Here is a 55,825-nt window from a genome sequence, read left to right as displayed (position 1 = left end):
CTTGTGCTGGCTCCGGTCGCGCAGGCGCAGACCTCGCAATTGCGCACGCTCGACACGGACTACTCCGCCGCCAGCTGGAAGGCTGTCGGGCGCATCGAATTCGGCGGTGGGCGCGGTTTTTGCTCCGGCACGCTGATTGCTCGCGACCTGGTGCTGACGGCGGCGCATTGTCTTTACCAACCCGGCACCGACCAGCTTTGGCCGACTGACACGATCCGCTTCCGCGCCGGTTTTCGAAACGGCGACGCCGCGGCCACCCGCCGCGCGACCGACGCCTCTGCGCATGACCGTTTTGATGCGGTTGGCCCGCTGACGGCAGAGAATGCAAGCTACGACGTGGCCCTGATCCGGCTGGCGGACCCCGTCTCGACCTTTGATGTGCCGCCTTTCTATATTCACGAGGGCGCGGTGCCGCGCGGCCCCGTCAGTGTTGTCAGCTATGGCCGCGGCCGCGAAAACGCGCAGTCCCGGCAAAAGGAATGCCAATTGCTGGACCGGGCCCGCGACGCGATGCTCTTTGATTGCGACGTCACCTTCGGCTCCTCCGGCGCGCCGGTCTTCACCCACAAGAACGGGCGCGGGCAGATCATCTCGGTCATTTCCGGCATGGTCGAGATTAAGGGCCAGAAACGCGCGCTGGGCATGGTCCTGCCCCAGCGCGTTACAGAAGTGAAACGGCAGCTGCGGATGCAGGTGGCACCCCCGGTGGCCAAGCTGCGCCGCATCACAGTCGGCGGCGGCAATCGCGGCAGCACGGGCGCGAAATTCGTCAAACCCTAAGGGTCTTGAACGGCCACAAATCCTCACCACATTGATGTCATCGGATGCCCGAACGGGGTCCGACCATAGCAACCGTGCGGGTCTGTCCAAGACGGAAGGCCCGCCGTTAATCGCTCAAAGAATGAGGATGACATGCGTACATATGATTTTGCACCGCTTTACCGCGCAACCGTTGGTTTCGACCAGATCGCCGACCTGATGGACCGGGTCCTTGCGACGGACAACAACGCGGGCACATATCCCCCTTACAACATCGAAAAGACGGACGATGATGCCTACCGCATCTCTATTGCGGTCGCGGGCTTTTCCGACGCCGATCTGGGTGTCGAGGTCAAGGAAAAGTCGCTGATCGTTTCTGCCAGGAAGGCGGACGAACAGGACAAGACCTACCTGCATCGCGGCATCGCCACCCGCGCATTTAAACGCAAGTTCCACCTGGCCGACCACGTGGTCGTGACCGGCGCCTCCCACGTGGACGGCATGCTGCATATCGACCTGGTCAAAGAGGTGCCCGAGGCCCTCAAACCCCGCCGGATCGAGATTGCCGGCCAAAAGGCGATCGAGACGGACGTGGTGGACGCCAAGGCCGTGAACTAAGCCGACCCAAGTCCGACCTCCTCCTCCCTGTCGGACGACCCCGGAGTGCTTGCGCGCTCCGGGGTTTTTTGATGTCCAACTGATCTGGCGCAAGGCGCAGGCACAAATGATGCGCATCATCTCCACGCGAAAAGGAGACCGCGCCATGCCCGCCGCGCAAAACAAGACCGATCTGGCCGCCATCACGCACAAGGAATTCGGCACGCTGAATATCCTGCTGGATCAGGTGCCTGCCAGTGTCGCCTTGCAAAAGCTCGACGAGGACACCTCGATCAAGGACGTCATCGGCCACCGCGCCCACTGGATTGATCTGTTCTTTGGCTGGTATGCGGACGGGCAGGCGGGCAAGCCGGTCCACATTCCCGCCGAAGGGTACAAGTGGAATGACCTCAAACGCTACAACGCGGACTTGAGAGCCGCGCAGGCCGATCTGGGCTGGCCGGACGCAGTCGCAATGTTGCGGGACAGGCACGCGCGTTTGCTGGATTTCATAGACACGAGGTCCGACGCAGAGCTGTATGGCGGACCGTTGACGGGCGCCAAGAACACCTGGCGCCTGGGCCGCTGGGTGGAGGCGACAGGCCCCAGCCACTACCGCTCCGCCTCGAAGTTCATGCGCGAGGTGATGCGCGACCGCGCGCTGAGCCGCGCAGATCAGACGTGATCCGAACGCACCGACAGTAATTCGTGGAGCGCCGCGTTGATCGCTTCCGGGGCATCAAGGTTCGCGATGTGCCCCGCACCGGGCAAGACCACATGCCGACAGCCGGGTATCGCGTCTGCCAGAGCAGCGGCACGGGCATGGATACGCACGTTTTTTTCGCCGACCATCACCGCGCATGGCATCGCCAAAGCGCCCAAATGCCGCCGCCCGTCATAGTCGGTGGCAAGGCTCAGCAGGGCGTGGTTTTGCGCAGCGCTCAACCGGGGCAGCGTCTCTTTCAAATACGTCGCCGCCTCGGACGTTTCGGCCCCCAGATGGCGCCCCGGCAGTCGCGCCATCCACCGCGGCGGAACACAGAGCAACGGCAACAGGCACGCCTTGATGCCCCACCGCGCAGCCATGCTGCCGGTCACGGTCGGCACCGTCTCGATCATCGCCAGATGCGACACCTCATCGCCCCAGCGCCCCGCCATCTCCAGCGCGACCATGCCGCCCAGCGACAGACCGACAAGCGCATAGCGGCGCAGCCCCAGTGCGCCCAATCGCCCCCGCACGTCCTTTGCCATCTGCTCGACGCTATCGACCGCAGGCACACCGCCATGGCCGGGCAGGTTCGGGATGATAACGCGATGGGTGCTGCGAAAATGCGCCTGCTGCGGCGCCCACATGGCGTTGTCCACACCCGCCCCATGCAGGAACACAATCGGGTCCCCGTCCCCGTCGTCAATCAGATCCGTCATGTGCAGCGCCATAGCACCGCCGGTACCCAAGGCCCATCACACGCGCACCCGTACGGCCAGCTTCCGCCTATCCCGCGTCGCGCGCGCCCGCAGCCAAGGCCAACCCGTCCGCCACGGCGGTAAACACCTCCGAAAACGAATGCCGCGCGCCCGGAAAACACACCTTCATCGTGTCCGTCACCATCGCCATCAGGCTGGACCCGCCTACGTAAATCACCTGATCAACCCGATCCGCGCCGACCTGCGCCATCTCCAACGTCTCGGCCACGCCCTTGCGCAGCGCAGCGGCATGTGGGTCCAGAATGCCCCGCAGCGCATCGCACGGCAGCGCCGCCTTCAACCCCCGCGCCACCTCGCCCAATGCAATCACCGCATCCGTTCGCCCCGAATTGGCGTCGATCTTTCCCTGCTCCACGGCAAAGGCCACATCATGGCCCAGCTCATTCTCCAACACCGCGCCCAGCCGCGCCATCCTGTCCCGGTCCTCGGCCATCTGCACCATGTCGGCGACCATCCGGCGCGTCTGCGCGGTATAGAGAAACGGGATCTTCTCCCACGTCGCCAGATCGTTGAAGATCGCCTTGGGCGCGGGCAGCGTCCCCGGCCCGATGGCGTTGCGGATCAGCGTCCCGGCCCCCAGCAGCGGCATCACCCGGTCAATGCTGATCGAGCGGTCAAAGTCGGTCCCGCCAATGCGCACCCCGTGGTTCGACAAAATCTCGACCCCACCGTCTCGCGCACGAAAAACGGAAAAGTCCGACGTCCCGCCGCCAATATCCACGATCAATCCAATGGCACCCGGATGATCCAGCGCGCCAGAGGCTATGGCCGCCGCCTCTGGCTCGGGCAGGAACGACACGTCCGCAAACCCCGCCGCCAGATAACAGGCGCGCAAATCTGCCTCTGCCTGCGCTTCGCGTGGATCACCACTGCCGTGAAACACGACCGGACGCCCGGACAGGGCGTGGTCAAACACATGCCCGGCCTCTGCCTCCGCCCGCCGCTTCACCTCTGCCAGGAACCGCGCGATGATATCGACAAAGGTCACGCGCTCGTTCAGCAACTGCCGCTTTTCATGCATGATGGATGTGCCCAAGACACGTTTGAGCGCCCGCATGAACCGCCCCTCGACCCCGTCCAGCAGCGCCGCGTTGGCGGGATGCCCCATCAACATCTTGCGCGCGTCATAATCAAAGAACACGGTGGTCGGCAGCGTCGTCTGTCCCGGTGCCATCATCACCAGATGCGGCGCGCCGTCCCGCACATATCCCGCAGCCGAATTCGATGTTCCGAAATCAATCCCCAACGTGGCCATGACGCGCCGCCCCAATCCTTCATTTCGCCAAGTAAACCTTGCCCCATTGCCCGACAGGCGGCGTTGCCGCCGTAAGGGGAGGGCCGATCAGCCAACAAAAAACGCCGCCCGATGTCTCAGGCGGCGTCCAATTTGTAAACCTTGTTGGGACTTAAATCAGTCTGCCAACTCAAAGGAATAGAACATCGTCTCGCCCGAATGGTCATCGACCCCGTCATTGTCGGTCGAAATCCATGCCGTGCCATCCGTCGTGATCGCCAGCCCCTCGACCTTGTCCAGCACATAGCCGCCGGTGGACGTCAGATCGGGGATCAGGTCGCGCACCTCTTCCTTGGTCACGACGGGCAACTCACCGCCCAGCGGTGCTGCCACCATCTCGGCCAGCGGCACGCGGTACACCTTCTTGGTCACCGCCTCGATCCCATGCTGGTTGTCGCGCTCCACGATATAGACGTGATCGCCATGGGCCACGATTTCCGACAGGCCAACCCAACCCTGGGCCGGTTCCGCCTTGGGATAGTGCACGGCGCCCCATTCCTCGGTCTCAAGGTTGTAGGCCACCAGCTTCACATGGTTCGCCGGATCGTCCTTCCACTCACGCTGCACGGCCATCCACAGGGTGTCGCCCACCTTGGTGATGCCTTCGAACCCGAACCGACGCTCAACCGCCATCAACTCCGGCGGCAAGCCGATCTCCTCGTCGATGCTGCCATCCGCCTCGACCTTGTAGATCGCGTGTGGGATCACACGGTCGGTGCGCCCTTCGCTGGCGATCCAGAACGCATCGCCATCCAGCGCGATGCCTTCCATGTCCAGCTTCTGCGCAGGCCGTCCCGCACGGGTCACGTCGATGGCCTCGATGATGCGGGCCGGGGTCTGGGACGGGTCAATCTTGAAGATACGCGGCTGGTAGCCGTAAAAGCTGTCGGATACGGCATAGATCATACCGTCCTCATCCGCGACCATGCCGGACAGGGCACCCCAACCCGTCAGCTCGTCCATCCCTTCGGATGTCAGATGCGGATAAACCGCGGCGCCTTCGCCATACTCAAACAGCATGACATGCGCGCGCGCCGCACCGTCTTCCAGCCCATCAACCTCGTTGGCGGACACAAGCAGGTTGCGCTCAGGCACGGTCACATATCCCTCCGGCCCGATGCCCGAAGGCAGCATCTGCGTCAGCACCGGCGCTTCGGGGTCGGTCACGTCATAGACGCCCACGATGGACCCGCGCTCGGACCCGACAAACACAAACGGCGTGCCGTCAAAAGTGGCGGCGGTCACGCTTTCGGGCTCCACCCCCTTGGCGTCCGACCGTTTGTCGGGATAGTGCCCGATCTGGATCATCGCGTGCTCAAAGCTGACGCCGCTTTCATAGACAACGCGCCCGTCCTTGCGGAAGATCGTCCAGCCGCGCGATCCGCCCTCATAATCGCCTTCGTTGGCGGTGGCGAAATGTTCGTCATCAATCCAGGTCACAGCGTCGGGTTCGCGTAGGCGGCCCATCTGGCTCTCGGTAAAGATCAGCGCGCCGCGCTCGTCCGTGGCGTCGATCCCTTCCAGATCCACGGCCCCGGCCGAGAAATGGCTCACGATGCTGCCATCACGCGCCACCACGACCATGTGGTTGTTCTCCTGCAAGGTCACGACCGTTTCGCCCAGACCGTTGATCGACACATATTCCGGCTCCGGATCTGTCGGCGCCACATCGGCCAGCCCGGTCAGGTCCGCGGTCGCGATGCTGTCACAGTCCAGCGACCCATCGACGACGTTGATCATTTGCAACGACCCGGCCGGCAGCTGCGGGATCACCCCGTCATTCAGGTCCTCGTCCCGCTCGTTCTCGATGGCGACGGCAACAAAGGACCCGTCGGGCGCCTTGGCCACGCTGTCGGGCTGTCCCACCAGATCGCAAGAGGCGATGACCGACCCGTCACCCACATCGATGGCCAGCATCTTGCCCGACGGGTTGGTAAAGCTTTCGGAGGTGTTGATGCCGACAAAGGCGGTTGATCCGATCACGGCGACGGATGTGGGCTCGCCCTCCAGTGCGATGTTGCCGCCGGGCTGCGGGTTCGCAGGGTCGGTGATGTCCACGAGGCCAAGGGCCTCCAGCGGGCTGTCGGTATAAACCAGCGTCATCCCATCGGCGGTCACGTCGATGATCTCGGGCGAGCTTTCGCGCGTTGTGTCCTCACCCTCGGCCATATTGGTCACGACCGGGAACGACGCGATGCGGTTGAAATTCTTGGCCGCATGGCCATCGGCATAGGCAGCGCCTGCCATCAGGGCCAGGGCCGAGGTCATGCAAAGAAGGGGGTTGGTCATAAGACACTCCATCGGGATCAAATCCCACACGGATTGGCTTGTTTGCTTGACGCAGACGTAACAGCCACATGTCAGTTTTGTAAAATCAGACCTGCGGCGTCGCGCCGTCCAGCACCGTACGGAACCACGCGGTGTCGATGTTGCCGCCGCACAGGATCACGCCCACACGCTTGCCAGCCATCTGCGCGCGCTCTTGCATCAGCCCGGCCAGCGGCGCGGCCCCAGCACCTTCAGCCACATTGTGCGTCGCCGTGAAATACAGCCGGATCGCATCGGCCACCTCATCGTCGCTCACCGCAATGACACGCTCGGCCCCCTTGGAATAGACGTCAAACGCCTCCTGCACGGGCACCCGCACCGCCATCCCATCCGCAAACGTATTGGCGGAGTTGGTTTCCACCAGCCGCCCCGCCTCGACCGACAGCTTGGCCGTCTGCGCGCGGTCCGACACAACGCCGACGATCTTTGTCTTAACCCCCAAAGCATCCCGCGCCATGATCGTCCCGCAAATCCCCGACCCACAGCCGATAGGCACATAGACGGTGTCCAGATCGGGCTGCGCACTGAACAGCTCAAAGGCATAGGTCGCCACACCGCGCACCAGCTCGGGATGATAGGGCGGGACGACAAACAGTCCTTCGTCCTCCGCCACGCGATAGGCCTCTTCGCGCGCGGTGTCGAAATCATCGCCAAACTCGATCAACTCAGCGCCAAAGGCGCGCATGGCCGCGTTCTTTTCCACCGAATTGCCGCGCGGGACGTACACCTTGGCGGTCAACCCCGCCCCCGTCGCGGCCCAGGCCTGCCCCTGACCATGATTGCCGCGCGTCGCGGTGCAGATGCCCGGCACATCCGGGTGTGTCCGGGTCAGCCAATCCATAAAGGTCAGCGCCCCTCGCACCTTAAAGGCACCCGTGGGTGTATGGTTCTCGTGCTTCACCCACACCTCGGCGCCCGTCGCGGCACTCAAGAGCGGCCAATGGTGCTGCGGCGTGGGGGCCATGCGGGCGTGAACAAAATCAGCGGCGGTCTCAAGATCGGTACGTGTCAGCATGCCGCACATCTGACCCGGATCACCCCTCGGGGTCCAGCCCCTGGCCCTCAAACCAATCCATCACGCGGCTGGGCCACCCCTCCGGCGCCCCGTGCCCGCCCTTGTGCAGCATCAACCGCAGATCGCCGTTCTGGCAATCGGTCCAGTGGCGAAACCACAGATCACCGTCAAAGCTGTTGCGTTCTGGCTGGCGGGCATCGCAGCCATTGGTGGCGCGCAGGATCTTCAGCGACGCCCAGACATCCCCCTGCACAACAGCACCGTCGCGGAATGTTCGACCCTCCAGGGGCACGGTCCGGTCATTCCAGCCATGGGTATGAAACAGGCGCACAGGCGCGGCGCACTGGCCTGGCAAGTCGTCCCAGAATGCACCGGCCATAGGGGCATAGGCATCTGCGAAATCGGGCGACGCACAGGCCATGTCCCAGACAAAGGAACCGCCACGAGAAAACCCGGCCAACAGGACCTGGCCCGCGCCCGTGTCCGTGCGCGCGCGGACATCTGCCAGAACCTCGGGCAAGAACTCGAAATCCTGCCGGTCATAGGTCATCCCCTTGCCGCGCACCGACCAGTCCCGATCAAAACGGCGGCTGGGCTGATCGCCATCCGGGGCAACAAAGACATAGCCGCGCGCCAGCGCTTCCTGTGCAAGGTCCGACGTCAGCAAACCCTGACCCCGCCCACCTGCGCCATGCAGATGCATCACAATGCCCTTGGGGCCGTTGGGTGCGGCTGTCTCGGGCACGGCCATATGATAATTGCCGCTGGGCAGGGCACAGGGGTCGTCACGGCCCCCGCAGGCCAACGCGGGCAGGGACAGAAGCGCAAAAAAGAAGATAGCAAGGCAACGGATCATAAGACCACTCCTGATGCGAAATACGGCCACATCAGCCCAATCGTGGCTTGCGCGCAACTCACGTCGGCGTCAGATGCGGCGCGGCGTTGCAGGACTGCACAGTTGCCACGATAACAGAGACGAGCGGTCAAAGCCGCCAACCACTGCCATGGGGGATGGACATGAAACGGACCGGAGTGATGCTTGCAGCGGCACTGACAATGCTGGCAGCCTGCGACGAGACCACGCAACCAGGCGCGGCAGGCGGGCCTTTCATCTCGCCCTTGCCGGACAATATCCTGGCCATAGCCGACCCCAAGCAGGATCTGAACGCGGTCAAGGTCGATCCGGTGGACGGCTGCCTTGTCTACCGGCACGTGGGCCCGGTCGAAACAACCTTCCTGCCGCTGCGCAACAAGGACGGGCGTCCGATCTGCACCCGGACACCGGCGGAAACAACGCCCGCGACCTGATACTTGCAATTCGTCCGTCACCTGCATCTCGGCAAAACGGCGGAACGGCATCGCGGGCAGTCTTTTTGCACCGAACGTCGACCGTTGCGACATGTGCTATCCGGCTGGTATCCCGCGATAGGCGCACCGGCCCGCGACCCACGTGCCCTGAACGGCCGGAACCGAACCATCGGGCCAGTCCACCAGAACAAGGTCAGCACGCTTGCCCACCGCGATCTCGCCCCGGTCATGCAGCTTCATCGCGTGCGCAGGGCCCCTTGAGACCAACGACCAAAGGGACAGGCGGTCTGTGCGCCGCTCGGTGTCAAGCCTTGCCACGGCGGCCAGCAATGCCGGGTAGAAATAGTCAGAGGCCAGCGCATCGCACATGCCCGCCTCAACCATGTCGCCCGCGCTGAGCGACCCGATATGACTGCCGCCGCGCGCGGCATTGGGCGCGCCGAAGACGATCGGATCGCCGCTGGCCCGCGCGGCTTCCGCGGCCTCCATGACCATCGGGAATTCGGTGACGCTGGCCCCCAGATTGCGGAAAAAGTCGCGTGTTTCGGCGCGGGTGTCATCATGGCTGAGCATTGGTGCGCCTGCGGCGCGCGCCATCTCCGCGACCTCGGCAATCATGTCGGGTACAGCGGCGCGCCGATCCCACACCGCGCCCAGAAGCGTGATGTACTCGTCCTCGCTCAGACCGGCGCGATGCGCCTTGGGGGCCGTCCGCTGTCTCATGCGCATATCATCAAGTGCTGCGATCGAAAAATCGGGCGAGAATTCAAAGGCGCGCTCCTGGATCGGCACGTCATAGGCGCGCATGGTCATTGACGTGTGATCGTTGAACGCAACAGAAGGCAAAAGCGGCGCCGAAAGCGCCCACTCAATCACGTCCAGCGCCTCGAACGCGAAGGTTTCCCAGCGCAATTGCACCCGGTTTTCCACGGTAAGGCGCGGGGCCAGATCGCGCATCGCGCGCATCAGTTCGCGCCCCCGCGCCACGTCGCGCAGGCCCGGCTCCCACCCAAGTGTGATGGCATGGTAGGCGGTCGCGATGCCATTTGCCGCAAGCTGCCTGTCTGTGTCGATGACGGCCGTTTCAATCGGAAAGTACACGCCTGGACGCGGCATCATCTGCCGTTCAAACGCGTCGCCATGCACGTCGATGAGTGCGGGCGCCAGGATCAGGCCGCGCGCATCGACGATGGTGCCTGCCGCGGGGCCGCCAATCTCGGCGATCCGGCCGTCGACGACGGTTACAGTCGTTTCCGCAATCTCATCCGGCAGGAAAACCTGCGCACCGTCGAAGGTGATCATTCAAAGCCGTTCCAGTGTGAGGTGCCAGTGCCACGAGCCGGGTGTCTCATGCTCCCGGTCTTCCAGCTTGCGGCACTCAAAGCCGGAGAACAAGGCCAGGAGGTCCGCAGCCGAGCAGAAGTAGTGTGGATGGACCTTGTCCGTGCCGGGTGCATCGAACACCCAGGTGTTGCGGCTGATGGCGCGGCCCGGATACTTGGCCTGTTCATGGGGCAGGCGCCGGTTTGACAGCATCGTACCCATGTAACTGCCACCAGGCGTCAGAACGCGCCGTATTTCGCTGATTGTGCGCAACAGAACATCCTCATCTCCGTGATAAATGACGTTCCAGCTCAGGATATGGTCAAAGCTGCGATCCTCGAATGGCAGCGTGTCCATGCGGGACAAAACGGTGTCGACACGTCCCGCCTTGTCGATTTCGGCAAGACCGCAAGGGGCCGCGTCCAGCGCGGTGACGTTGAACCCCTGCGCCGCAAGCCACAGCGCATGCCGGCCAACGCCCGCCCCCAGATCCAGAATGCGGGACCTGGGCCCAAGGCCTGCGGCCCACGCCTTGACGTCCTCTTCCGGCGCCAGCCACTTGCTACCGGCCTCAATGCCAGCCCATTGGTCATTCCAGTGCTGGTCTGCGGTGTCCGTCTTCACCTTTGTTCTCCTATGATCCTCATGCGGGCCCAGCCGCTCAGGTGTTCGATCCCGATCACGACAACGGCGATCATCAGGATCACGGTCATCGCCGTGGGATAGTCGAAAAGGTCAAAGCCGACCTTCAGTTCAATGCCGATCCCGCCTGCACCCACAAGGCCAAGGATCGTTGACGAGCGCACGGCTTTTTCCAGCGCATAAAGCGCGGTCGAGATAAAGGCAGGCATCGTCCCGGGGATGGTCGCACAGGCAACCACGTCGATCTTGCGCGCGCCAGTCGCCGTCAGGCTTTCGGCAGGGCCCTTGTCGGTCGCCTCCATATCGTCAGCAAAAAAGCGTCCGCAAAATCCGACCGTGTCGATCACAATGGCGAGCATACCGGCAAAGGGACCAAGCCCGACGGCCACAACAAACACCAGCGCCCAGGCAATGTCGGGCACCGCACGAATGAACCCAAGGATGGTGCGCACGATCTGGTTGACCCAAGGGGCGGCGATCAGCCCGCGTGCCGCCAACAGCGCAACCGGCACCGACAGGACCACGCCAATCACCGCGCCTGCCACCGCAATCTGAAGCGTTTCAACCATTTTCCATCCGAGCCGCCCAAGCACTTCGGGCTCCAGGTTCGGCGGGAACGCGCGCGCCGCGAAATCGGCAAAGCGGGGCGGTGCGCTCGCCACTTTTTCAAGCGAGAAACCCGCGCCCGCAAGACACCAGAAGACGATCACAAGGCCAACGGCATAGCCCAGAAACCCGATGGCAGACGGCCGTTCCAAGCGGGGCGGTGCGACGTCAGTCATAAAGCCCCCGAAGATCCTGCGCGACCAGGGACGCGGCGGTTGCATCAAGCTGTAGGCGCCCGTGCGCCAAGCCCAGCACGCGGTTTCCATATTTCAGCGCGTGGTCGATATTGTGGGACGTGAACACAACCGTGACCCCTTGGTCGCGGACCAGCCGAAACAACAGGTCCATCACATCCGCGCCGGCGGACGGGTCAAGCGATGCGCAGGGTTCGTCTGCAAAGAGCACCTTGGGCGCCGCTACGATCGCGCGGGCAATGGCGACCCGCTGTGATTGTCCGCCGGAAAGACGATCCGCGCGCCGCTGGGCAAAGCCCGCCATGCCAACCCGGTCCAGCGCGTGCAGGGCCGCCCTGCGTGACATCTCCGGGGCCAGAACATGGCTCCAATGGCGTAGACCCGGCGACGTGCCAAGCAGCCCATGCACCACGTTCGACAGGACAGACAGGCGCGGCACGAGGTTGTGCTTCTGAGACACGAGGCCAACCTGGGACCGCACGTCGCGCAGCGCCCGCGCCTTGATGGCGTTGGTCTCTTGGCCCAGCAGGTGAACGCTGCCGCCGCTGACCGGGATCAACCCCATCAGGCAGCGCAGCAGGGTGGACTTGCCGGCGCCGTTGGCTCCGACAAGCGCCACAGCCTCACCCCGCGCCAGTCGAAAACTCACATCCGAGAAAATCGGCGTTTCGCCAAAGCGTTTTGCGACCCCGCGCGCCTCGATGTCGACGGGCGATACCGGCGCGAAATCCACGGGCGCCTGTCCGGGCTGCGCTTGTGGCGCAGCCCGATGTTTGACGACAAGATCAGTCACCGATGAAATTGTCGAATTGGGGGTAACCTGCATTCGAATACATCGACCGCACGTAATCATAGGCGCTGTCATCAATCGCCACGAGGTCCATGCCGACATATTTGTCGTTCTCCTCATGGGCCGTGATGCCTGCGATGATCTGGTCCTTGTTCTCAAGAATCGCGGTCTTGACCATCTCGGCCGCATCGGATGGCACATGCGCACCGACCATGATCATGTCATTGGGCAGATCACCGGACCGCGCGATCATCTTGAAGAACCCGTAAGGCAGGTCCGTCTCCTTGTTGCGGACGTTCAGCCATGACCCCGCATTCGATCCAAGCGCATCCACGTCGCCCGCCTTCAACGCCTCATGCGCGATGTTGCGCGAGGTGTGGGTCTTTTCGATGTCGTTCACCGGATCAACACCGTGATCTGCAAGCACCTGCATCGGGCACAGCATGTTGGACGTCGACCCGATATCGCCAAAGGCCACTTTCCTGCCCTTGAGGTCAGCGGGCACGTTGATGCCGCTGTCTGCGCGCACGATGATGGCGCAGTGATAGTCGGGGCGGCCCAGACCGACCAGCGGCGCGGCGTTGGTCAGCTTGTTGATCACGACATATTCCGCCGGACCGGATACGACGAAGTCCACGGTTTCACCGCGCAGCGCCTCGGCCGCAGCCGTGCGTGAGTTCACGGCGTAGAACTCGAATGTCTCGCCGGTGGCAGCTTCCAGGGCCTCCTTGAAAGGACCCCATTCGAGTTGCAGGCGTTCCATGCCTTCAACGTCCGTGACGGCCAGTTTCCATGTGTCCGCCGCAACAGCGAGGGCAGAGGCAGCGGCAAGGCCGAGACCGAGGATCAGCGATTTAAGTGTCATGTGGTTCTCCAGGTTGGGTTGGGGTGGTCGTGGATGGGGACGGCGCCGGGGCCGGACGATGCTACAAATCGAACCTCTCAGAGCGGTCGGCGAAGTCGTGCAGGTGAATGATGATCTGCGCGTCGCCCAGCAGGACGACGCCGTAGGCGGGTGGTTCGAAATTCCCGACCGTGCGGTCCCGCACCCTGTTCAGATCAAGCGCGACCTGATGGTTCAGACCACGCATGCAGGAATAGCTGATGCCGCGCCACGTGCCCCAGATCGCACGGTGAACATGCCCGAAAAACAGGTGCCGGATGCGTGCGGTGTGCGGTGCGATCACCTCATGAAATGCCTCGGCCTCGTGCAGCATGATGTGATCCATGGCGGCGATCCCGACCGGAAACGGCGGGTGGTGCATGAAAAGGGTGACAGGTGCCTGGGTCCGCTCAAGTTCCACGCGCAACCAGTCGCGGCGGAGCGCACAAAAGGCGCCCGCATGGCCCTCGGGCGCCTTGGTGTCGAGCAACAGAAAGCGGCCCGCATCCGTGTCAAACCCGCTTTGCACAAAACCGCCCGTGTCGCGCGGGGCATCCGGGACCGCCTGCGCAAAAGCCTCCCGATCATCATGGTTGCCCATCAGCAGATGCACGGGCATATCCAGGTTCCCGATCTCGGCGGCAAAACGCGCATAGGCCGCCGCGTCACCCCAATGGGTCATATCCCCGGTCACCACGACAAAGTCCGCATCGCCATGCTCGGCATTGATCGACGCCACAGCCGCAGCCAGACGCGCCCCGGGATCCTGCCCATAGAGCAGCCCGTCGGCCACAATGTGGGTGTCGGTCAGGTGGATGAACTTCATTCCGCAGCCACCGGCTTGGCCCAGTCTTCCCACGCGGTGCCGGTCCTCTGCACCGGCCCGTCCCAGGCAAAGGGGATCTGGTGAATGGTGGTTGCGCCCCCGTCGATCACGATGACGCAATAGGCAGGTGGCAATGGCCCCCGGTCAGCATCTCCTGCTCCCGCAGATCGGGAATGGACTGGTGGCCGGTCGACGGCACGCTGGCAAATGGAACATCGCAGAACGTGCCATGGATCGGCGCATGGACATGGCCAAAATGGATGTAGTCGATGCGGTCGTGATACCGGCCCACCACAGCCCGAAACCGGGCGCGATCTTCGGGCACAAGCGCGATCTTGTCCTCAGCGGGCAGGCCCAGCGTCATGGGGTTGTGGTGCATAAACAGCCGCGCCCGACCCGCATCATCAAGCTGCGCGGCCAGCCAATCGCAGCGATCGGCACCGAAATGCCCCGCATGGGTCCTTGGCGCGCATGTATCCAGATAGATCAGGCGCACATCGTCCACATCCTCGGCGTGATTGACATAGCCATTCGGGTCACGGGCATGGTCGGGAAAGGCCGCCAAAAACGCCGCGCGGTCGTCATGGTTGCCGATCATCAGACGCACAGGCAGATCAACGCCCGCAAGGGCCGCGGCCAGCGCGGCATAGGCCTCCGCCTCGCCCCAATGGGTCAGGTCGCCTGTGATGACGATCCGGGCGGCATCGCTGTGATGGGCCTGCACATGGCCCAACGCCTGCGCAAACCGCGCATGGGGATCAATGTCCCCCATCTGCTCACCGGGCACGGTCAGGTGAATGTCGGAGATGTGGACGAGTTTCATCGACACGCCCCTTTCTTGAAAATCTGGACAGGTACCGGTCACCCCGCGGCTCGCGCGGGATGACCGGATCGTGGATCAGCCGTTGGGCAGCAGGTCGGCCACTTCCTCGACCATCTCTTGCTGCAGCTCTTCCATATCGGTGGCGTCACCCGTCACGATGCGCTCGATGCTGTCATAGATCACCTGCGTGATCGCCAGCCCGTTCTCACCGGGATAGGCCAGCCAGTCGCGCAGCAGCGGCAACTGATCCACAGCCGTCTGCTTGTTGGGGTTCTGCTCGTAGAAATTGGCCAGAATGATCTCGTTCGCGGCCTTGTTGGGGGGCATGTAGCCGGTGGTCTTGGCCACTTCGGCGGCACCATCCCCGGAGGTGATGTATTTCAACCAGGTCCACGCCGCGTCGCGCACCGCCGGATCATCCGAGGTCGAGGTCAGCATCGCCGCATTCCCACCGGCAGGCAGACCCATGGGGGCGCCGTCAAGTCCCGGAAACGGGCCGGTGACCAACTCGAAATCACCCTGGGACCGCTCAACCGCGCCCAAGGCAGAGGTGGACCAGAACATCATGCCGATCTCGCCCGCAGAAAAGGACGCAAGTGCCGCTTTCCACTCCAGGTTCTTCATCTCGCACTCGGCAAAGATCTCCTGCATCTGCTCCAGTGCCACCAGCGTCTCTGGGCTGTCCAGGGTCACGGTGCCGTTCTCGACAATGGCCTTGTCTTGGCTCCACAGCAGGGCCTGCATGAACCAGTTGCCGGTGATGTTCCATCCCCAGAAAATCGGGTTGTCGATACCATTGGCCTTCATGGTCTTGCAGGCGGCGATGACCTCGTCCCATGTTTGCGGCAATGCCTCGATCCCGCCTTCGCGCAGGATGTCCATGTTGTAGTATCCCACCGGCAGCGACACCGAAAACGGCAGGCCGTACACCGTGTCGTCAAAGGTCGACAGCGACAGCATCGCGTCGTGATACCCGTCTTTCTCGAAATCCGCCTCGGCGGCGATGAACGGCTCAAGCGACTGCGCGATGCCCTTGTCGATCAGGGGGGCCTGACGGTTCAGACCCTGCATGGTGACATCAGGAAGGTTCCCGGCCACCGCCTCGCGCAGAACCGTGTTGGTGCCGTCCTCGTAGGATTCGTATGTGGCGCGAAACTTCACCTCGATATTCGGATGCGCCTCTCTGAAGGCGGGCATCATCGCCTCATAGGTCACGTCAAACAGGTGGCTGTAGGGATAGGCAAACTCGATGGTCACCTTGTCCTCGGCGAACACGGCACCGGCGGACAGGGCCAGCACCATTGCAGTTACGGTCATTTTCATTACATCTACTCCAGTTGCGTGGGGCCTGACGGTTTGGCGATTGGCAGACCCCGGTGATTGTCCCCTTGCGGGGCTTTGGTTGTAGGGCGGGAGCAATCCCGCCTTACTTCATTCCAGACAGCGTGATCCCCTCGATAAAACGGCGCTGTGCGATCAAAAACGCGACGATCAGCGGTGTGACGATGACGGTGGCGGTGGCCATCATAGGGCCAAAGAACGACCCGTCCCCGTCCCCTTTGAATTCGCGCAGACCCAGCGGCGGCGTGAACAGATCTCTGTTGCCGGTGACCACGATGCGCGGCCAGAAATAGTCGTTCCAATGGGCCACGATGCTGAAAATGGCAAAGGCCAGCAGCGCCGGAATGGCTGTGGGCAGCATCACGCGCCAGACAATGGCGAACTCGCTCATCCCGTCCATGCGGGCCGCATCAATCAGGTCATCCGGCACGGTCATGAAAAACTGGCGCATCAGGAAAATGCCAAAGACCGATATGGTCCACGGCACGACCAGCGCCGCATAGGTGTTGGTCAGCCCCAGCTTGGCCAGCATGATGTACAACGGCAGCGCAATCGCATGGACCGGGATCAGCAGGCAGAACAGCACCAGACCAAAAACGGCCTCGCGCCCCCAGAACTTCAGCTTGGCCAGCGCATAGGCGGCGGGCAGCGCCACGACGATCTGGATCAGAAAGATCGAAACCGTGACGATCACACCATTCATCAGATAGCGGATCAGCGGCGCCTCGGTGAACGCCTTGGTGTAGTTGAAGACGGCGGGGCGCATGGAACATGCCGCCTCCGTCTCGGCCAGCAATGCGGCCTGAACACCGGCGTCGTCCTGGCCGGGAAAGCGGTCGCGCGCCGCCTCGATATCCGCGCGGTCCGGCTGGCGCAGGGCGACACAGCGCGGGTCGATCATCATCTCCTGCCGCCCGAAAAAACCACCTTCGCCCCGGTCAATCTCGCCCGGGCTTTTGAAGGAATAGCTGACCATCATGTAAAACGGCGCCAGCACGATGATCGCGCCAAGGATCAGCACCAGATGTTTCCACCAGTCGCGTGTCATCCGTAATGCACCTTGCGCTCGACCAGCCAGCGCTGGATCAGGGTCAGGAACATCACAAAGACAAGAAACAGCATGGTGATGGCCGACCCGATGCCGATCAGGTTCTGCTGCACGCCCTTCTCAAAGATCGCGAACATCATCACATAGGCCGACTTGTTCGGCCCCCCGCCCTGCGGCCAGAACGCCTCGATCGTGTCGAACACCTGAAACGCACGGATACATGAGATGGTCACGACAAAAACGGTTGTCGGTCCAAGTGCCGGCCACGTGACCAGCCGGAACCGCTCCCACGCGCTTTTGGCGCCGTCCATCTCTGCGGCGTGATAGAGCTCGCGGTGTACGCTTGTCAGCCCCGCAAGGTACAGCACCATATTGAACCCGAACCCTTGCCAGATGCCGATGAAACACACGACCCAGATCGCATAGTCCCGGTCGCCCAGCCAAAGCGGAAAGCCGTCGGCACAGCCACTTGCAAAGAACGGGATCGCCTCCAGCCACGACCCGCACGCCAGTGCCAGCGTCCGGTTCACCATGCCAATGGTCGGATGCAGCATGAACTCCCAGGCGATGGCCATGGCCAGCAGCGTCGCCATCACGGGCAGGAAGTAAATCGTCTTGTAAATGTCCCCGATCCGGCCCAGCGAATGCACCAGCATCGCCGCCCCAAGGCCCAGACCCACCGAAATCGGCACGACCGTCACAACATAGGTAAGGGTCGCGATGAACATCTTTTCATAGGTGGACCGGGTGAACAGGCGTTCGTAATTCTGCGCGCCGACCCAGTCAAAGCCGGGATTGCCCAGGGAATAGTTGCTGAACGACAGCACCCCGGCGACGACGACGGGCACCAGAAGGATCAGCACCATCAATGCCAGGGCAGGGGCCGCCAGACCCCACGCGGTGCGCGCCTGCCGGTGTTCGGGATGGGTGGCGTGCGCACCCGCGCCTGTCTCGATCACCGCCATCTTATGCGACCTCGCTGGCCGGATCGGCCATCGCTTCGACCTTGCGCAACCGCTTTCCGTCCGCGTCAAAGACCATCGCGGCCCGCGTATCGAACGCCAGACCCACCTCGGCCCCAAGCGCCAGCATCGGGCGTTCTGCCGGTGTCGCCCGCAATGTCACACGGGCGGTGTCGTTCTTCAGGGCAACCTGCGCAAACACTTCCGAGCCAAGGTTTTCGAAATGCGCCACATGGCCCCGCAGCACCGGTGCGCTCTGGGTCAGGCGCAGCGCCTCGGGCCGCAGCCCCAGCTGCATCACCCGCGCGGTCTCGTACGGCAGCGGCCAATTCAGCGACGTGCCGAAAAGCTGCAGCTGACCGCCCACGCACTCGACCGGCAGGATGTTGATCTTGGGCGAGCCGATGAATTCGGCCACGCGCATGTCGTCGGGATCCTCGTATATGATCTCCGGCGACGCGCATTGCAGGATCTCACCGCCCATCATGACGGCGATCCGGTCCGACATCGTCATCGCCTCGACCTGATCGTGGGTGACGTAGATGAATGTCGCGGCCAATCTGCGATGCAGTTCCGCGATTTCCGCCCGCGTCTGAACACGCAACTTCGCATCAAGGTTCGACAACGGCTCATCCAGCAGAAACGCCGCCGGATCCCTGACAAGCGCGCGGCCCAGGGCAACGCGCTGGCGCTGTCCGCCCGACAGCTGTCCGGGCTTGCGATCCAGCAGCGCACCGATCTCCAGCATGTCGGCGGCGCGCGCGACCTGTTCGGCTATGCCCTGAATGCGTGCCTTTGCGCCGGGCATGATCCGGCCCACAAAGGGCAATCGCTGCAAACTGGTCAAAGCGCGCATGCGCAGTGGAACGGCGATATTCTCGGCCACGCTCAGATGTGGATAAAGCGCGTAGGACTGAAAAACCATCGACAGGTTGCGGTCCGCCGCGCGCATCGCCGTCACATCGACCGCCCCCAGGCTGACGCGGCCCGCGGTCGGCGCCTCGAGGCCTGCGATGATGCGCAACAGCGTGGACTTGCCACAGCCCGATGGACCCACCAGCGACACAAACTCGCCATCGGCCACATCCAGCGACACACCTTTCAGGACCGGCGTGTCTCCAAAGCGTTTCGTGATCGCCGCAATCGACAGGTCTGCCATGTGATTCCCCCACGGATCAGACCAACCCTAGTGTGGTGCAGGCTTAAGTTTTGTGACGTCATATTAGTGAAACCGATGGGTGCTATGGGCGACGCAAAAGGAGACGCCGTGCGCCCCAACCATCATCAGTTCGAAGCCTTCGCCTATGTCGTGCGCGAGGGCAGCTTTTCGGCTGCCGCCACCCGGCTTGGCGTGACGCAATCCACGATCACGCAGCACATTGCCAAGCTCGAAAAAAGCGTCGGAACAGTGCTGCTTGTGCGCGGCCGCGACGGGGTTGAACTGACGCCGACGGGACAGGAATTCTACGATCTCGCGGATCGCATGGTTGCCCTCGATGTCGAAGTCTCGGAACGGCTCGAAGGGTTCAACGCCATGCAGGAGGGGCGGCTCAGCGTGATCGGGAACGCGCCGCAACCCGCCCTAAAGATCATCGCCCGCTTCCGGCAGCGCTTTCCCGACATTCGCGTCGATTTCGGCCTGCACGACTGGACAACCGCGACATCCATGATCCGCGGCAGGTTGGCCGATGTCGGCCTGATCACGGATCCACCGGACCATGAAAGCTGGGAACGCATCCATATCGAGCAATCGCAATATGTTCTCTACTGCCCGGCAGATCACCGATTTGCACACCAGGCCGAGGTGTCACTGGCCGATCTTCACCCCGAAACGCTCATCGTGCCGGAAAAAGGGTCGCTCACGCAGCGTTTGCTTGGCCAAACCTGCAAACGGCATGGCATCCGGCTGACACGCACCGTCACCATGACAACCTTTCCGCTCATGTGCGAAGCGGTCCTTCAGGGCATTGGCGTGGCACTTTTTCTCCGCAACAGCAGCCTGATCCAGGACAACGTCGCACAGGTCGCCATTCGCGAGATGCCGGATGCACAGGACACCTATCTGATCGCCACCAAGGACCGAACGCGCCTGAAACTGGTGGCCGAATTCATCAACGCCGCTTGTGTGTGAACCAACGGACCCTGCGTGGCGTTGCAGCATGGCCGCGCGCGATGGACAATCCATGGCGCGGGCGCGTTCGAGTGCTTTCGCTTGCATGTGCGCCGGTTTTCAACGTCCCATGGCATCGGTTGGTTCTGAATGACGGGATGACACAAGAATTCGCCACATTTGACGGCGCTGGTATCTCGGTGAACGCGCTCTGGCTCATCCATCCCAACAGCAATGCAGTCTCCGCTAAAGCCCGCGTGCTTGTCGACGTCCTCATCGCGCATATCGGGGAAACGCGCGCATGTCCCCACATAATCCGGGCCGCCTTCACGGGCCGGGCGGCATGTGGGCGTCAGCCCGCCACGCTCCTTGCTGACCTCGTCGGGCCCGTGGGGGGCACCCCCGCGCGCGATCTCAATGCCGGTGTGGTCTTAACTCGCCGCCGTCAGGCCGTCCTCGGATGGGTACAGGAACGCGGTCGAACCGGGTGTGACGCTCGGATACAGTTGATTGATATGCGCCATGATCATGCGCACGCAGCCCGAGCTTGCGCGCCCGCCGATGGACCGGGGATAGGGCGTGCCATGGATGCGCAGGTACGTGTCCCGGTTGCCCACGAACAGGTACAGCGCGCGCGAGCCCAGGGGGTTCGTCGGCCCGCCATTCATGCCGTCGGCATGTCGTTCGAACAGTTGCGGGTCGCGCTCGATCATCGCCTTGGTCGGCGTCCATGTGGGCCACTTGGCCTTGCGCTTGATGGTGTAGGTGCCAGGCTCGTACAGATTGCCACGCGCGATGGCCGCACCGTAACGCATGGCCGTGCCATCCGCCTGGATGTGGTACAGATAGCGGGCCACCGCATCGACGTGGATGTCGCCCGGCGTCAGCCCGTCATTGGCCTGCACCCGCTGCGGCAGGAACCGGCGATGCACGCCCCACGGGTTCGATGTCGCCAGGTCGAAATTGGCCGGTGTGACCTGCGCGTCCCAGGCGGACCACTTGGATTGATCCGAAATGGGCCTTGCCAGGGCAGGCCCTGCAATGGGTGCCGAAAACAGGGCGGCGGTCGTCATGACGAAATGGCGTCTGGTCAACATGTCTCAAATTCCTCGCACTCAGGTGTCGTTTGAATAGAACAGATATCCGCCCGCGGGCAATCGCGCAGGCGGCGGGTCACAGCGATGTGAGGGGGCGGTGTTTCTTAACATCCGGTAAATCCGCACCTGTAAACCCTTGAATTCACGTCACCCGCACCGCGTCCCAGCATGGGACGTCACACGCTCATACAGATATATTTCATCTCCAGAAACTCCTCGATCCCGTGATGCGACCCCTCGCGGCCCAGCCCCGATTGCTTGACCCCCCCAAAGGGCGCCACCTCGGTCGAGATGATGCCGGTATTGACCCCCACCATCCCATATTCCAGCGCCTCGGCGACCTTATGGACACGGGAAAGATCGTTGGCATAGAAATACGCGGCCAGGCCAAAGATCGTATCATTGGCCATCGCGATCACATCGTCCACATCCTCGAATTTGAAAAGCGGCGCGAGCGGCCCAAACGTCTCTTCATGCGCCACCTTCATCTCCTGGGTCACCCCCGTCACGACGGTGGGCTGCAGGAACGTACCGCCCAAATCATGCGGCTTACCGCCCGTCAGGATCGCGCCGCCATTCTCCACCACGTCCGCCAGATGATCCTGCACCTTCTCGACCGCCTTGTCGGTGATCAGGGGGCCTGTGGTCACGCCGTCTTCCAGCCCGTCACCCACCTTCAAATCCTCAACCGCCGCCTTCAGCTTGGCCGCAAAGGCATCATACACCCCCGCCTGCACATAGATCCGGTTGGCACATACGCAGGTCTGGCCCGCATTGCGAAATTTGCAGATCATCGCGCCTTCCACGGCGGCATCCAGATCGGCATCGTCAAAGACGATAAAAGGCGCGTTGCCGCCCAATTCCATCGAGCATTTCATGACCTGATCGGCCGCCTGTTTCAGCAGGATGCGCCCCACGGCGGTCGAGCCGGTGAAGGTCAGCTTGCGCACCCCCGGGTTCTCACAGAACTCCTTGCCCGTCTCGGACGCGTTCGAGGTGGTCACCACCTGAAACACCCCTGCCGGGATACCCGCCCGCTCGGCCAGCACGCCCATGGCGATGGCCGACAGCGGCGTCAGTTCCGCGGGCCGCGCGACAAAGGCGCAGCCAGCCGCCAGCGCGGGCGCGGCCTTGCGCGCGATCATGGCGTTGGGGAAATTCCACGGCGTGATGGACGCGGCCACGCCGATGGGCTGCTTGATCACCGTGATGCGCTTGTCGCGCTGGTGGCCCGGGATCGTCTCGCCATAGATGCGCTTGGCTTCTTCGGCAAAGAACTCGACAAAGGACGCGCCATAGCCGACCTCGCCCTTGGCCTCGGCCAGCGGCTTGCCTTGTTCGGCGGTCAGGATCACGCCCAGATCGTCCTGGTGTTCCATCATCAGATCGAACCACTTGCGCAGGACCGCGCCACGTTCCTTGCCCGTCCATGTGGCCCAGTCCTTCTGCGCCGCCTGCGCCCCCGCGATCGCCTGCGCGACCTGCGCCCGGCTCAGGTCCTGCACATGGGCGATCACATCGCCGCGGGCGGGGTTCGTCACCTCGAAGGTCCCTTCGTCCCCATCCATCCAGGTGCCATCCACATAAGCGCGGGTTTCCAGCAGGCTCGGATCGTTGAGCATGGATTTCAGGTCAGTGGTCTGGTCAAGCATGATGTGTCCTTTGCGGGTCCTTTGCATGTCAAACAACACGGGCTAGGCTTGTCCAGTTCCAATGTAAGGGAGAAGTTGATGCCAGACATGGACGATGCCTATGCCAACGGGGCCTATATCGAGGGCGCGGCCGATTATCCGCCGCGTTGGGCCGAGGAGGCCGAGGCGTTTCGCAAGGCCCTGGGTCCACGTGCGCGGCTGGGGTTGAGCTACGGGCCGTCCGAACGCATGGCGCTCGATCACTTCCTGCCCGAGGGGGAGGCCAAGGGCACGCTCATATTCGTTCATGGCGGCTACTGGCTGAAATTCGACCGGTCCTATTGGTCACATCTGGCCGCTGGCGCGCTGGCGCAGGGATGGTGCGTGGCGATGCCGTCCTACGACCTGTGCCCATCGGTGCGGATCGCCGGGATTACGCAGCAGGTGGCCCAGGCGGTGATGGCTGTGGCCGATGGCAGCATGGGCCCGATCAGTTTGGCGGGGCATTCGGCGGGCGGGCATCTGGTGTCGCGGATGCTCGCGCCAGGCATGTTGCCTGCCTCTGTGACTGCACGGCTGAACCATGTCATGCCCATCTCGCCTGTGTCCGATCTCGAGCCGCTCTTGCAGACGACGATGAATGCGGATTTCAGTTTGGACGCCGCCATGGCGCGGGCCGAAAGCCCGGTGCACCAGCCCAAACCGGATGTGCCCGTGACAGTCTGGGTCGGCGCCGACGAAAGGCCTGTTTTCCTGGATCAAGCGCGCTGGCTGGCCAAAGCCTGGAGTGCAGATCACGTGATCACCCAAGGCGAACACCACTTCAACGTCATCGACGCGCTTGCCGATCCGGGCAGCGACATGATCCGTCGCTTGACGACGACACCGTGACGCGCAACATGGCGGTGGCTGCGGGCGATGGCGTCGCCCGCATTTCCAGCCCAAAACCGTCCTGCACGCCGGGACCTTTCTGAAAAGGAGGGTTTGGCATGACCGCGCGCCCCGATTTCTTCCGCTTCCACAACGGCGAAAAGGCCGTACTGCCCTTTGACGCCGCCGAATACGACGCCCGCCTGACCGAGCTGCGGGAACGGATGGACGCGCAGGGCGCCACCGCCGCTGTGCTCACATCCATGCACAACGTCGCCTATTATTCCGGCTTTCTCTATTGCGCCTTTGGCCGCCCCTATGCCTGTGTCGTGACCGAAGACGCCTGTGTGACCATCAGCGCGGGCATCGACGCGGGCCAGCCGTGGCGGCGCAGCCACGGTGACAACATCACCTACACCGATTGGCAGCGCGACAATTTTTGGCGTGCCGTGCGGGAGGTGACGGGGGAGGGGGCCGTGATCGGGGTCGAGAGCGACCACCTGACCCTGCTGCAACAGGCCAAGATGGAGGATTTCCTGAAACCCGTCGCCACTGTCGACCTGTACGAAACCACCATGCGTCAGCGTATGAACAAGTCAGAGGCCGAGATTGCACTGATCCGCCACGGCGCGCAGGTGGCGGACGTGGGCGGCTATGCCATCCGCGACGCGATCAGGGCGGGCGTGCGTGAGATCGACGTGGCCATGGCGGGCCGCGACGCGATGGAGATGGAGATCGCCAAACGCTTTCCCGATGCCGAGTACCGCGACACGTGGGTCTGGTTCCAGTCGGGGCTGAACACCGACGGTGCCCACAATCCGGTCACGGGCCGGGTACTGGAGCGAGGCGATATCCTGTCGCTGAACACCTTCCCGATGATTTCGGGCTACTATACCGCGCTGGAACGCACGCTGTTTGTCGAAACGGTGGATGAGGCGAGCCTGACGCTCTGGAACCACAACGTCGCGGCGCATGAACTGGGCATGTCACTCTTGAAACCCGGCGCCACCTGCGCCGAGGTGACGGAAGGGGTGAACGCCTATTTCCGCGAACACAATCTGCTGCAATACCGCAGCTTTGGCTATGGCCATTCCTTCGGCGTGCTGTCGCATTATTATGGCCGCGAGGCTGGTCTGGAGCTGCGCGAGGATATCGAGACGGTGCTTGAACCGGGCATGGTCATCTCGATGGAGCCGATGCTGACCATTCCCGAGGGGCAGGCGGGTGCGGGTGGCTACCGCGAACACGATATCCTGGTGATCACCGAAGACGGAAACGAGAATATCACCGGTTTCCCCTATGGACCGGCGCACAATGTGGTTGGCTGATTAAACTATGACATAGCAGGTTGTATTTCCTGCAAGATTTACAACCAGAGTTTGCGCCGCCTCACAGAATCGCGTACCATTTTCGATGAACGGTGCGTGTTCAACGTTTGGAACTCCCTATGCTGGCAGACCGACATCCTTTTCAGGACGAGCGCCTTGACGTCCTGCATTCATATGATGTGCTCGATACTGAGTATGAGGCGGCATTCGACAGTATTGTCGACGTGGTGTCCGACATCTGCGATGTCCCGATCGCGCTGATCAGCCTGGTGGACGGCCACCGGCAATGGTTCAAGGCGGTCAAGGGGTTGGATGTGGCCGAGACTCCGCTGGAATCGTCCATCTGCTCCCATGCGATCCTTGAAAGTGACCTGGTCGAGATCGAAGACACCCATGCCGACCCGCGCATGCAGGGCAATCCGCTGTGTGTCGATGACCCGGGGCTGCGGTTCTATGCGGGTGCGGTTCTGAAAGGTTCCGAGGGGCTGCCGCTGGGCACGTTGTGTGTGCTGGATCACCGACCGCGCCAGTTGACCGATACGCAACGCAAGACGCTTCGGGTCTTTGCCGGGCAGGTGATGGCGCAACTGGAATTGCGCCGCACGATGAAGCAACAGGCGGTGCTGCACAGCGAAGCCGATCACCGGATCAAGAATTCGCTCCAGATGCTGTCCTCGCTCACCCGGTTCCAAAGCCGCGTGTCGGAACTGGATGAAACGCGCGAGGCGCTGGATGCCGTGGGCCAGCGGATTGAAACCATGGGGCGGCTGCACGAGGTGCTGCAGGCGGGCCACGTGCAGACACACGTGGACCTCGACGATTACCTGATCCGCATCGTGGACTTTCTGTCGGAACAGGCGCCGGACAACGTGATCATCGACACGGCCCTTGCGCATCTGCGCCTGACCCCGTCCCGTGCGGCGTCCATTGGCATCGTGTTGAACGAATGGGTGACGAACGCCTACAAACACGCTTTTCCCGATGGACGTCAGGGCGCCATTCACGTCACGGTGACAAACCTTGGCGCGGGGACGGCGCAGATGGAAGTGTCGGACGATGGCTGCGGCAGCAGCGTCGAAAAGCCCCCACGACGTTCGGGCCTTGGAACCCAGATCACCGAAGCGGTGGCGCAGGCGCTTGACGGGACGCTCACGGCGGACGCAAACGCGCACGGCACGCGGCACAGGCTGCTTTTTGCCACCTGACCGCCTTTTCTTGGCGCTGTGTTTTTGCAACTATTTCCCAAACTGTCGGCCTTAGCCGATGTAAATATGCGTAACATTACCTATATATGGTTCAACGCATTGAACAGAAGGGACATTTCATGGCCGATTTCGCAAGTCAGGTGGCAGAATCTCAATCGCAGGTCGCTGAGGCGCAACAAAAAATCTCGGAACTGACCAGCCGGATCGAGGCGGCGCGGGCCAAGATGAAATCGGGCGACGACATCTCGATGGATATCGAGAATGCCACCCTCGAAGATGTCCACGCCCACACGGACGTGATGAATTCCAACATCGCCGAGTTGATCATGGGTCTCGACGACGTCACTGCCGCCTTTTCCAAGGACTTTGACGAGATGCGGTCCAAGACCGGCTGGGAAAGCTTTGTGGGTATCTTTGCCAAGGGCAAGTCGGAATCCATGCGGCAGGAGCGCGTCCGGTCTGCGTCGATTGATGACAAGCTGCAGGACCTGATCTCGAAATCCGATGTGATCGTGCAGTTGTTGCAGGGTCAGCTAACCATGCTCGAAGAGCAGAAAACCAAGGTCGAGGCCAATCTGACCGAGACGCTGGACGAACGTGAATTCACGGTGCAGGAGTTGTCGGCCCTGCAAGCCGACATTCAGGCGATGGACCCGCAGATCATCACGCTGGAGAACAAGATCGCCTCCGAGACCGACGCCGCCAAACGCACGGCGCTTGAGACGGAACTGGCCGACATGAACTCGAAATACAACGAGATGGTGCAGGAAGAGCAGGTCAAGGTGGCGAAGTCCCAGACCCTCGAACGGTATATCGAGAAGGGTAAGACCTGGGTGGATTCGCTCCAGAACCAGGCCGCGACCCAGATGGTGCTGATCAACAAGCTGCAAACCGACACTAAGCAACGCGTGGTGCTGTATGACGCGCTGACCAAGTCGTTGAAGACGGCGCAGCAGCAGGACGTCGCCCACCGGATCAACGAGATTGGGGTCAAGACGGACCAGGAGGCGCAAACCGCCATGGCCGGGATTGGTGCCGCCACTAACGCGCGGATGGCCGACATGCTGGAAGCCCACGAAGACCAGATGGTATTCGCCCGCGACGTGCTGGAGCAGAAGGCGAAGGCAGACGAGCGGTTCGCAAGGCGGTTTGCGCAGATTGTCGAGAAGCATGACAGCAATGCGTATGGTAGGTAAGGTCAATGTGGCTTAAGGAACGGCCACGACCTTTGCGCATCAAAAGCGTGGATGAGCTCTCCCCCGGATTTAAACCCCGCTGGGTAAGAACACGAAAGTGGGCATTGATTGCTTCTCTCTGTTTTCAGTTTGCCTTTGTTTTCTTTCAGAGTGGGCACTTTCATCTACTGGCTGTTGCCAGCCTTTTGTTCGCCTGTCTCGTTGGCTGGTATTGGTTGCACCCCAAAAACTACTCCGCTCTTGTAGGATTGCTGCTGCGACCTTTCCCTGAACTGGCGCTCGAACATGCAAAACTGGAAAGCTGGTTGGAATTTGATCTCGACTGGAATGAACAGCAGCTATGACCGACACTGGAGAAACTCGAGCGCCCGGAGGCGCCGCCGGGCAGCCCCCGACCGCCCCTCCGGGCGGGGGGATGCCCTTGGTCCTGCTTAAAGGCAGTCGGGAATGAAGTTGGGTCCTTTGTTGGTTTTCTTGAAGTTTGGAGGTCTGTTGACGCTACTAACTTTGACAAGCCAATGCAGTGCAGTGTTTCAAACGGACCAATTTTCAACATTACCGATCGGCGAAGCGCTTCGGTCGCAAGTACTGATCCCGGCAGTCACGATGTTTTTCGCTGGTGGTCTCTTTGGCCTGATATCCCGGATGTGCGTAGGCGCAATTCTTCCGGCAATTGTTTCGGCTCGGCGCCGAGCGGGATTGAGGACGGACGTGAATGAATTTGCGTTGAAACACGTTTTCGAACTGGACGGGCAAGCGAAACCGATCCAGCGAAAATTCTTTCGTGTTTGGAGATTGGGGCAATGACCAAACCCGAAACCTCCGGCCTTACCGACCTTTTCGCTTCGCGCCGTTACTTCAAGAAGTTCGAGACGATCACCGGACATCTCACCCGCGTCGCGGGTGTGATGGAGGCCGAGGGTGATCTGAACCGGGACGAGGTTAAGATTCTCACCCGATACATCGCCGAACTCACCTTCACCTTCCGCGCGCTCGGCCAGAAATACCTGCTGGTCGGCCGCGACACCGGGCGCTTCTTCGGTTCCCTCGCCATTGACACGCGCCACAGCGGTTTTCCGGCGGCCGAAGAACTGCTCACCATGGCCTCGGACGCGATACAGTCGGGCGTGCATCTCGACCGTATCGAACCCGCGGACGAGTTGAAAAAGCAGATGGTCGAGGTGATTATCGGCGACCGGCAGGTGCCCACAAAGCTGCAATTCGCCCTGTCCCAGCGGCTTTATTACGAGGACTTGATGCGCGGACAGTTATTCTGGCCCCGCAACGACCCACAGATCGTCTGGACCGGCAACCTGAGCGATGATCGTCGCAGTTTCCGCATCCATTGGGCCGTTTACGACACCGAACTGAACCTGCCCGTCATCTACATGATGGAGGTCGAGGACACGGGCCGCACCGCCCTGCCCAAGGACCCGCGCCGCTGGCCCGAAGCGCAGGCGCATCTGATGGCGCAATCGCTGGGCAAGCTGAAGCTGGTGACCATTGCCAAGGGGTTCGATGAGGATTTCGACGACATCCACCCCAAACGCCTGCGCCGTTTCTACGCGGGGCCGATGTATTCCTCGGCCTTCACCGCGCAATCGGGGCCCATCCTTGATGTATTGAAAGCCGCCCGCGCGCCCGAAGGGCAGGATTGGGCGCTGGTCTGGACCGAGGAAGACCTGCGCTCTGAACGTGTGATCGAGGAACGCGCGGGCTGGTTTTCGTCGGTCGAACGCGAGGTGTTTGCCCTCGACCCCTTTTCGGGCCGTGGCGCCGACCTCGGGGCGACCCGGATGGAGCGCAGCATCGTCCTGCCGCAACGCGCCTTTCAGGCGCTGGAAGAGATGAACCCGCCGGGCTTTGGATCGGTGCGCAAATTCGTGGTCAGCCCGTCCGGGCGAGTGCTGCGGTACTGACGGGTGGGACGGATGGCAGATCGGCCCTCCGGGGGATGTTTATTTTGCAAAGTGAAGAGAGCAGGTCAGTGATATGAGCCAAACGTCAGATCAAATGGAACTGCGCGAGGCCGAGATTACGGCGCATTACCCATGGCGCTGTCCATGTTGCAGGGCTTTGACCACGCGCCACGGATCGGGAAGGGCAAGGATGCGCCGCAGCAGGAGCGGTCCAGCGGCGTGGGCACGCGCCGCCGCTTCCGCACGACCACGCCCGGCCTTGTCACCCGCCGTACGGTGCCCACCGGGGCCGTACAACTCATGGCAACCGTCGAAGGGGCTGATGACGATAACGCGCTGATGTCACCGGTGCAGGCCACCGTGCTGAACGCCTTGCGCCGTGCCATCTCGATCGCGCTGGCGGTGGCGGAGAACTACGCCTCTGTCTCCGGCCTTGGCGATCTGAAACGCGCGAACCTCGAAGGGGCCTTGCCTGCCGCGCGCAAGACCGAGTTTGCGGAACTGCTGGCGGCGGAGGCGTTGATCACGCTCTACGTCTTTGGCAACGCCACCGCCTATCTGCTCTCTGCCCACCAGACCGAAGTCACGGCAGAGGTGGGCGAGGTCGAGGAGATCCTGACCGATAATGGTCAGACCGCTCTGCACGGGGCGCTTTGGGAACTGGATCAGGATATCGCCGCCCACGCCCCCGACGACGTCCACCTTGTCGCCACCATCACTGCCTATGCCGAGGCGCTGATGGAAAAGGTGTCCTTGCGCGCGCAGAACGCTGCGCGGCTTGCCCCCTTCACCGGCGCAAGCTGGCACGTTGAGGCGGACGACTTTACCGTTCAGGGTTTTACGCCTGCCACCAAGGCCAAGTCGCAGACCCTCACCATGACGTTCAAGAAGCCGCACGAGGTCGTGGGCAACCATATCGCCAAATATCAGGCCATGAAGCTGGCCAAGATGCTGATGGCTTACGATTTCGACCGGCGGCTCAACCCATTTGCCGAACTGGGCGGCTTCATCTTCACCTTCATGGGCGACGGCGCGCCGGGCACGGGCAAGACGACCCTGATCCAGATGATGGCGGGGCTGATCAACGACTATTGCGGGGTCGCGGGCTACACCTTCCGTTACCAGAACCTGAGCACCGACAACATCGACAGCTATCAGGGCAAGTCCGGCCAGAACGCCAAGGCGTTCATCAGCAACGTGATCGACCCGAACGTGATCGGCTTCGGCACCATCGACGACATCGACCAGCTGGCGGGCAAGCGCGGCGACCGCCAATCCTCGGCCGGGCAGTTGGAAATCACGGCGGTGCTAATGGAAAGCTTTGCCGGCGCCAACACCGTCGTGCGCGGCAATTGCACCTTCGGCATGTTCTCGAACTACCCCGAGAATGTCGACGACGCCCTGCGCCAACGGGCAGGGGCGCGGTTCCTGGTGGACGGTCCGCAAACGCGCGAGGATTACATCGACATCCTCGCGCTGCTGATGGGTAAGAACCACGACATCCCGATGGGCGCGCACGAATTGTTCTCGGCCCAAGAGATCAAGAAGGCGGTCGCCGCGAGCTTCGACTCGCATTCGCGTCCGCACGAACCGGGGCTGATGAATGTGTTCGACCGGGTGCATTCGGACATTGGCGAGTTGGACACGATTGCCAAGCTGGGCACCTATTTGAAAGCGATCCAACAGGCCGATGAGCGCTTCACCGGCCGCGCGATCAAGAACATCACCGACGCGGTGAAGGTGCGCGCGATGGATTTCGAACTGCCCGACGAGTGGATGGAGCAGCCCGATCTGTTCCTGTTCAAAAGCTACGATGAGAAGAAGGCGATGATCGAAGAGCTGCGCGTGCCGATCACGGTGGACATGGTGGTGCAGGAGATCAACCGGTACGCGGATTCCGAGTTTCGGTATGCGGACAAGTCGGATGAAGTCGCGATCGAGGCGATGGTGCGCGACTTCGGGCGGCAGGAAGAGGCGAAGAAGCGGTGGTTGGGGAGTAGGGGGTGATGGCGTTTAGTCTTGCGACCTTCTTGGTGGTGGTGATTGTTCCGTTCTGGGCACCGACTTTCGTGAAGGCGGTGCGAGGGCCTATTGCAAACGCAGGACTGCGATTCGGCGTCGGCGCATTGGCCGTCACAGCCGCTCTTTTCCCGATACAAATTGCATTCTTTCCAATGGGTCCGATAACGCGCTTGCCAATGGATCTGGGCTTCTTTTGGCTCGGGACAGCACCTTATTGGGCATCTCTGCTGATTATTCGGATCGCACAGCTTGGTTTAAGGGAACGAGAGCAAAACGATAGGAAGGCGCAATTGTGAGCATCGTTAGCCGGGCCGTACCTGACCTCGGGTGGGCGCACACAGAAGCAGCGCAGTGCGAGGCACAGGCAATACACAATTCGACTGTTCGGCGCGTAACATCAACAATGCGCCCTCCCGGGAGGGAGGTCGGGCGCGGCCCGGCGATGCCGGGCACCCACGGTTCAAGCGATGCACCAGTTTCGGAGGACGGCGTTTGATACTCTGGATCACAACCGCCACCGCCCTCCTCCTCGGCACCGTCCTCCCCCTCCACCGGGCCCTCCTCGGCTTCCTCGCCGCCACAGCCCTCCTCTTCCTCGCCCAAGCCGCCATCCACACCGCCGTGGGCTTCGAAGGCACGCCGCTTTCCGAAACCATGCTGCTCTTCAACAACTCGTGGGGCGCCTATATCGGTTACAACCTCCAGATCACCTTCCGCAGTTTCGCCCTGCCGCTGCTGGCCCTCGCCACCCCGCTGATCTTCCGCATAGGACGGCTGGCATGATCCTTACAGGTATCATTGGCATGGGTGTAATCGTGGCCTTCGCCTGGGTTCTGCCCCCATACCTCAAGCGCGCCATGCCGTTGCCGGATTTCCTGTTCGGCATGGTCTGCACCATCGTCATCATCGGCATTGCGGCGGTTCTGGTTCTGTTGATCCAGGCCGCAGGGCTGCCGCTTCCGATCCTCGGACCTAGCAGGGAGACCGGTTTCGCCAACGCACTCCTGTCGCTCTCCATGCCAGGCGTCGGTGTGCTGGTCATCCGGTTGGCGCAACTTCGGGGAACACGCCCATGATCCGCCTCATCCAACGCGGCTTGATGTTCGGCAACCTCTTCCACGTGGCCTCGCCCGCGCTGGTCGAACGCTACAACCGCGCGCTCGAACATCTGACGGGCAAGCGCACCGCGCTGACCGATTTCTACATCGACATCTCCGGCTACTCGCCCGAGGTCGGGAACGAGCTGAAAGACCCGCTTTACCTGAACCACAACGGGGTCAACCGGCAGTTCATCCTGCTGTCGACCGAGCAGCGCAAGTGCCCGCTGCTCGATGCCAAGTTCTCTACCTCGCAGGGTGTCCTCAAACGGTTCATCGCCGAAAATGAGGCTGCACTTTTCGCCCTCACCGCCCGCGACGCGGTGGCAGGTGAGCTGGTGAACACTGTCTACGACATCTCGCATCCTGCGCGGCTTTTCGACCTGCGCGCCATCACCGTCGAGGCGGACACCACGCGGGGCACGGTGCGCAACGCCGCGCAACTGGCCGAGAAAGTCGATACCTTCCTTCAAGAAGACGACGCCTGGTTCGACGACGTCCTGATCGGTGAGATGATCCAGCTTGCCGGCCAGACGGGCGATGTCATTCGCAACCCGGTCAAACTCAAGCCGCTCAGGGTGGACAAGGGCAACTTCTGGACATCGCATTTCGGCGGGCTCTACATCTTCCAGACGCTTGACCACCCGGCCACCATTGCCGCAAGGAAAAAGCCCGAGGACGTACCCACCAAATACACCTTCGATCTGACCCAGCGAAACCGCATCGCCAAGTTCCTCGAATACAACGATCTGGTCGAACCCGTGGTCAAGGCGCGCGGCATCGACGGCACGGCCATCCTGAAGCAGAAGATGGATTTCATCCTGGTATCAGCGGTCACGGAAGCTGGCGTTGACCTTGCAGGCACAACACGGCGCGATATGCGCCGCCTTGCCCGCGACCACGCGCACCTGCTGCCCGATGAATTCCACGGCCTCGCCGATTTGGTCAATTGGGCCGAGCATGGGGGCAAGTGGCCGCGCATCAGCTCCGAACACCCGGCCTATTTCTACACCCTGCGCGCCGCCTCCACACCCGATGCGGACCTCGTGAACATGCTGCTGTCCGAACTCAGCCCGCGCGACGTGCGCCAGCTCTTTATCTGCCACAAACAGGCGTTCTATGCGGCCTATGCCACTTGGGCGGACGCGAAAAAGGAATATGTCGCACAGTATCTCGAAGCCGAGTACAAGGCCGACAAGGCAGGCGCGCGCGCAGCGCTCTTTGGGCACGACGCCCCCATGGAACCCGATCCCCAGCCCCGCGACTTGATTGCACGCGTGGGGCCCTGGGGCGCAGTCAGGAGGTAAGGACATGGCCGTTGCAAGACTGTTTCTGATCGCCTTCGTGGTGCTGACAGTGATCTATATCTCGCTATCGTTCTACTCGCGCGCGCGTGCCCGCGACCGGCTGGAAGCGGAATGGGACGCTGGCGACATTCCCGGCCCGCGCGAAGCCTATGTCAAACATGGGCTCGCGGACTATGACGGATCGCTCCGGCGCAAGCTGATCCTGGGGGTCTATATCGTGCCCATGGTGCTGATTGGCCTTATCATCTATCTCGTGAACTTTGCGTAAAAAGGACACCCAATGCGGTATGTCGGCTGGACCATTCTGATCACTTTCTGGGTCGCGCTGGGCGCGGCGCTGCACTACACGCTGCCGCAGCGCGATGTTGTTCGCATCGTTCGGGTGTTCGAGGAACGTCAGGACCTGAACGACTGGACACGGATATTCTGGTCGCGGCCCGACGAACAATCCGACACGTTCATCAGCCGGGATGTGCAGTTCCTCCAGACGGTGCGCGCTAACGGACGACCCATGGTCTACCGGAACGAGGATACCGGCTGGAGCTGGCCGCCCTATTTCAAGTTCGACACCTCCAACCTCTTTACCGAGGCCGCCGACGCCACGTCGACTCGCGCCGCCCCCGAATGGTACGTGATCACGCATTACGGCTGGCGGAACGAGTTTCTGACGATTTTCCCCAACGCGATCTCGCTGCGCCAGGTCGATGGGCCGGACGCGTCCAAGGGCATCCCGTGGGTCAACATCATCATCCTGACAACGATCGCGGCGATCTTCTACGCGATCTGGGTCCGCTGGCGCCGGTTCCGCCGGGCGCGGATTGACCCCACGCTTGAGGAAATCCAGGACAGTTGGGAAGCCGCAGGCGACGCCGTCTCCGAAAAACGGGGCCGAATTCGCCGTTGGCTCGACACGTGGAAGGCCAAGTGACCCGACCCCTCCTTCATTTCGCGAAATAAACCGTCCCCGAAGGGTCGGTTGGTCATTGCGCTACCCCAAAGAGCCGGTGCGCCACAGCTTCACCCGCAATCCCCCATGGGCAATGCTGGGTCCTTCGGGCAGAAAGGGCAGGCCGGTGGCCTTGGCCAGCGACGCCTCGCTGGTGACAATGCCCACGCGCCAACCGGCAAAGCGCTCGGCCAGCACCTGCCCTAGTCGGCCATAGACCGGGTAAAGCGCCTTCTTGTTGCCGATCCGCGCACCATAGGGCGGGTTGACGATGACCAGACCGGGCGGGCCATCGGGCGGGGTGATCTCGCCAGCATTGCCGGTGCCAAAGGACACAAGGTCCGCAACACCTGCCCGTCCCGCATTGGCTTGCGCCATCGCGATCACGCCCTGATCCCGGTCCGACCCCGTAAGGCGCACCTGTGGTGCGCCCCGCCGCGCGCCACAGCGCAAACCAGCCATTGTCTTGGGATCAAACCCAGCAAACTGCTCAAAGGCAAAGTCGCGCGCGCGGCCTGCCTGCAGGTCCGCGGCCATCTCGGCGGCCTCAATGACAAAGGTGCCCGATCCGCACATCGGATCGAACACCGGCTGCGTTCCGTCAAACCCGCACTGGCGCAGAAACAGCGCCGCCAGTGTCTCGCGCATGGGCGCCTTGCCGACAGCCTCCTTGTGGCCGCGTTTGTGCAGGGGTTCGCCCGACGTGTCCACGCTGATGGTCACGCGGTTGTCGTCAATGCGAACCTTCAATGTCACAGGCGCATCGGCCGCGACGGTCATTCCGGCACTTTCCACCAACGCAGTCTCGATCCGCTTGGTGGCAGCTCCGGCGTGATAGATCTTGGACTTGCGCGACGTGGCCACTTCGACCCGCACAGGCGCGTCCGGTCGTAGCACCTCGGTCCAGGGAAACTTGCGCGCCCGCTTGTCCAGCTGGGCCAGATGGAACGCCATGAAAGACCCCATGCGCCAGAGCAGACGAGTTGCGCCGCGCAACTCCAGATTGGCACGCCAGACCTCGGGCCAGCCGCCGTGCAGGCTGACGCCGCCGGGCACGACATCGACCACGTCAAAACCAAACCCGCGCGCTTCGTCGGCAAGGGTCTGCTCCAGTCCCGGCAGGGTGATGGCAAAAATCGGTGCGGGGTCTTTGGTTGACATGCTGCTGTCTATAGGACCCCGCGCGCCGAACCGCAAAGGCGCGGATCAGTCCGCAAACAGATAGTCCACCGACGCAATCTCGCGCGCCTTTTCCGGCGCCACACTCAGGAAACCGGACAGGGCCTCTGCATTGTCGTCCATATCGGCGGTCTCCTCTATCCGGTACAGATGCTCGAAATCGGCGTCCCGTATCCCATCGGATTCGTAGGTCATGTCGTGCCGGATGGTGGGCAGCAGCCGGTCCAGCGTGTCGGTGCTGGTCTGTTCCCCGGCCAGTCCCACGCGCATGGCGTGCCCAATCAGGTACTCGTCCGAGAAACTGCACTGGATCTCCAGGATACGCGTGATCGACCTGTCGCCCGCAAAATCCTGCAACAGGTCCAGATTGCCAGGGTCCATGCACACGATCAGCCGGTCGGTGTCGAAATAGTCAAACAGCATCCGCATCAGGGCACGACGGTGGCGGGTGCGCTTTTCCAGCGTCTTCTGGATGCCGCCCAGATCGGGCAGGGGGGTATGCTCTTCGTTGAACAGGTATTCGATGGCGGGCACGTTGGTCATGACCCGGACGCGCTCAAGCAAGCGCTTGGCGACATGCCATTTCTTGCACACGATGATGAGCAGCTCGCGATTGCGGCCCAGCGTGCTCTCGGTTTCCCAGAACCGCATGGCAAAGCGGCGCCCGATCCGGCCCCGACCGGTCAGGAACTTGAACAGGCTCGCCCCCTCGTTCGAGATCTGGAACTGCACATTCTCGGCCGCATACAGCAAACCAAGGCGTCGCTTGAGGTCCTTGGCCTCGGGGCTGATTTTGCGGGCAAAAAGGAAATCCTGGCTCAGCAGCAGGTCATAGTGGTCATCATAGAAGGTCACCGGGATACCGTAATCGGTGAACATCAGAAAGGTCAGTGTGCGGCTTCTAATCTCCTCCTCGGGCACCACGTGGCGCACGATGGTTTGAAAAAATGTCTCGTCCGGGATCCACGTGGTGCGGAAAAAGCGCATCACGTCGCGGCGAGACCGGGTGAAATCCAGCACCCATTCAATCGTGCGACGGCGCAGGCACCACCACTGGCTGCCGATCTGCACCTGAATGTCGGCGGGAATTTCGCGCTTCAAACCAAAGCGTTGCTGCAGGTGATAGCTGGTGTAGAACCGCCATTTCTGCGTCCGCTCGTTAAAGAAGTGGCGGTAGATCAGTCGATCTTCCTTCAGGCCGGTCTTGATCCAGTCGCTCTCGAAATAGTCGAAACTTTCGATAAAATCCGCATCGTGGTCGTCCAGAAACTGATGCGTGTACTGCGCCGACTTGATGGCCATGCAGTCGCCCGACAGCATGTAGAAGTGGGTCGCGCGCGGAAACGCCTCGACCGCGCTTTCCACAGCGTACAGCGTGGCTTGCACAAGGCTCCACTCGCCCCAACCACAGCGGATGCGACGATGAGCAAAGGTGACATTCCGATTGTCTTTCAACGCCTTGCTGATCTGTGCAAAATGCGCGGGATTGGCGCGGGCGTCGAAATGGATGGACATGTAATCGCCGGCCGCAGTCAAACGCTCCGCCTGCTTGATGATGGCATCCGGATCCTTGTGACACAGCAGAATGTAGGCAATTTTTGCCATTCAGGAAACTTTACCACCAAGTAACACGCGATTGTTTACGGTGATAAAGCTAAGCAGAGATTGAATAAACAGGATTTCTTTGCTTTTTTGCGCGACAAGCCAGTGGCGTGTAACACTGCAAGTAAAAAGGGCGAGTGGTATGGGGTTCCCAGGGACGTGGATGACGGAAAGCGAAAGTGTGGTGTACCGCGTGGTGCCGAAATGTGCGTGTTCCACCATCGGCCAGATCATGTTCTACTCGGACCATGGCGAATTCTTTGACGGCGACATTCATGACGCGCAGGGCGGCATGCACAAATGGGCCATCGAGGCGAGCCAACCCATCATCACCGATAACGTGAAGACGCACGGATCCTACGCCTTCACCTGCGTGCGCAACCCGTACACCCGCATCCTGTCGTCATTCTTCGACAAGATCTGCGGCATCCAGCGCAACGGGAAACGATATCGCGGCAATCTCGTCCCACTCCTGATCCAGAAATACGGGATCGAGGTGGGCGGCGATGACGGCAAGCAAGAGTTCGACCAGATAAAGGCGTTCCGCCGCTTCCTGCTCTTTGCCCGCGACACCATCCGCTGGCGCCGCCCGATGGACCCGGACATTCATTGGTCCGCGATGTCAGGCCATGTCAGCACATTCATCGTGAATGGCGGCCGCTATGACAAGATTATATGGACCGAACAGTTCAACGACGGGATGGAACAGGTGATGCAGGCGATCGACACACGGCACGCCGTTGATATCGCCGACATCCCCCGCTTCAACGAAAGCGAAGGGCATGGGCCAAAACGCGCCCACCCGGTCGAGGATTACTTTGACGACCTGTCCATGCACCTCGTCTACGAGATCTACAAACGGGACTTCGACCTCTTCAAATACGATTTCGAGGATCCGTCGAACAAGATGCCCGTGGGTGAGATTGACCTCGACGAAGTGCACAAAAAACTGGGCGACTAGGCCCTAATTCAGCACCACGGGATCCGTCCTGCCCATCCGGCACAGATCGCAGATGCGCACCGCTTCGGTGATCCCCATCTTGGCCAGATCCCGGAACTCAGGCAGGTCAAACGGATCCGCCGCGGCGTAATCCACGGGATACCCAAGATCTTCGAAGGATGCGAGTGTCAGACGGCTGAGCGGGCGCACCTCGCCCGACAGAAACCCAGTCATCAATTCATTGCCGAACACCAGCTCGCGCCAATGCCCCTCGCGCGTGCCTGGACCGCCCGTATTGGCAACCGGCACCGCCTGCTCGCCATCCGGGTCAAGTGCTGCAAATTCCCGGCGCGACGCGGTCCCGACAAAGCGCGGGTCCATCGTGCCCGCGCCTGTAATCAGCCCCTTGCGATCCCACAACGTGCCAAAGCCCAGCACATGGGCCATCTCGTGCAGCACGACATCCTCGAACCGGCCACCTGCCTCCAGGTTCTGAACATCGGCCTGGTCAAACTCCATGATGCCTGCAACGGGCAACTCGGTGTCGGGACGTAACACCGTCGGCCCGGCTTGCCCCAACACCCCGTCGGTGCCGTCCAGGGGCCGCACGGACACATCAATGCGGACACCGGTCAGCGTCTCGCCTTCGAACGTCACGGGGTCAAATGCCGTCTGCACCACCCCGTCCCACCGGGTCGCCGCGCGCTCGAACACGGCGCGGCGTGCCGTGGGCAGGTCTCCGTCAAATCTCAATGCAATCATGTTCCCGCTCCAGTTGTTGCCTGTTATGGGTACAATGTCGGAACCGGACGGCGCGAAACCAATGCCGAGCAGCAGACCGGCACCGGCCAGCCGAAATCGGGCCGCAATGCCAGCCAAATCCCGCCAGCCGTCACTGCCGCACAAGGCCGGTCAAAAGACGCTCACGCGTCCTCTTCGTCCTCATCCTCCGGCCCGTCCCAGTATTCCCAGGCCACCGCCCACGTGGCCAAAAAGAACAGCCCGAACCAGCCAAAGTCGGAAAATCCGCTATACAGGACCCAGGTCTTGTCGGACGTATTGCGCCACACCAACTCGTTCGCGCCGGCCCGCAGCAAAGTGATCGCAATCCAGGCAAAGTTCATCACGTACCACCCCTCGTCGGTCAGCTGCAATTTGTACCCCAGGGTGCGCTCGATCAGGCTCGGCTTGAACAACAGCCCCAAGCCCAGGATGACGGCAAAGGCGAGCGATCCAACCGTCGCACTGATCTTGACGAACGTAGTGTCATTAAAAAACAGGCCCGCAATCACCAACACAGTCGTCAGGGCAAAGATCGAAATGGCCAGCCACGGCAAGCTTTGATCCCAGCGCCAGCGCAGTACGATTGCAATGAGGGTCGCAACCCCGGCAAAGCCAGAGCCCACAAAGATGCCACTCAGCGCATCGCCCAGGACAAAGGCGATGCCCGGCGCGAATTCGACAATCAGACGTTTGTCCATATGACTTTGCTCGCAAGTCCTTCAAACAAAAAAGATTTTGCGCTACGATCTCACCCGTGCAGCAGGGTCCGCCGCCCGCTCTCACCGGCCCGTCATGCAGAAATCCGTGCTGTTTTATCTATGATTGTCTGACGCGCATGGAATACGCGTTTGCAACAAAATGGTGTGGCACGGGCAACACCGCGACCACGCGCGCGCAGCGCGGTCAGGGACCACCCCGATTTATAACCGCAGCAATCCTTGCCGCGATGGCGGCACTGCCCTTGGGCGACGGATGAATACGGTCCACATCGTGAAAACTCAGATCGCCGTGCGGCACGAGATCGGCAATGGATACGAACGTGACGCCCACGTCCCGCGCGGCCATCCGGGCCAGGCGCGCCTCAAACCGGTCGCCCCATTCGCGGCAGTGGTCAATGATCGACCCGCGCCCCGGTGTGCGCAGGTATCCGACATAGGCAACCCGCGCCCCATCCGAGCGCGCCTGTTTGACCGCATTGACGACGGTGCCCGAAGCGCCATCCGAAGCAATCAACCGATCAAGCTGCGCCTCGCATTTGCCGCATCCGCAGCCCAGCCACAGGTCATTGCCGCCGCCGTTCATCACGGCCCAGTCCCAGGGACCCGCCCGGTATTGGCTCCCGATGCGCAAACCCAGACTGCCGCTGATCGGAAGGGCGTAGTGGTAACGCGCCCCGACCACGGATCGGTCGACAACTTGCGTGCCCAACCGCTGCTCCAGCGCGGCCACCACTGACCACTCCGCCCCGGCATTCCATGCCAGCAGGCTATCGCCCGTCGCAATAATTCGCGCCTCGCCCGACGACGGCACCGGCTCCGTGCACGCCATGAGTGCCAAACAGGCTGCCAAATACACCCAAACACGCATCCAAATGCTCCCGAACTCCGGCTCAGATGCACCATACGCGCACGTGTCTCAAGATTTGATGAACCTCGTGCCCCTCTTGCGGGCCTGCCGCCAAGCGCCTACATGCCCCTCCCATGGCCCAAGGAAAATCAGACCCCAATTACAAGGTGGCTGCCGAAAATCGGCGCGCGCGCTTTGACTACGCAATCGAGGATGACCTCGAATGCGGCATCGTGCTCGAAGGGTCCGAGGTCAAATCGCTGCGCGCGGGCGGCGCCAACATCGCCGAAAGCTATGCCCACGTAGACAACGGCGAATTGTGGCTGATCAACAGTTACATCGCGCCCTACGATCAGGCCAAATCGTTCAAGCATGAAGAGCGGCGGCCGCGTAAGCTGCTGGTCTCGCGCAAGGAATTGGCGAACCTTTGGAACGCTACCCAGCGCAAGGGCATGACACTGGTGCCCATCGTGATGTACTTCAACCACAAGGGCATGGCGAAGCTGAAGGTGGGCATCGCCAAGGGCAAACAGCTGCACGACAAGCGCGATACGAGCGCAAAACGCGACTGGAACCGCCAGAAACAGCGCCTGCTGAAAGAGCGCGGCTGATCCTTTTTGACCCACGGGCCGGCTAGCGACCCGGTCCTTCGGGGAGGATTTTCCAAAGTAAACAATTTGGACCGGTGCGCGCAGCGGTAAATGCCGTGCGTTGCGTCGCAAATCAGAATGGACTGAACCCTCGATAGTGCGCGGCGCGCCCCCTTGCATGGCGGTCCCGCCGACGTTACCCAAAGACATCCACTGTCGCCCGAGAGGACCCGCCCATGTCCGATGATCCCCGCACGCTCGTTTCCACGGACTGGCTCGCCGCGCATCTCAAGGACCCCGACCTCCGAGTGGTGGATGCCTCTTGGTACCTGCCGGACGCAGGCCGCGATGCGCGCGAAGAATACGAAGCGGCTCATATCCCCGGCGCGCGTTTCTTTGATATTGACGAGATCAGCGACGCGCGCTCGGACCTGCCGCACATGGCCCCGCCGCCCGAAAAGTTCATGTCGCGGATGCGCGCCATGGGCGTGGGCGACGGGCACCAGGTCGTGGTCTATGACTGCGCCGGTTTGCTTTCCGCCGCCCGGGTCTGGTGGCTGTTCCGCCTGATGGGGCACCGCGACGTGGCCGTGCTCGACGGTGGCTTTCCGAAGTGGCAAGCTGCAGGGCACCCGGTCGAAGACATGGCCCCGGTGATCAAGGACCGGCACCTGACGGCGCGGTTCCAGAACCACCTTGTGCGCGACGTCACCCAAGTCAGCCAGGCGGCCAAGCTCGGCTCGACCCAGGTCGTCGATGCGCGGGCCGCCGCCCGCTTCACCGGCGACGCACCCGAACCGCGCGAGGGGATGCGCGCGGGCCACATCCCCGGATCCCACAACGTTCCCTACGACACGCTTCTGAACGACGACAAGACGATGAAATCCCCCGCCGACACCCGCGCCATTTTCGAGGCGGCAGGCGTCGATTTGCAAAAACCCATCATCACCAGCTGCGGCTCTGGTATCACTGCCGCGATCCTCGCCCTCGCGCTCGAACGCATGGGCCACGACAGCTGGTCGCTATATGACGGCAGTTGGGCCGAATGGGGCATGTCGCCCATGGTCCCCGTCGCAACCGGAGAGGCCTGATGTTCGAAGATCTCAAAGCCCAGAAACCCGACGGCATCCTGATGCTGATGCAGATGTACCGTGAAGATGCGCGTGACGACAAAGTCGATCTCGGCGTTGGCGTCTACAAGGACGCAGCGGGCCACACTCCGGTCATGCGCGCGATCAAGGCGGCAGAGCAAAAGGTCTGGGAAACCCAGGACAGCAAAAGCTACGTAGGCCTCGCCGGTGCGCCAGATTTCAACGATGCGATGGTCAAACTGGTGCTGGGCGACGCGCTGCCCCGCGACGCCGTGAACTCGGTTGCCACACCGGGCGGCACGGGCGCCGTGCGGCAGGCCTTTGAGCTTTTCAAGATGGCCAACCCCGGCGGGCGGGTGTTCGTGTCGAACCCCACATGGCCCAACCACCTGTCCATCCTCGACTATCTGGCCTTGGAAACGGTCCTCTACCGCTATTTCGATGACACCACGCGCGGCGTCGATTTCGACAGTCTGATCGAAGATCTCAAACAAGCGCGCAAGGGCGACCTCGTCCTCCTGCACGGTTGCTGCCACAACCCCACGGGCGCCAACCTGACCGGTCCGCAATGGGACGAGGTGATCAAGGTTCTGCAAGACACTGGCGCGACGCCCATGATTGACATCGCCTATCAGGGCTTTGGCGACGGGCTGGAAGTGGATGCGGCAGCCACGCGCAAGGTCGCGGCAGCTGTCCCCGAATGCTTGATCGCGGCCAGCTGCTCGAAAAACTTCGGCATCTACCGCGAACGCACCGGCATCCTGATGATGGTCGCAAACGGCACGGACAAGGGCATCGCCCAGGGCACGCTCAACTTCCTCAACCGGCAAAACTACAGCTTCCCGCCCGACCACGGTGCGCGGTTGGTGACGACCATCCTGAACGACGACGCCCTGCGTGCCGACTGGATGGCCGAGCTGGAGGAGATGCGGATAGGTATGCTGACCCTGCGCGAGACCTTGGCGAAGGAATTGGAACAGCGCTCAGGCTCCAACCGCTTCGGCTTTATCGCGCAGCATCGCGGCATGTTCTCGCGGCTTGGCGCATCCCCTGAACTCGTGGTGAAGATGCGTGAAGAAAGCGGCATCTACATGGTTGGCGACAGCCGTATGAACATCGCCGGGCTCAACGCGCAAACCGTGCCGGTCCTCGCCGACGCTATCGTCAAGGCGGGCGTCTGATCCATGGCACGGATCGTTCTGTCAAGCGATCACGCCGCCATCGACCTGCGGCAGGCCATTGCAAGCCACGTGGCCGGGCAGGGGCACGACGTCATCGACATCGGCCCCGCCACTCCAGAAAGCACGCACTACCCCGCCCACGGCAGGGCGGCAGCAGAACGGGTGGCCTCGGGTGATTGTGATCTGGGGATCATCCTCTGCGGGACGGGGCAGGGCATCATGATGGCCGCCAATAAGGTCCCGGGCATCCGCTGTGGCGTCTGCTCCGATACGTTCTCGGCCGCGATGATCCGGGCGCATAATGACGCCAACATGCTGGCTATCGGCGCGCGCGTCGTGGGCGAGGGGCTGGCGCTCGACATCTTGGACGCGTTCTTGTCGACCGACTTCGAAGGCGGCCGCCACGCCACCCGTGTCGCAATGATCGAAGAAGGCCGCGTCTAAGCGCAGCCAAGCCTGCCGCTTCACTTAGCCAGAAAAAACCCCGGAGGGTTGGTCAACTGACGGGCCAGACAGTCGTATCTGCTTCGCCAAGCCTCCCCACCGCTTAAAGCAAAAAAGACCGGGCGCGAACGCCCGGTCAGTCGGTTCTCAGGTCTAAGAGGAAGGAGCCTTAGCCTTTCGAGAATTCCGGATAGGCTTCCATGCCCATTTCAGACATGTCGAGGCCCGCGATCTCTTCCTCTTCGCCGACACGGATGCCCATGACAGCCTTGAGGATGAACCACACGACCAGCGATGCGACGAAGGTGAATACACCGTAAGCGATGATGCCCATGATCTGCGTACCCGGCGACGCGTCGCTGTTGTAGAACACAACCGCCATCGTGCCCCAGATGCCCGCAAACAGGTGAACCGGGATCGCGCCAACCACGTCGTCGATCTTCAGCTTGTCGAGCAGTGGCACGGCAAAGACGACAATCACACCGCCGATGGCACCGATCCACAGCGCACCGAACAGGGTGGGTGCAAGTGGCTCAGCCGTGATCGAAACGAGGCCAGCCAGCGCGCCGTTCAGAACCATGGTCAGGTCAGGCTTCTTGTACAGAACTTGGGTCAGGATCAGCGCTGTGACAGCACCGGCAGCCGCCGCCATATTGGTGTTGGCAAAGATCCGGCTCACGTCCGATACGTCACCCACGGTGCCCATGGCCAGTTGCGAGCCACCGTTGAAGCCGAACCAACCCAGCCAGAGGATGAATGTGCCCAGCGTCGCGAGGGCGAGGTTCGAGCCCGGCATGGGGTTCACCTTGCCGTCCTTGTACTTGCCCAGACGCGGACCCAGCACAATGGCACCGGCCAGCGCGGCCCAGCCACCCACGGAGTGCACCACCGTCGACCCTGCGAAGTCCTGGAACCCAGCAGCGTCAAGCCAGCCAAGGCCCCATTTCCACGAACCCGAGATCGGGTACATGAAGCCAGTCAGAACAACGACAAAGATCAGGAACGGCCACAGCTTGATCCGCTCGGCCAGCGCGCCCGACACGATGGACGCGGTCGCGGCGACAAATACCAGCTGGAAGAAGAAGTCCGAACCGACAGACGCATAATCCAGCGCCGCGTCAGCGGCGGCCACGCCCACTGGATCCAGGACCGTTTGGCCACCAATGGCAAAGTAGCCGTTGAAGTCGCCCGGATACATCGTGTTGAAGCCAACAAGCCAGTACATGATGGCCGCGATCGAGAAGAGGCCGATGTTCTTGGTCATTTGCATGGTCACGTTCTTGGACCGCACCAGCCCACCTTCGAGCATGGCAAAGCCTGCAGCCATGAAGAAGACCAGAAAGCCCGCCATGCAGAACAGCAGGGTCGTCATGATGTAGGGGCCGATCTCGTCAAAGCCCGGGGCGTCTTGCGCCAACGCCAGCGTCGGCAGGGCGGACAGGGCCGCACCAACAACAAGAGATTTCGTAAGTTTCATTGTTCCGTTTTTCCCTATGCTGGAGCGCTCAGATGGCGTCTTCGTTCGTTTCGCCGGTACGGACACGCACGGCTTGGCTGACGTCGAGAACAAAGATCTTGCCGTCCCCGATCTTGCCCGTCTGGGCGGTCTTTGTGATCGTCTCGACGATCTGGTCGGCCATCCCGTCGGCCACCACGATCTCGATCTTGACCTTTGGCACGAAGTTCACAGCGTATTCCGCGCCGCGATAGATTTCCGTGTGGCCCGATTGCGAGCCGAAGCCCTTGATTTCTGTGACCATCATGCCGCGCACGCCGGCTTCGGTCAGCGCTTCGCGAACCTCCTCCAGCTTGAACGGCTTGATTGTAGCAATGATGAGTTTCACCACATGTCCCCTTACATTGGCAGGTCGCCCTGCGATATGCGGGGAACAGAAAGCATAGGGTGGGAAGGGCAAAGTTTTGCGCGGGGATTCTTGCCTACGATGCAGAAACGTGTGCATAAAAAATGCGCAAAATGACGTATTTGCCCAACAAATAAGCGTTTAGGAATCGTTACCTATACGCGCGCGGGGCGTGGCAAATGCCGCCAAACCGGGTAAGCTATGGCAAACATAAGGCCGGGCAGGGGTCGTCAATGCGTGATTCAAGAAAGGGCAAACGCCCTTTGGTGGCGGACCGTCGCTATCCAAAAAAGAAGACGGCCAAACCGGCGGCCCGCAAGGCGCCGGCCAAGCGGCGCAAGCCGCCCGCGCGGAAACCGTCGCGCAACATCTTTGTCCGCCTTTTCAAGTGGGTACTCCGCCTTGTCTGGTGGATTACATGGCGCGTCGGCCTGACCGTGACAGCAGCGGTCGCGTTGGCCGTCGGCTATTTCTGGACCACACTTCCCGACGTGAACGAGCTGCTGGATGGCCGCGCCCGCGGCTCTGTCACCCTGCTTGACCGCGAAGGAAACCGCTTTGCCTGGCGGGGCGATCAGTTCGGTGGGGTCGTGATGGCCAGCACCGTGGCGCCCGGCCTAAAGAACGCTGTCATCGCGACCGAGGACAAGCGCTTCTACCGCCATTTCGGCGTCAGTCCGCGCGGTGTTGCCAGTGCGGTGCGCATCAACCTGCGCGAAGGGCGCGGGCCACTGCAGGGTCACGGCGGCTCGACCATCACGCAGCAGACGGCGAAACTGCTGTGTCTTGGCGTCGTCTATGATCCGGCGGAATGGAAGTCCGAAGCGGCCTATGTCTCCGATTGCCGTCGCGGGTCGATCCAGCGCAAGGCCAAGGAAGCCATCTATGCGATGGCGATGGAGGTGAAGTACTCCAAGGAGGAGATCCTCTCGATCTACCTCAACCGGGCCTACATGGGCGCAGGTGCCTACGGGGCCGAAGCCGCGGCACAGCGCTTTTTCGGCAAATCCGCGGCCACCCTGACCCCGTCCGAGGGCGCGATGATCGCGGGGCTTCTGACAGCGCCCTCGCGCCTTGCTCCCACATCCAACTTGGAACGGTCCCGCGATCGCGCGGCGACCGTGCTGCGGCTGATGGGGGAACAGGGATACCTCACGCAGGCCGAGGTCGCGCAATGGCAGCAGAACCCGGCCAGCCTGTCGCCGGCAGCGCGGCGCAAGGCGGGCGGTTACTTTGCCGATTGGGTCATGTCGACAGGGCCCGAATTCTTCACCCGCAACACGACCGAAGATGTCATCATCCGCACCACCCTCGACCAGCGCTTGCAACGCGCCGCCGAAGAGGCGCTGAAACAGGTGTTCGAAACCAAGGTGCGCGAAGGCTCCAAGGCACAGGCCGCCATCGTGGTGATGAGCGCGGACGGCGCCGTGCGGGCCATGGTGGGTGGCCGCGAAACGCGGGTCGCGGGAGTGTTCAACCGCGCGATCCAGGCGCAGCGGCAGACGGGCTCTGCCTTCAAGCCCTTTGTCTATGCGGCCGCCCTGGAACTTGGGTATTCCCCGCTGGATACGGTCATCGACGAGCCGATGACGCTTAATATCCCCGGCTCGGGCGCGTGGTCCCCGCGCAATTACACCAACACGTATTCGGGCCAGGTGACGCTGATCCAGGCGCTGGCGCAATCGCTGAACATTCCGGCAGTGAAAGTGTCGGAAAGTGTGGGGCGCGAACTGGTGCGCCGGATCGCGACTGATTTCGGCATCAACAACGAGATGGCCCAAGGCCCCGCGCTGGCCTTGGGTGCGTCGGAAAGCACGCTTTTGGACATGACCGGGGCGTATGCGGGCATCCTTAACGGCGGTTCCTCCGTCACGCCCTACGGTTTGATCGACCTGCGGCTTCAGGGCGATGATGCGCCGCTGATGGGTACGGGCGGCGGGATAGGCGAGCGCGTGGTGCAGGATCAGGCGGCGGCCCAGTTGATCTGGATGATGGAAAAGGTGGTGAGCGAAGGCACGGGTGCACGGGCGCAGTTCGGTGGGCGCGAGATCGCGGGCAAGACTGGCACGACCCAGGCCGCCCGCGATGCGTGGTTTGTCGGGTTTACGGCGGACTACGTGGCCGGTGTCTGGATGGGGTATGATGACAATACGCCACTCACGGGTGTCACAGGCGGTGGGCTGCCCGCTGAAATCTGGCGGGAGACGATGGTGCGGGTGCACGAAGGGGTGCCCGCCAAGCCGTTGCCGATGCAGGCTCCGGTTGGTGCGACGCGCCCGGATCCCGCGCCGCAGACACCTCGGGACGACGTGCCGCGCACGACCGAAGGGCTTATCGAGATGCTTATACGGGATGTTTTGGGTGGCGGGGGGGAGCCCACCCGCCCCAACGACCGAATTCCGGGCGAAAGCCGCTAGGCGCTGCGCCTACCCCAGACTGCTCAGATCCGAGATCATGGCGTCGATATCACCGCCATTACGGTCGATCAGCGCGCCAATCTCTGTCCGTTCGGTCAGCAGCAGGTTCACCCCTTCGATGAACATGTTGAAGAACAGATCGCGGCCCGACCGGTTCGACACATGAAATGTTACGGCAAAAGGCGACTGACCGCGCAGGAACGCGGTGGTTTCAACCTCGAACCAATTGTTGACCGCACGTACGCCCTTTACCTCAAGCTGCCCGCCGATGAACTCGCGGAACCGGCGGCCATACTTGCGGGCGATGTAGCCCTGGAACGCATCGGAAAACGCGCGCTTCTGCGCGTTGCTGGCGCGGCGGCCATCCACGCCCATGGCATAGGCAGAGATGTAGGATGTGTCGCTGTAGCGGGCAAAGATGCGCTCGAAATCGCGGAACATCGCGCTCTCGCTGCGGCCCGAGCCGATGACGCTGTTGATGTCGCCGACAAGCGAATTGATCAGCCGCTCTGCCCCGGCCTCATTCAGCGCAAAGGCGGGCAGGGCGGGCAGGAACGCGGCAAAGCTGGTGCCGGTGGCCAGGAAACAACGTCTATTCATGTCAAAACCCCTCGGTGTCCAAGGCAAACGGATCAATCTCTGCAGCCGCACCGGCATCGCCCAGTTCAAAGCGCCGGTTCTGCAACCAGATCAGACGCGCCTGTGCATAGCTGTCAGCACTCTCATATAGAATGGAATCAACTGTATCGGAAAACCGTCCCCGCCGGGACAGGCCAGAAGCCGCCGCCGCGACCGTGCCATAATACTGTTCGGGGCTTTCGACGGTATAGCTGAGCGGGTTGGTGAACAGATCGACGACCTTGCCTGTGGCGTTGCGGGCCGTGGACGGGCCCAGCACGGGCAGTTCCAGATATGCACCTTCGCCCACGCCCCAGACATACAGCGTCTCGCCGAAATCGGTGTCATGGGGCGGCAATTGAAAGTCGGATGCGACGTCAAACAGGCCGAAAATGCCTAGAACCGAGTTTGTCACGAAGCGTACTGTCGAAACACCCGCCCCCTCCAGATCGCCCTGCAACAGGCTATTCACGACCACGGATGGCTCGCCAAGGTTGCGGGCGAAATTGCTGACACTGTCCTCGATCTCGTCCGGCAAGACCGAAGAGTAGCCGATGGCAGCCGGGCGAACCACGGCGCGATCCAAACCCCTGTTAAAGGCGTGAACACGGCGGTTCTGACGCTCGTAGGGGTCGTTTACTCCGTCAAGCTGGACGGCGCGTTGTTCTGACGCGGCACACGCGGCCAGCGACCCCACAGCAAGTAACAAAACAATCGCGCGACGGACGCGGCAAAAAAGAGACAATGCAAATCTCCACTGGATATTTTTCACACGTAACTAATAGTGTCGTCCTAAATGCCCATAGCGCCATTGATGGAAGATTGTACATGTGGCACTTGCGCGACACGCAGGATAAGTGATCGTGTGAAGAAAACAATTTTGAGCACCACACAAGCGAATTGATGCCGATGCAAACCGATGTGACAAACCGAGGGCGAGCCGAGTTGCGCGCCGCGCGCAGCAAGAGCCGGGGGCTGTACTGGGCCGTGGGTTTGTTCAGCCTGTTCGCCAACCTCCTGATGCTGACCGGGCCAATGTACATGTTGCAGGTCTATGACCGCGTTCTGGGCAGCCGCAGCGAGGAGACGCTGATCGCCCTGTCCCTGCTGGTCGTGTTCCTCTACGGCATAATGGGCATTCTCGACTTTACCCGGGGCCGGATCATGGCGCGGGTGGGCGCGCGGTTTCAGAACGATCTGGACCGACGGGTCTTTGACGCGGTTGTCCGCAAGTCTGCCGTCGCCCCGGACCAGCGCACGCAAACCGGTCTGGCCGACCTCGAATCGGTGCAGCGTTTCATGACATCGCCGGTTCTGATGGCCTTCTTTGACCTGCCATGGACACCGATCTTTATCGCGGCGATTTTCATGTTCCACCCGTGGCTCGGCTTCCTCGCGCTGGCCGGTGGCACTGTTCTGATCTTGATTGCCCTGGTCAACCAGATCCTGTCGCGTCGGCCGCAGCAAAAGGCGGGTCAGGCGGGCCATGTGGCATCTGCGATGTCCGATCAGCTTCGGATCGAGGCCGAGATGGTTCAGGCGATGGGCATGCGCGACGCGGCCTTTGACCGCTGGCAAAAGGCGCGCGGCCTTGCGCTGGATGAACAGATCAAGGCAACCGATGTTGGTGGTGGTTTCACCTCGCTGACCAAAACGCTGCGCCTGTTTTTGCAAAGCGCGATGCTGGGGCTGGGCGCGTATCTCGTTCTGCGGAATGAAATGACCCCTGGCGCCATGATTGCGGGTTCGATCCTGCTGGGCCGGGCCCTTGCGCCGATTGAGCTGATGTTGACCCAGTGGCCGGTCGTTCAGCGTGCGATCAAAGGGTGGGATGCCTTGGCTGAACTCTTGGGCACCGTCGCGAAAGAGCCCACACGCACCGCCCTGCCCAAGCCCAAGGCCAAGCTGGTTGCCAAAAGTCTGACCGTCGTGCCGCCCGGTGAACAGAGCGCCGCCTTGCGCGGGCTCAACTTCGACCTGCCGCCGGGCCATGCCATGGGCGTTATCGGCCCATCAGGTGCGGGCAAGTCGACGCTTGCACGCTGTCTGACCGGCGTGTGGCGGCCTGCGGGCGGTTCGATCCGCCTCGACTCTGCGGCGCTCGATCAATACGCGCCCGACGTGCTTGGCATGCACATTGGATACCTGCCCCAGCGCGTGCAACTTTTCGACGGCACCATCGCCGAAAACATCGCGCGCCTGGCCACCGCGCCAGACGATCAAAAGGTCGTCGCCGCCGCGCAAAAAGCGGATGCGCACAAGATGATCCTGGAACTGCCCGAAGGGTATGACACCCGCATCAACGCAGGCCAGCAACGGCTGTCCGGTGGCCAGATCCAGCGCATCGGCCTGGCCCGCGCGCTCTATGATGATCCTGTGATTCTCGTCCTCGACGAACCGAACTCGAACCTCGACAACGAGGGGACGTTGGCGCTGAACCAGGCCATCCGCGGTGCAAAGGCCGACGGCCGCTCGGTCATCATCATGGCCCACCGGCCTGCCGCGATCCAGGAATGCGACCTGCTGCTGGTGATCGACGGCGGCATCCGTACGGCATTCGGCCCCAAGGAAGAGGTGCTGAAATCCATGGTCAAGAACCACGAACAAATCACGCGCGCACCCGCCAGCGCAGGGAGCGTCACATGAGCGAAAAACGCTGGTCAGCCATCACGCCGCTTGTCATCGGTTTCTTTGGCCTCTTCGGCCTTCTGGGCGGCTTGGCCGCTTGGGCCACCTTCACCGAGATTGCGGGGGCCGTCATCGCCTCTGGCCGGATCGAAGTCGATCAAAACCGCCAGATCGTGCAGCACTCCACCGGCGGCATCGTGTCCGAGATCGCGGTGAAAGAGGGCGACAGCGTCGAGGCCGGGGACCTGTTGATCCAGCTGGACGTCAAACAGATGCAGTCCAGCCTCGCTATTGTGGAAAGCCAGCTTTACGAATTCATGGCGCGCCGCGGCAGGCTCGAGGCAGAGCGGGACGAAGAAGATGATATCGTGTTCGATGACGAACTTCTGACCGTCGCCACAACATCAGAAGATGTCCAGGAACTGATCACGGGCCAGGAGAACCTGTTTCACGCCCGCCGCGAGTCGACCGATAAGCAGACCGAGCAGTTGTCCGAAAGGGCTGCGCAGACACGCAACCAGATCAAAGGGATCGAGGCGCAGGAAGTCTCGCTGGCCCGTCAGCTTGAATTGATCGAACAGGAACTGGCCGCGCAGGAAAGCCTGCTGGAACGTGGCCTGACCCAAGCCTCTGGCGTGCTGGCACTGCAGCGGCAGCAGGCATCGCTTGACGGTCAGATCGGCGAACTTGCCGCGTCCAAGGCCCAGTCCGAACAGCGCATCACTGAGATCGAGATCGAAGTTCTGCGCCTCAACTCCACCCGCCGCGAGGAAGCGATCAGCCGCTTGCGTGACCTGCGCGCGCGCGAATTGGAGCTGATCGAACAGCGCCAGGCCCTGCTCACCGATATTGAACGGATGGAGATCCGTGCGCCCGTGTCCGGCATCGTCTACAATATGCGGGTACAGACCCCAAGGTCGGTCGTGCGCGCCGCGGACCCGGTGCTGTTTCTGATCCCGCAGGATAGGCCGCTCGTGATCGCCGCCCGGGTCGATCCGATCCATATCGACCAGATCGTGACCGGACAGACCGTCAACCTGCGTTTTTCCGCGCTGGATCAACGCACCACGCCCGAGTTGATTGGCGAAGTCGCCCTGGTCTCTGCCGACGCGTTCGAGGACGAAAACCTTGGCGCTAGCTATTACCGGGCCGAGATCGTGCTGAACCCGGGCGAGATCGACAGGCTGAATGAAAACCAGATCCTGGTGCCCGGTATGCCGGTGGAGGCATTCATCCGCACCGCAGACCGTACACCGCTGGCCTACCTCATCAAGCCGGTCGCCGACTACTTCAACCGCGCTTTCCGCGAATCCTGACATCGGCCCTTTTCACGGTTGCGCGGGCGGTCTAGCGTCCGCACAACCGTTGAAAAGGAGCCTGCCCATGTCCATCGAATCCCGTCTTGCCGATCTGGGTGTGTCGCTGCCCGACGCGCCTGCCCCCGCGGCCAACTACGTGCCTTTCGTTCAAGTGGGTGACATCGTCTATGTCTCGGGCCAAATCTCCAATGGCCCCGATGGTCTGATCACCGGCAAGCTGGGCGCGGATATGGAGGTCGAGGCGGGCGCCGCTGCGGCAAAGACATGTGCGATCAGTCTGCTCGCGCAGGTGAAGGCGGCCTGTGGCGGCGATCTGGAACGCCTCGTGCGCGTGGTCAAGCTGACCGGTTTCGTCAATTCGATCGCCGACTTCACCAATCAGCCGCAGGTAATCAACGGCGCTTCGGACTTTCTGGTCGAAGCACTGGGCGATGCGGGCCGTCACAGTCGCTCCGCCGTCTCTGCCGCCGCGCTGCCCCTCGGCGTCGCGGTTGAGATCGAAGGTATTTTTCAGATCAAATGACCCCGCGCTTGCCTGTCGCGTTTCTGTCGGCACCGCTTGCGCACCGCGCCTTGCACGACGTGGCAGATGGCCGCCCCGAAAACAGCCGGGCCGCCATTCGCGCTGCCATGGATCATGGCTACGGGATCGAGATCGACGTGCAACTGAGCGCGGATGACCGCGCAATGGTCTTTCACGACTACGCGCTGGACCGTTTGGCCGATGGAACGGGGCCTATCCGGGCTGTCCCCGCGGGGACACTTGACAAGATCCCCCTCCGTGGTGGGTGCGAGGGTATTCCGACACTAGATGAGGTATTAGACATCGTGGCGGGACAAGTGCCCGTGCTGATCGAGATCAAGGACCAGGACGGCGCCATGGACGAGGCCATCGGCCCACTGGAACAGGCCACGGCACACGCGCTTGCAGGTTACACAGGCCCCGTTGCCCTCATGTCCTTCAACCCGCACAGCGTCGCCCGGATGGCAGAACTCTGCCCCGACATCCCGCGCGGGATCGTCACCAGCGCATATAAAGCTGATGATTGGCCACTGAACGCGGCCACATGCGCCCACTTGCGCGCCATCCCCGATTACGACCGCATACGCGCCACCTTCATCAGTCACGAGGTCGCCGACCTCGCCCGTCCGCGCGTAACCGAACTGAAAGAGCAAGGCGCTGACATCCTCTGCTGGACCGTCAAGTCGCCCGAGCAGGAAGCACGGGCGCGCAAGGTCGCGCAAAATATCACCTTCGAGGGCTACCTCGCCCCCCATCCCGGTTGAAGCGCGCGCCGCGCGGCACACATCTCAACCTGTTGAGCAGGGAAGGCCGTTTGTGTCCGAGCAAGAAATAGAAATCCGTGTGGTGCCAAGCCTGTCCGAAATCGGGCAAGCGGACTGGGATGCGTGCGCCTGCCCCGAGGCGGCAGGGGGCGGGAGGCCCCAAGACCCCTTCACCACCTACCGCTTTCTGAAGGCACTGGAAGACAGCAACTCCGTCGGCCCCGGCACCGGCTGGCAACCGCAGTATTTGCAAGCCGTCGTCGATGGGCAGACGGTGGGCTTTGCGCCGATGTACGCCAAGAACCACAGCCAAGGCGAATACATCTTCGATCACAACTGGGCCCACGCCTATGAACGGGCCGGGGGGCGGTACTACCCCAAACTGCAAATCGCGGTTCCGCACACACCGGCCACGGGGCGGCGGTTCCTGACGCATCCGGATTTCCCCGAACTGGGGATGCGCGGCCTGATCTCGGGCGCGGTACAACTGGGCGAAAACAACAAGCTCAGCTCGCTCCACGTGACCTTCTGTACTGAAACCGAACGCGACTTTGGCGCGGATCTGGGCCTCATGGCCCGCACGACCCAGCAATTCCACTGGCTGAACGATGACTACGGCACGTTCGACGATTTCCTCGCCACCCTGTCCAGCCGCAAGCGCAAGAACATCCGCAAGGAACGCGCACGGGCTCAGGACTTTGGCGGTGACATCCATGTGTTCACCGGCGACGATCTGCGGCCCGAACACTGGGACGCGTTCTGGCACTTCTACCAGGACACTGGCGCGCGCAAATGGGGCACGCCCTACCTCACCCGCCGCTTCTTTGACATCGCGCACGAGACGCTGGCGGATGACATGGCGCTGGTGCTGGCGGAACGGGATGGCAGATATGTTGCGGGCGCATTGAACTTTATCGGCGCAAGCGCGTTATACGGCCGCTACTGGGGCTGTTCGGAGCATCATCCCTGCCTGCATTTCGAGTTGTGCTATTATCAGGCCATCGACATCGCGATCCAGCACGGGCTGGACCGGGTCGAGGCAGGGGCGCAGGGCGAACACAAGCTGGCACGGGGATACCTGCCGACACAGACCCACAGCCTGCATTGGGTGGGCGACCCCGGCTTTGCCGATGCCATCGCCCGCTACCTCGAAGCCGAACGTGAGGCGGTGGAGGAGGAAATTGAAATTCTCACGGATTACGGACCTTTCAAGAAGGTCCAGATCGAGGAACAGGAATAATGGAAAAACTCAGCGATGAGACGCGGGCCACCCTGCTGGATCCGCTGCTGGCCACAGGATGGGCCGTCACCGACGGGCGGGACGCCATCCACAAGACATTCGAATTCGCCGATTTTGTCGAAGCGT

56 protein-coding genes and 1 pseudogene (2 of these 57 cut by a window edge) are annotated in these 55,825 nt (G+C 62.1%); 30 read left to right on the top strand and 27 right to left on the bottom strand.

Annotated features, from left to right (window positions below):
- The 3 genes from BWR18_RS15190 to BWR18_RS15180 form a co-directional block, all read left to right on the top strand.
- Window positions 1-780, top strand: partial view of a trypsin-like serine peptidase gene (locus tag BWR18_RS15190; RefSeq protein WP_076629298.1) — the 3' portion only. It extends 27 nt beyond the left edge of the window; the window shows 780 of its 807 coding nt (coding positions 28-807); the start codon falls outside the window, past its left edge; it ends in the stop codon at window positions 778-780.
- 132 nt (window positions 781-912) lie between these two features.
- Window positions 913-1,377 (top strand): Hsp20 family protein, encoded by a 465-nt coding sequence (locus tag BWR18_RS15185; protein ID WP_076629297.1) that lies wholly within the window; start codon window positions 913-915, stop codon window positions 1,375-1,377.
- 145 nt (window positions 1,378-1,522) lie between these two features.
- Window positions 1,523-2,041: a ClbS/DfsB family four-helix bundle protein gene (locus tag BWR18_RS15180; RefSeq protein WP_076630346.1), complete on the top strand. Its 519-nt coding sequence runs from the start codon at window positions 1,523-1,525 to the stop codon at window positions 2,039-2,041.
- On the opposite strand, the gene BWR18_RS15175 is transcribed toward BWR18_RS15180, so the two are convergent.
- The 5 genes from BWR18_RS15175 to BWR18_RS15155 all read right to left on the bottom strand — a co-directional run bounded on the left by BWR18_RS15175 (window position 2,032) and on the right by BWR18_RS15155 (window position 8,334).
- Window positions 2,032-2,781, bottom strand: a complete 750-nt coding sequence (locus BWR18_RS15175) for an alpha/beta fold hydrolase (RefSeq protein WP_172839394.1) — start codon at window positions 2,779-2,781, stop codon at window positions 2,032-2,034. The two genes, BWR18_RS15180 and BWR18_RS15175, sit on opposite strands and share 10 nt — an antisense overlap.
- 67 nt (window positions 2,782-2,848) lie before the next feature.
- A complete protein-coding gene (locus BWR18_RS15170) occupies window positions 2,849-4,096 on the bottom strand; it encodes an Hsp70 family protein (protein WP_076629295.1) in 1,248 nt (415 codons plus the stop codon).
- A gap of 156 nt (window positions 4,097-4,252) precedes the next feature.
- A complete protein-coding gene (locus BWR18_RS15165) occupies window positions 4,253-6,424 on the bottom strand; it encodes an esterase-like activity of phytase family protein (RefSeq protein ID WP_076629294.1) in 2,172 nt (723 codons plus the stop codon).
- Window positions 6,425-6,509: 85 nt separating this feature from the next.
- A complete protein-coding gene (locus BWR18_RS15160) occupies window positions 6,510-7,478 on the bottom strand; it encodes a threonine dehydratase (protein ID WP_076629293.1) in 969 nt (322 codons plus the stop codon).
- 19 nt (window positions 7,479-7,497) lie between these two features.
- Window positions 7,498-8,334 (bottom strand): alpha/beta hydrolase family esterase, encoded by an 837-nt coding sequence (locus BWR18_RS15155; protein WP_076629292.1) that lies wholly within the window; start codon window positions 8,332-8,334, stop codon window positions 7,498-7,500.
- Between the two features lie 161 nt (window positions 8,335-8,495).
- On the opposite strand from BWR18_RS15155, the gene BWR18_RS15150 reads away from it, so the two are divergent.
- Window positions 8,496-8,786 carry a hypothetical protein gene (locus BWR18_RS15150; protein ID WP_368073619.1) on the top strand — a complete coding sequence of 97 codons (291 nt, stop codon included), beginning with the start codon at window positions 8,496-8,498 and terminating at the stop codon, window positions 8,784-8,786.
- A gap of 96 nt (window positions 8,787-8,882) precedes the next feature.
- Here BWR18_RS15150 and BWR18_RS15145 read toward each other — a convergent pair whose 3' ends face one another.
- The 11 genes from BWR18_RS15145 to BWR18_RS15095 form a co-directional block, all read right to left on the bottom strand.
- Window positions 8,883-10,088: an alpha-D-ribose 1-methylphosphonate 5-triphosphate diphosphatase gene (locus tag BWR18_RS15145; protein ID WP_076629290.1), complete on the bottom strand. Its 1,206-nt coding sequence runs from the start codon at window positions 10,086-10,088 to the stop codon at window positions 8,883-8,885.
- On the bottom strand, window positions 10,089-10,733 hold the full coding sequence (locus BWR18_RS15140; protein WP_076629289.1) for a class I SAM-dependent methyltransferase: 645 nt from the start codon (window positions 10,731-10,733) through the stop codon (window positions 10,089-10,091).
- On the bottom strand, window positions 10,730-11,533 hold the full coding sequence (phnE, locus tag BWR18_RS15135; protein WP_076629288.1) for a phosphonate ABC transporter, permease protein PhnE: 804 nt from the start codon (window positions 11,531-11,533) through the stop codon (window positions 10,730-10,732). Before phnE ends, BWR18_RS15140 begins: the two co-directional genes overlap by 4 nt.
- Window positions 11,526-12,344, bottom strand: a complete 819-nt coding sequence (locus BWR18_RS15130) for a phosphonate ABC transporter ATP-binding protein (RefSeq protein ID WP_216637302.1) — start codon at window positions 12,342-12,344, stop codon at window positions 11,526-11,528. The genes phnE and BWR18_RS15130 overlap by 8 nt, the downstream gene beginning before the upstream one ends.
- Complete coding sequence (locus BWR18_RS15125; protein WP_076629287.1) at window positions 12,337-13,206, bottom strand: PhnD/SsuA/transferrin family substrate-binding protein; 870 nt, start codon at window positions 13,204-13,206, stop codon at window positions 12,337-12,339. Before BWR18_RS15125 ends, BWR18_RS15130 begins: the two co-directional genes overlap by 8 nt.
- A 61-nt stretch (window positions 13,207-13,267) precedes the next feature.
- Window positions 13,268-14,050, bottom strand: a complete 783-nt coding sequence (locus BWR18_RS15120; RefSeq protein ID WP_076629286.1) for a phosphodiesterase — start codon at window positions 14,048-14,050, stop codon at window positions 13,268-13,270.
- Window positions 14,051-14,156: 106 nt separating this feature from the next.
- Window positions 14,157-14,873 carry a metallophosphoesterase gene (locus BWR18_RS15115; protein WP_254684875.1) on the bottom strand — a complete coding sequence of 239 codons (717 nt, stop codon included), beginning with the start codon at window positions 14,871-14,873 and terminating at the stop codon, window positions 14,157-14,159.
- Window positions 14,874-14,948: 75 nt separating this feature from the next.
- Window positions 14,949-16,196 carry an ABC transporter substrate-binding protein gene (locus tag BWR18_RS15110; RefSeq protein WP_076629285.1) on the bottom strand — a complete coding sequence of 416 codons (1,248 nt, stop codon included), beginning with the start codon at window positions 16,194-16,196 and terminating at the stop codon, window positions 14,949-14,951.
- 103 nt (window positions 16,197-16,299) lie between these two features.
- Complete coding sequence (locus tag BWR18_RS15105; RefSeq protein WP_076629284.1) at window positions 16,300-17,262, bottom strand: carbohydrate ABC transporter permease; 963 nt, start codon at window positions 17,260-17,262, stop codon at window positions 16,300-16,302.
- Window positions 17,259-18,227 carry a carbohydrate ABC transporter permease gene (locus tag BWR18_RS15100; protein ID WP_076629283.1) on the bottom strand — a complete coding sequence of 323 codons (969 nt, stop codon included), beginning with the start codon at window positions 18,225-18,227 and terminating at the stop codon, window positions 17,259-17,261. Before BWR18_RS15100 ends, BWR18_RS15105 begins: the two co-directional genes overlap by 4 nt.
- Before the next feature lies 1 nt (window position 18,228).
- The gene (locus tag BWR18_RS15095) at window positions 18,229-19,383 is read right to left on the bottom strand and encodes an ABC transporter ATP-binding protein (protein ID WP_076629282.1); all 1,155 of its coding nucleotides are present in this window, start codon (window positions 19,381-19,383) and stop codon (window positions 18,229-18,231) included.
- Window positions 19,384-19,467: 84 nt separating this feature from the next.
- Here BWR18_RS15095 and BWR18_RS15090 point away from each other — a divergent pair, with 84 nt between their 5' ends.
- Complete coding sequence (locus tag BWR18_RS15090) at window positions 19,468-20,355, top strand: LysR family transcriptional regulator (protein WP_254684874.1); 888 nt, start codon at window positions 19,468-19,470, stop codon at window positions 20,353-20,355.
- A 410-nt stretch (window positions 20,356-20,765) separates the two neighbouring features.
- On the opposite strand, the gene BWR18_RS15085 is transcribed toward BWR18_RS15090, so the two are convergent.
- Together BWR18_RS15085 and BWR18_RS15080 are read right to left on the bottom strand one after the other, a co-directional pair.
- Window positions 20,766-21,431, bottom strand: a complete 666-nt coding sequence (locus BWR18_RS15085; RefSeq protein ID WP_076629281.1) for a L,D-transpeptidase — start codon at window positions 21,429-21,431, stop codon at window positions 20,766-20,768.
- Between the two features lie 176 nt (window positions 21,432-21,607).
- Window positions 21,608-23,083 (bottom strand): NAD-dependent succinate-semialdehyde dehydrogenase, encoded by a 1,476-nt coding sequence (locus BWR18_RS15080; RefSeq protein ID WP_076630343.1) that lies wholly within the window; start codon window positions 23,081-23,083, stop codon window positions 21,608-21,610.
- A 78-nt stretch (window positions 23,084-23,161) separates the two neighbouring features.
- Between BWR18_RS15080 and BWR18_RS15075 the strand changes: the two genes are divergently transcribed.
- The 13 genes and pseudogenes from BWR18_RS15075 to BWR18_RS15015 all read left to right on the top strand — a co-directional run bounded on the left by BWR18_RS15075 (window position 23,162) and on the right by BWR18_RS15015 (window position 34,934).
- Window positions 23,162-23,953 carry an alpha/beta hydrolase gene (locus BWR18_RS15075; RefSeq protein WP_076629280.1) on the top strand — a complete coding sequence of 264 codons (792 nt, stop codon included), beginning with the start codon at window positions 23,162-23,164 and terminating at the stop codon, window positions 23,951-23,953.
- A 98-nt stretch (window positions 23,954-24,051) separates the two neighbouring features.
- A complete protein-coding gene (locus BWR18_RS15070; RefSeq protein WP_076629279.1) occupies window positions 24,052-25,260 on the top strand; it encodes an aminopeptidase P family protein in 1,209 nt (402 codons plus the stop codon).
- A 119-nt stretch (window positions 25,261-25,379) separates the two neighbouring features.
- A complete protein-coding gene (locus BWR18_RS15065) occupies window positions 25,380-26,465 on the top strand; it encodes a histidine kinase dimerization/phosphoacceptor domain -containing protein (protein ID WP_076629278.1) in 1,086 nt (361 codons plus the stop codon).
- Window positions 26,466-26,584: 119 nt separating this feature from the next.
- The gene (locus tag BWR18_RS15060) at window positions 26,585-27,661 is read left to right on the top strand and encodes a hypothetical protein (protein WP_076630342.1); all 1,077 of its coding nucleotides are present in this window, start codon (window positions 26,585-26,587) and stop codon (window positions 27,659-27,661) included.
- 5 nt (window positions 27,662-27,666) lie between these two features.
- On the top strand, window positions 27,667-28,005 hold the full coding sequence (locus tag BWR18_RS21750) for a hypothetical protein (RefSeq protein WP_157598799.1): 339 nt from the start codon (window positions 27,667-27,669) through the stop codon (window positions 28,003-28,005).
- A gap of 459 nt (window positions 28,006-28,464) precedes the next feature.
- Entirely contained in the window at window positions 28,465-29,580 is a 1,116-nt protein-coding gene (locus BWR18_RS15050; RefSeq protein WP_076629276.1) for a hypothetical protein, read from the top strand.
- A gap of 73 nt (window positions 29,581-29,653) precedes the next feature.
- Window positions 29,654-31,587 (top strand): annotated as a pseudogene (locus BWR18_RS15045) (ATP-binding protein).
- A complete protein-coding gene (locus tag BWR18_RS15040) occupies window positions 31,587-31,898 on the top strand; it encodes a hypothetical protein (protein ID WP_076629275.1) in 312 nt (103 codons plus the stop codon). The pseudogene BWR18_RS15045 and the gene BWR18_RS15040 overlap by 1 nt, the downstream one beginning before the upstream one ends.
- Window positions 31,899-32,094: 196 nt before the next feature.
- Complete coding sequence (locus tag BWR18_RS15035) at window positions 32,095-32,385, top strand: hypothetical protein (protein WP_076629274.1); 291 nt, start codon at window positions 32,095-32,097, stop codon at window positions 32,383-32,385.
- Window positions 32,382-32,678, top strand: a complete 297-nt coding sequence (locus tag BWR18_RS15030; protein ID WP_076629273.1) for a hypothetical protein — start codon at window positions 32,382-32,384, stop codon at window positions 32,676-32,678. The genes BWR18_RS15035 and BWR18_RS15030 overlap by 4 nt, the downstream gene beginning before the upstream one ends.
- Complete coding sequence (locus BWR18_RS15025) at window positions 32,675-34,006, top strand: DUF6638 family protein (RefSeq protein WP_076629272.1); 1,332 nt, start codon at window positions 32,675-32,677, stop codon at window positions 34,004-34,006. Before BWR18_RS15030 ends, BWR18_RS15025 begins: the two co-directional genes overlap by 4 nt.
- Window positions 34,007-34,010: 4 nt before the next feature.
- A complete protein-coding gene (locus BWR18_RS15020; RefSeq protein ID WP_076629271.1) occupies window positions 34,011-34,274 on the top strand; it encodes a hypothetical protein in 264 nt (87 codons plus the stop codon).
- A gap of 12 nt (window positions 34,275-34,286) precedes the next feature.
- Window positions 34,287-34,934: a DUF1523 family protein gene (locus BWR18_RS15015; protein ID WP_076629270.1), complete on the top strand. Its 648-nt coding sequence runs from the start codon at window positions 34,287-34,289 to the stop codon at window positions 34,932-34,934.
- Between the two features lie 60 nt (window positions 34,935-34,994).
- On the opposite strand, the gene BWR18_RS15010 is transcribed toward BWR18_RS15015, so the two are convergent.
- Both BWR18_RS15010 and BWR18_RS15005 read right to left on the bottom strand, forming a co-directional pair.
- Window positions 34,995-36,113, bottom strand: a complete 1,119-nt coding sequence (locus tag BWR18_RS15010) for a THUMP domain-containing class I SAM-dependent RNA methyltransferase (RefSeq protein WP_076629269.1) — start codon at window positions 36,111-36,113, stop codon at window positions 34,995-34,997.
- 45 nt (window positions 36,114-36,158) lie between these two features.
- Entirely contained in the window at window positions 36,159-37,736 is a 1,578-nt protein-coding gene (locus tag BWR18_RS15005) for a DUF5928 domain-containing protein (RefSeq protein WP_076629268.1), read from the bottom strand.
- 139 nt (window positions 37,737-37,875) lie between these two features.
- Here BWR18_RS15005 and BWR18_RS15000 point away from each other — a divergent pair, with 139 nt between their 5' ends.
- Window positions 37,876-38,694 carry a sulfotransferase family protein gene (locus BWR18_RS15000; RefSeq protein WP_076629267.1) on the top strand — a complete coding sequence of 273 codons (819 nt, stop codon included), beginning with the start codon at window positions 37,876-37,878 and terminating at the stop codon, window positions 38,692-38,694.
- A gap of 3 nt (window positions 38,695-38,697) precedes the next feature.
- On the opposite strand, the gene BWR18_RS14995 is transcribed toward BWR18_RS15000, so the two are convergent.
- The 3 genes from BWR18_RS14995 to BWR18_RS14985 form a co-directional block, all read right to left on the bottom strand.
- A complete protein-coding gene (locus tag BWR18_RS14995) occupies window positions 38,698-39,435 on the bottom strand; it encodes a leishmanolysin-related zinc metalloendopeptidase (RefSeq protein WP_157598797.1) in 738 nt (245 codons plus the stop codon).
- A 161-nt stretch (window positions 39,436-39,596) separates the two neighbouring features.
- Complete coding sequence (locus BWR18_RS14990) at window positions 39,597-40,154, bottom strand: inner membrane-spanning protein YciB (protein ID WP_076629265.1); 558 nt, start codon at window positions 40,152-40,154, stop codon at window positions 39,597-39,599.
- A 205-nt stretch (window positions 40,155-40,359) separates the two neighbouring features.
- On the bottom strand, window positions 40,360-41,004 hold the full coding sequence (locus BWR18_RS14985) for an SGNH/GDSL hydrolase family protein (RefSeq protein ID WP_254684873.1): 645 nt from the start codon (window positions 41,002-41,004) through the stop codon (window positions 40,360-40,362).
- Window positions 41,005-41,156: 152 nt separating this feature from the next.
- On the opposite strand from BWR18_RS14985, the gene smpB reads away from it, so the two are divergent.
- The 4 genes from smpB (at window position 41,157) to rpiB (ending at window position 44,328) form a co-directional block, all read left to right on the top strand.
- Entirely contained in the window at window positions 41,157-41,633 is a 477-nt protein-coding gene (gene smpB / locus BWR18_RS14980; RefSeq protein WP_076629263.1) for an SsrA-binding protein SmpB, read from the top strand.
- A 215-nt stretch (window positions 41,634-41,848) separates the two neighbouring features.
- Window positions 41,849-42,703: a 3-mercaptopyruvate sulfurtransferase gene (sseA, locus tag BWR18_RS14975; RefSeq protein ID WP_076629262.1), complete on the top strand. Its 855-nt coding sequence runs from the start codon at window positions 41,849-41,851 to the stop codon at window positions 42,701-42,703.
- The gene (locus BWR18_RS14970) at window positions 42,703-43,884 is read left to right on the top strand and encodes an amino acid aminotransferase (RefSeq protein WP_076629261.1); all 1,182 of its coding nucleotides are present in this window, start codon (window positions 42,703-42,705) and stop codon (window positions 43,882-43,884) included. The genes sseA and BWR18_RS14970 overlap by 1 nt, the downstream gene beginning before the upstream one ends.
- Before the next feature lie 3 nt (window positions 43,885-43,887).
- Complete coding sequence (gene rpiB / locus BWR18_RS14965; protein WP_076629260.1) at window positions 43,888-44,328, top strand: ribose 5-phosphate isomerase B; 441 nt, start codon at window positions 43,888-43,890, stop codon at window positions 44,326-44,328.
- Between the two features lie 169 nt (window positions 44,329-44,497).
- On the opposite strand, the gene BWR18_RS14960 is transcribed toward rpiB, so the two are convergent.
- Window positions 44,498-45,805: an ammonium transporter gene (locus BWR18_RS14960; RefSeq protein ID WP_076629259.1), complete on the bottom strand. Its 1,308-nt coding sequence runs from the start codon at window positions 45,803-45,805 to the stop codon at window positions 44,498-44,500.
- Between the two features lie 28 nt (window positions 45,806-45,833).
- The gene (locus BWR18_RS14955; protein WP_076630341.1) at window positions 45,834-46,172 is read right to left on the bottom strand and encodes a P-II family nitrogen regulator; all 339 of its coding nucleotides are present in this window, start codon (window positions 46,170-46,172) and stop codon (window positions 45,834-45,836) included.
- Between the two features lie 251 nt (window positions 46,173-46,423).
- On the opposite strand from BWR18_RS14955, the gene BWR18_RS14950 reads away from it, so the two are divergent.
- Window positions 46,424-48,607, top strand: a complete 2,184-nt coding sequence (locus tag BWR18_RS14950; RefSeq protein WP_076629258.1) for a transglycosylase domain-containing protein — start codon at window positions 46,424-46,426, stop codon at window positions 48,605-48,607.
- A 9-nt stretch (window positions 48,608-48,616) separates the two neighbouring features.
- Here the strand turns inward: BWR18_RS14950 and BWR18_RS14945 are convergent, their stop codons facing one another.
- A complete protein-coding gene (locus BWR18_RS14945) occupies window positions 48,617-49,207 on the bottom strand; it encodes an MlaC/ttg2D family ABC transporter substrate-binding protein (RefSeq protein WP_076629257.1) in 591 nt (196 codons plus the stop codon).
- Window position 49,208: 1 nt separating this feature from the next.
- Window positions 49,209-49,922: an MlaA family lipoprotein gene (locus tag BWR18_RS14940; RefSeq protein ID WP_438873636.1), complete on the bottom strand. Its 714-nt coding sequence runs from the start codon at window positions 49,920-49,922 to the stop codon at window positions 49,209-49,211.
- A 212-nt stretch (window positions 49,923-50,134) separates the two neighbouring features.
- On the opposite strand from BWR18_RS14940, the gene BWR18_RS14935 reads away from it, so the two are divergent.
- The 6 genes from BWR18_RS14935 to BWR18_RS14910 all read left to right on the top strand — a co-directional run.
- Window positions 50,135-51,871: a type I secretion system permease/ATPase gene (locus tag BWR18_RS14935; protein WP_076630340.1), complete on the top strand. Its 1,737-nt coding sequence runs from the start codon at window positions 50,135-50,137 to the stop codon at window positions 51,869-51,871.
- Window positions 51,868-53,169: an HlyD family type I secretion periplasmic adaptor subunit gene (locus BWR18_RS14930; protein WP_076629255.1), complete on the top strand. Its 1,302-nt coding sequence runs from the start codon at window positions 51,868-51,870 to the stop codon at window positions 53,167-53,169. The genes BWR18_RS14935 and BWR18_RS14930 overlap by 4 nt, the downstream gene beginning before the upstream one ends.
- 67 nt (window positions 53,170-53,236) lie before the next feature.
- Complete coding sequence (locus BWR18_RS14925; RefSeq protein ID WP_076629254.1) at window positions 53,237-53,695, top strand: RidA family protein; 459 nt, start codon at window positions 53,237-53,239, stop codon at window positions 53,693-53,695.
- Window positions 53,692-54,459 carry a glycerophosphodiester phosphodiesterase family protein gene (locus tag BWR18_RS14920; RefSeq protein WP_076629253.1) on the top strand — a complete coding sequence of 256 codons (768 nt, stop codon included), beginning with the start codon at window positions 53,692-53,694 and terminating at the stop codon, window positions 54,457-54,459. Before BWR18_RS14925 ends, BWR18_RS14920 begins: the two co-directional genes overlap by 4 nt.
- Window positions 54,460-54,511: 52 nt before the next feature.
- Window positions 54,512-55,699 carry a GNAT family N-acetyltransferase gene (locus BWR18_RS14915; RefSeq protein ID WP_076629252.1) on the top strand — a complete coding sequence of 396 codons (1,188 nt, stop codon included), beginning with the start codon at window positions 54,512-54,514 and terminating at the stop codon, window positions 55,697-55,699.
- Window positions 55,696-55,825: the 5' end (the start) of a 4a-hydroxytetrahydrobiopterin dehydratase gene (locus tag BWR18_RS14910; protein ID WP_076629251.1), read on the top strand. The gene runs 167 nt beyond the window's last position; only the first 130 of its 297 coding nucleotides appear in the window; its start codon is at window positions 55,696-55,698; the stop codon falls past the right edge of the window. Before BWR18_RS14915 ends, BWR18_RS14910 begins: the two co-directional genes overlap by 4 nt.

It is taken from the genome of Tateyamaria omphalii (assembly GCF_001969365.1).
Classification (GTDB): Bacteria; Pseudomonadota; Alphaproteobacteria; order Rhodobacterales; family Rhodobacteraceae; genus Tateyamaria; species Tateyamaria omphalii_A.
This window is presented reverse-complemented; position numbering and strand designations above follow the sequence as displayed.

What these genes read in the sequence shown, in the direction of transcription:
- rpiB (WP_076629260.1), top strand. Translation starts at nt 43,888, where the DNA reads ATGGCACGGATCGTTCTGTCAAGCGATCACGCCGCCATCGACCTGCGG.
- BWR18_RS14920 (WP_076629253.1), top strand. Translation starts at nt 53,692, where the DNA reads ATGACCCCGCGCTTGCCTGTCGCGTTTCTGTCGGCACCGCTTGCGCAC.
- BWR18_RS15110 (WP_076629285.1), bottom strand. Translation starts at nt 16,196, where the DNA reads ATGAAAATGACCGTAACTGCAATGGTGCTGGCCCTGTCCGCCGGTGCC.
- BWR18_RS15180 (WP_076630346.1), top strand. Translation starts at nt 1,523, where the DNA reads ATGCCCGCCGCGCAAAACAAGACCGATCTGGCCGCCATCACGCACAAG.
- BWR18_RS15040 (WP_076629275.1), top strand. Translation starts at nt 31,587, where the DNA reads ATGGCGTTTAGTCTTGCGACCTTCTTGGTGGTGGTGATTGTTCCGTTC.
- BWR18_RS15025 (WP_076629272.1), top strand. Translation starts at nt 32,675, where the DNA reads ATGATCCGCCTCATCCAACGCGGCTTGATGTTCGGCAACCTCTTCCAC.
- BWR18_RS14930 (WP_076629255.1), top strand. Translation starts at nt 51,868, where the DNA reads ATGAGCGAAAAACGCTGGTCAGCCATCACGCCGCTTGTCATCGGTTTC.
- BWR18_RS15090 (WP_254684874.1), top strand. Translation starts at nt 19,468, where the DNA reads ATGGGCGACGCAAAAGGAGACGCCGTGCGCCCCAACCATCATCAGTTC.
- BWR18_RS15005 (WP_076629268.1), bottom strand. Translation starts at nt 37,736, where the DNA reads ATGGCAAAAATTGCCTACATTCTGCTGTGTCACAAGGATCCGGATGCC.
- BWR18_RS15125 (WP_076629287.1), bottom strand. Translation starts at nt 13,206, where the DNA reads ATGACACTTAAATCGCTGATCCTCGGTCTCGGCCTTGCCGCTGCCTCT.
- BWR18_RS15080 (WP_076630343.1), bottom strand. Translation starts at nt 23,083, where the DNA reads ATGCTTGACCAGACCACTGACCTGAAATCCATGCTCAACGATCCGAGC.
- BWR18_RS15070 (WP_076629279.1), top strand. Translation starts at nt 24,052, where the DNA reads ATGACCGCGCGCCCCGATTTCTTCCGCTTCCACAACGGCGAAAAGGCC.
- BWR18_RS15175 (WP_172839394.1), bottom strand. Translation starts at nt 2,781, where the DNA reads ATGACGGATCTGATTGACGACGGGGACGGGGACCCGATTGTGTTCCTG.
- BWR18_RS14945 (WP_076629257.1), bottom strand. Translation starts at nt 49,207, where the DNA reads ATGAATAGACGTTGTTTCCTGGCCACCGGCACCAGCTTTGCCGCGTTC.
- BWR18_RS15155 (WP_076629292.1), bottom strand. Translation starts at nt 8,334, where the DNA reads ATGATCCGTTGCCTTGCTATCTTCTTTTTTGCGCTTCTGTCCCTGCCC.
- BWR18_RS15115 (WP_254684875.1), bottom strand. Translation starts at nt 14,873, where the DNA reads ATGAAACTCGTCCACATCTCCGACATTCACCTGACCGTGCCCGGTGAG.
- BWR18_RS15165 (WP_076629294.1), bottom strand. Translation starts at nt 6,424, where the DNA reads ATGACCAACCCCCTTCTTTGCATGACCTCGGCCCTGGCCCTGATGGCA.
- BWR18_RS14960 (WP_076629259.1), bottom strand. Translation starts at nt 45,805, where the DNA reads ATGAAACTTACGAAATCTCTTGTTGTTGGTGCGGCCCTGTCCGCCCTG.
- BWR18_RS14985 (WP_254684873.1), bottom strand. Translation starts at nt 41,004, where the DNA reads ATGGCGTGCACGGAGCCGGTGCCGTCGTCGGGCGAGGCGCGAATTATT.
- BWR18_RS14935 (WP_076630340.1), top strand. Translation starts at nt 50,135, where the DNA reads ATGCAAACCGATGTGACAAACCGAGGGCGAGCCGAGTTGCGCGCCGCG.
- BWR18_RS14970 (WP_076629261.1), top strand. Translation starts at nt 42,703, where the DNA reads ATGTTCGAAGATCTCAAAGCCCAGAAACCCGACGGCATCCTGATGCTG.
- BWR18_RS15065 (WP_076629278.1), top strand. Translation starts at nt 25,380, where the DNA reads ATGCTGGCAGACCGACATCCTTTTCAGGACGAGCGCCTTGACGTCCTG.
- BWR18_RS15160 (WP_076629293.1), bottom strand. Translation starts at nt 7,478, where the DNA reads ATGCTGACACGTACCGATCTTGAGACCGCCGCTGATTTTGTTCACGCC.
- BWR18_RS15100 (WP_076629283.1), bottom strand. Translation starts at nt 18,227, where the DNA reads ATGGCGGTGATCGAGACAGGCGCGGGTGCGCACGCCACCCATCCCGAA.
- BWR18_RS15000 (WP_076629267.1), top strand. Translation starts at nt 37,876, where the DNA reads ATGGGGTTCCCAGGGACGTGGATGACGGAAAGCGAAAGTGTGGTGTAC.
- phnE (WP_076629288.1), bottom strand. Translation starts at nt 11,533, where the DNA reads ATGACTGACGTCGCACCGCCCCGCTTGGAACGGCCGTCTGCCATCGGG.
- BWR18_RS15105 (WP_076629284.1), bottom strand. Translation starts at nt 17,262, where the DNA reads ATGACACGCGACTGGTGGAAACATCTGGTGCTGATCCTTGGCGCGATC.
- smpB (WP_076629263.1), top strand. Translation starts at nt 41,157, where the DNA reads ATGGCCCAAGGAAAATCAGACCCCAATTACAAGGTGGCTGCCGAAAAT.
- BWR18_RS14995 (WP_157598797.1), bottom strand. Translation starts at nt 39,435, where the DNA reads ATGATTGCATTGAGATTTGACGGAGACCTGCCCACGGCACGCCGCGCC.
- BWR18_RS15015 (WP_076629270.1), top strand. Translation starts at nt 34,287, where the DNA reads ATGCGGTATGTCGGCTGGACCATTCTGATCACTTTCTGGGTCGCGCTG.
- BWR18_RS15060 (WP_076630342.1), top strand. Translation starts at nt 26,585, where the DNA reads ATGGCCGATTTCGCAAGTCAGGTGGCAGAATCTCAATCGCAGGTCGCT.
- BWR18_RS15050 (WP_076629276.1), top strand. Translation starts at nt 28,465, where the DNA reads ATGACCAAACCCGAAACCTCCGGCCTTACCGACCTTTTCGCTTCGCGC.
- BWR18_RS15145 (WP_076629290.1), bottom strand. Translation starts at nt 10,088, where the DNA reads ATGATCACCTTCGACGGTGCGCAGGTTTTCCTGCCGGATGAGATTGCG.
- BWR18_RS14950 (WP_076629258.1), top strand. Translation starts at nt 46,424, where the DNA reads ATGCGTGATTCAAGAAAGGGCAAACGCCCTTTGGTGGCGGACCGTCGC.
- BWR18_RS14925 (WP_076629254.1), top strand. Translation starts at nt 53,237, where the DNA reads ATGTCCATCGAATCCCGTCTTGCCGATCTGGGTGTGTCGCTGCCCGAC.
- BWR18_RS15095 (WP_076629282.1), bottom strand. Translation starts at nt 19,383, where the DNA reads ATGGCAGACCTGTCGATTGCGGCGATCACGAAACGCTTTGGAGACACG.
- BWR18_RS15030 (WP_076629273.1), top strand. Translation starts at nt 32,382, where the DNA reads ATGATCCTTACAGGTATCATTGGCATGGGTGTAATCGTGGCCTTCGCC.
- BWR18_RS15085 (WP_076629281.1), bottom strand. Translation starts at nt 21,431, where the DNA reads ATGTTGACCAGACGCCATTTCGTCATGACGACCGCCGCCCTGTTTTCG.
- BWR18_RS15170 (WP_076629295.1), bottom strand. Translation starts at nt 4,096, where the DNA reads ATGGCCACGTTGGGGATTGATTTCGGAACATCGAATTCGGCTGCGGGA.
- BWR18_RS15075 (WP_076629280.1), top strand. Translation starts at nt 23,162, where the DNA reads ATGCCAGACATGGACGATGCCTATGCCAACGGGGCCTATATCGAGGGC.
- BWR18_RS15150 (WP_368073619.1), top strand. Translation starts at nt 8,496, where the DNA reads ATGAAACGGACCGGAGTGATGCTTGCAGCGGCACTGACAATGCTGGCA.
- BWR18_RS15010 (WP_076629269.1), bottom strand. Translation starts at nt 36,113, where the DNA reads ATGTCAACCAAAGACCCCGCACCGATTTTTGCCATCACCCTGCCGGGA.
- BWR18_RS15020 (WP_076629271.1), top strand. Translation starts at nt 34,011, where the DNA reads ATGGCCGTTGCAAGACTGTTTCTGATCGCCTTCGTGGTGCTGACAGTG.
- BWR18_RS14990 (WP_076629265.1), bottom strand. Translation starts at nt 40,154, where the DNA reads ATGGACAAACGTCTGATTGTCGAATTCGCGCCGGGCATCGCCTTTGTC.
- BWR18_RS15185 (WP_076629297.1), top strand. Translation starts at nt 913, where the DNA reads ATGCGTACATATGATTTTGCACCGCTTTACCGCGCAACCGTTGGTTTC.
- BWR18_RS15120 (WP_076629286.1), bottom strand. Translation starts at nt 14,050, where the DNA reads ATGAAGTTCATCCACCTGACCGACACCCACATTGTGGCCGACGGGCTG.
- sseA (WP_076629262.1), top strand. Translation starts at nt 41,849, where the DNA reads ATGTCCGATGATCCCCGCACGCTCGTTTCCACGGACTGGCTCGCCGCG.
- BWR18_RS21750 (WP_157598799.1), top strand. Translation starts at nt 27,667, where the DNA reads ATGTGGCTTAAGGAACGGCCACGACCTTTGCGCATCAAAAGCGTGGAT.